Genomic DNA, 57,671 nt, shown 5'->3' with positions numbered 1-57,671 from the left:
TAAGATCCTCTAAAGATAAGGTAGCCTTTGGAATTGAAATACCAAACTTCTCTTCAATTGCACGTTTATACTTTAATGACATAGGAAGATCCACACCAATTTTCTCTAGTTCATCAGCATGTGAAAATACTTCCTCTGCACTTCCTTGCAAAAAGACCGTTCCTTTATGCATAACTACAATCTGCTCCGCATACTGAGCGGCATCCTCCATATTATGCGTTACAAGGATAACTGTAAGCCCCTTCTCCTTATGCAACTTATAAAACATCTGCATAAGTTCGTTCTGCCCTTTTGGATCTAGACCTGCTGTAGGTTCATCTAATACAAGCACTTCAGGTTCCATCGCCAATACACCCGCTATCGCAACACGCCTCATTTGCCCGCCACTTAACTCAAACGGTGAACGTGTTAACAGTTCTGGCTCTAACCCTACAAGTTCAATTGCCTCTCTTGCCTTTTGCTTCGCTTCTTCTACAGATACCCCAAAATTAGTAGGGCCGAAACAAATATCTTTCTCCACAGTCTCTTCAAACAACTGATGTTCTGGGAATTGAAAGACAACCCCTACTTTTTTACGTAGTGGCTTTAGCTTTTTTTCTTTCTTTCCTGCCGAAATCAAATGTTCACCAATTTGAACTGTACCATTTGTCGGCTGCAATAAACCATTTAAATGTTGAATCATCGTCGACTTACCTGAACCAGTATGACCGATAATGGCATAATAGCCCCCACTTGGAAACGACACGTCTACATCATAAAGTGCGCGTCTTTCAAATGGAGTTTTATATTGATAACGATGTTCTACTTTTTGGAATGTAATCTCCAAAGTTCGTTCACCAAGCTTTCCATTGTAAGATGCGTATTTTGCAAAATAATTTCATTTCTTTTTAATAATTCTGCTATTTTCACCGAAAACGGTACATCTAAGCCAATTTCTTGGAGCATATGAGAGGACTTGAAAATTTTCTCTGGAGTCCCTTCCTCTAATATTTCTCCCTTATTTAAAATAATGACACGATCTGACTGTGCCGCTTCTTCTAAATCGTGCGTAATTGATAACACAGTAATACCTTTTTGATTAACAAGTTGTCTAACCGTTTCTACTACTTCACGTCTTCCTTGAGGATCTAACATTGACGTTGCTTCATCTAATATTAAAATAGATGGCTGAAGTGCTAAAACGCCCGCTATTGCCACTCGCTGCTTTTGCCCACCAGATAAGGAATGAGGCTCATCATTAAGAAAATCTTCCATACGGACAAGTCGTAAGGCCTGTTCTAATCTTTCAATCATTTGTTCTCTGGGCATTCCGATATTCTCTAAGCCAAATACAACATCATCTTGCACTGTTGTTCCAACAAATTGATTATCTGGATTTTGAAATACCATTCCAATTTGTTTTCGAACATCCCATACCGTTTCCTCTGATAAAACCATTGAATCATTTACTGTAATAGTCCCTGCTTCCGGCAAAAACAAACCATTCAATAATTTTGCAAGTGTAGACTTTCCTGAACCGTTTTGTCCAATAATAGATACCCATTCTCCCTCATATAAGGAAAATGAAACATCTTTTAATGCATACGTGGCTGCCCCAGGATATTGAAATGATATATTTCCTATCCGAAGTTTCTCTTTTTTCAATAGAAGGCACCCTTTCCTTCGCCAAGCTCGCCTATTTTTATATTTAAAAAAAAGGGCCATGACCAGTTTCTTGAAAAGAACTGTCCTGCCCTTTTAATTATCATTATACTAACTCGATAATTACCATTGGTGCTGCGTCTCCGCGACGTGGACCAATTTTTGCAATACGAGTGTATCCGCCTTGGCGCTCAGCATAGCGTGGAGCTACATCAGCGAATAATTTTTGAAGTGCATCTTGACCAGTCTCAGCGTTAGCTACTTCATTGCGAATGAAAGCTGCTGCTTGACGACGAGCATGAAGATCTCCGCGTTTACCTAAAGTGATCATTTTTTCCACTACAGAACGAAGTTCTTTTGCACGAGTTTCTGTCGTTTGGATGCGCTCGTTGATAATTAAATCAGTAGCTAAGTCACGTAACATAGCTTTACGTTGCGCACTTGTACGGCCTAATTTTCTGTATGCCATTCGTAGTTCCCTCCTTTGTTCATGGGTTTAAATCCTCAGTCGTCTTTACGTAAACCTAAACCTAATTCCTCAAGTTTATGTTTAACTTCTTCTAAGGATTTACGTCCTAAGTTACGAACTTTCATCATATCTTCTTCTGTTTTGTTCGCAAGCTCTTGTACAGTATTAATTCCTGCACGTTTTAGGCAATTATAAGAACGAACAGAAAGGTCTAGTTCTTCGATAGTCATCTCAAGAACTTTCTCTTTTTGATCTTCTTCCTTCTCGACCATAATCTCAGCATTTTGTGCTTCATCAGTTAAACCAACAAAGATATTTAAATGCTCAGTTAAGATTTTGGCACCTAAAGAGATAGCTTCTTTTGGCCCGATGCTTCCATCCGTCCATACATCAAGCGTAAGCTTATCATAATTAGCCACTTGTCCGACACGTGTCTTTTCCACTTGGTAAGTCACACGTGATACTGGAGTATAAATAGAATCAATAGGAATTACTCCTATTGGTTGATCTTCGCTTTTATTTGCATCAGCTGGCGTATACCCACGGCCACGCTTTGCAGTTAAACGCACGCGGAAATGCGCATCTTTTGCTAACGTTGCAATGTGTAAATCTGGATTTAAGATTTCTACATCACTATCGTGAGTAATATCAGCAGCTGTGACAATACCTTCGCCCTGCACATCAATTTCCAACGTCTTCTCTTCTTCAGAGTAGATTTTAAGAGCCAACTTTTTCAAGTTTAAGATGATCGTCGTAACGTCTTCTACTACGCCCTCAACTGTTGAAAATTCATGTAATACGCCATCGATTTGGATAGCAGTAACAGCGGCACCAGGGAGTGAGGATAAAAGAATACGACGTAAGGAGTTACCCAAAGTAGTACCATATCCACGCTCAAGCGGTTCAATTACGAATTTACCATATTTAGCATCTTCGTTAAGTTCAACCGTTTCGATTTTCGGCTTTTCGATTTCAATCATTAACTAAACCCTCCTTCAAAACGTCGAAACCCCGGTTAAACAAAGGTATAACCCCTGTCTAACCGAAAGTCCCCCTTAGGCAGTTCCCGATTGTGCACAACAAGCGATGTTTCTGTACGAAATTTCTCGATAATGCATCATATCCATTATAGACAAAAGGGAAAATTCTATACAGAAAAATTACACACGACGACGTTTTGGCGGACGACATCCATTATGAGGAACTGGAGTAACATCTCTAATTGCTGTTACTTCTAGACCTGCAGCTTGAAGAGCACGAATTGCAGCTTCACGACCAGCACCAGGACCTTTAACAGTAACCTCTAAAGTTTTTAAACCGTGCTCCATTGCAACTTTAGCAGCAGCTTCAGCAGCCATTTGCGCAGCGAATGGAGTAGATTTACGAGATCCACGGAAACCAAGTGCACCAGCACTAGACCAAGAAAGCGCGTTACCGTGAGTATCTGTAAGTGTTACGATTGTGTTGTTGAAAGTAGAACGAATATGAGCTATACCAGCTTCGATATTCTTTTTCACACGTTTTTTACGAGTGTTTGTTTTACGTGCCATTGTTAGTTCAACCTCCTTTACTTATTATTTCTTTTTATTTGCTACTGTACGACGTGGACCTTTACGTGTACGAGCATTGTTTTTAGAATTTTGACCACGAACTGGTAAACCACGACGGTGACGAAGACCACGGTAAGAACCGATCTCCATTAGACGTTTAATGTTAAGAGATACTTCACGACGAAGGTCTCCCTCAACTTTAATACGATCGATAACATCACGGATACGTCCTAATTCGTCTTCCGTTAAATCACGAACTCGTGTTTCTGAAGAAATACCAGCTTCAGTAAGAATTTTTTCAGCAGTTGTGCGACCAATGCCGAATACGTAAGTTAAAGAAATAACAACGCGTTTGTCTCGAGGAATATCTACACCTGCGATACGTGCCATTCTGAATGCACCTCCTTCTGATTAACCTTGTTTTTGTTTATGTTTAGGGTTTTCACAAATAACCATTACTTTTCCACGTCTACGAATAACTTTACATTTTTCGCAGATTGGTTTAACTGACGGTCTTACTTTCATGTCTCGAACCTCCTTAAAGATTACGGAGTGCTATATTATTTAAAACGGTACGTAATACGACCACGATTTAAATCGTACGGAGATAATTCTACCGTAACTTTGTCTCCTGGTAAAATACGAATGAAGTTCATACGGATTTTACCAGAAACGTGAGCCAATACGACATGCCCATTCTCTAATTCTACTTTGAACATAGCATTTGGCAACGTTTCAAGAACGGTACCTTCGACTTCAATTACATCATCTTTAGCCATTCAATAGTTCTCCCTTCTTCAAATCAGTAACATTTTACACTGCTCTGAAATCCCGGAGAGCCAGCTACTTATAAAGTGGTAAGGATTTCGTATCCTGCTTCTGTAAGAGCAATCGTGTGCTCAAAATGGGCACACCATTTACCATCTACCGTTACCACTGTCCAGTCATCAGATAGTGTTTTTACATATCGTCTTCCTTGATTCACCATCGGCTCAACACAGATGACCATTCCCGGCTTTAATCTAGGGCCTCTATTTGGTGGACCATAGTGCGGGATTTGAGGGTCCTCATGTAAGTCTTGCCCGATTCCGTGACCAACATACTCCCTAACGATCGAGAATCCATTCTCTTCGGCATGGGTTTGAACCGCATGTGAGATATTTGATAATCTCTCGCCTGGTTTTACTTGTTCTAGACCAAGATACAACGATTTTTCTGTGACATCAAGTAGCTTTTGAACAGATTCAGAAATGTTTCCAACTGGATACGTCCATGCAGAATCTCCATGGTACCCATTGTATTTCGCACCAATATCGATACTGATGATATCGCCCTCTTTGAGCTTGCGCTTTCCTGGAATTCCGTGTACAAGCTCTTCATTTACAGAAGCACATATGCTCCCCGGAAATCCGTTGTATCCTTTAAAAGATGGCGTAGCACCATATTTTTGAATCGTCTTTTCCGCTATTTGATCGAGCTCTTTCGTTGTAATTCCTGGAGTAATGTGCTGTTTCAACTCTTGATGAGTTAAAGCAACGATTCTGCCAGCTTCTCGCATGATTTCTATCTCGCGAGGAGTTTTGCAGATGATCATTACGCTAAGCCTCCGATGAGAACATCGATATCAGCAAATACTTTATTGATATCTTGCTCACCATTAATGCTTTTTAAGTAACCAAGCTCGTCGTAGAAATCAAGCAAAGGTTTTGTTTGCTTAATATTCACATCTAAACGATTTGCTACAGTTTCTTCATTGTCATCAGAGCGTTGGTATAATTCGCCACCACATTTATCGCACACATCAGCTGTTGCTGGTGGATTGAATTCTAAGTGGTAAGTCGCACCGCACTCTTTACAAATGCGACGGCCTGTAAGGCGTTTTAATAACAACCCTGAATCCACATTAATGTTTAAAACATAGTCGATTTTTTTGCCAAGATCTTTCATAATCTCTTCAAGAGCTGATGCTTGTGCAACAGTTCGTGGGAAACCGTCTAGTAAGAAACCTCTTACGCAGTCTTCTTGACTTAAACGTTCACGAACAATTCCGATTGTAACTTCATCTGGAACAAGTGCACCTTTATCAATAAAAGATTTTGCTTGTAGACCCATTTCAGTTTCAGCCTTCATAGCTGCACGGAACATATCTCCTGTTGAAATGTGAGGGATGTTATACTTGGCTACAATCTGTTCGGCTTGTGTACCTTTACCAGCACCAGGAAGCCCCATTAAAATTAAGTTCATCCTTGTTCCCCCTCAGTACATGAGCATGTAGGGAAGATGGTTCTTCCCACTTACTCACTGCTTGATAAACCCTTTGTAATGGCGTTTTACCAGTTGGCTTTCTAGCTGCTTCATTGTTTCTAAAGCAACGCCGACAACGATTAACATACTCGTTCCACCAATCTGTGCAGATGGAGGAAGATTTCCCAATTTCGTAAAGATAACTGGTAAGATTGCAATCGCTGCTAGGAAAATTGATCCTACAAAGGTCAAACGATACAAGATTTTTGTTAGATATTGTTCTGTATTCTTACCCGGACGAATACCTGGAACATATCCACCTTGCTTGTTTAGATTCTCTGACATTTGCTCTGGATTAACCTGAACAAACGCATAGAAATATGTGAAGGCTACAATGAGCGCAACATATATGATCATTCCCACTGGGTGAGAATAGTTAAAGTTTGCAATAATCCACTGCGATACATCATGTTTCGGGAAGAACTGTGCAATAGTTGGAGGCGTAATTAAGAATGAAACAGCAAAAATGACTGGAATAACACCCGCACTATTTACCTTAAGCGGTAAATGTGTGTTTTGTGCTCCAGCATGATTCCCATTCCCTCCTGTTACACGCTTCGCGTATTGAATTGGGATCTTTCTAACAGCTTGTTGAATGAAAATAACACCAACAATAACTGCTAGCACAGCTAGTAAAATCAATGCAACTTTAACGATACTCATGAACAATTGATCTCCGATATTTTGAAACTGTTGTTGATACACTTGAGATATAACACTTGGGATCGCTGCAGCAATACCGCCAAAGATAAGGATGGAAATACCATTACCCACACCTTTAGCTGTAATCTGTTCGCCTAACCACATTAAAAATGCAGTACCAGCAGTCAGTACCGTAGCAATGTATAAATAAGTGCTCCAACCAGGATTCAAAATTAATTGCCCACCTACCATACCGTTAAAACCGATTGACATACCAAACCCCTGAATAAACGCAAGAACAATTGTAAAGTAACGCGTGAATTGCGTTAGTTTACGACGGCCCATTTCACCTTGCTTCGACCATTCCGAAAATTTAGGAACAACATCCATCTGCAATAATTGCACGATGATGGATGCTGTAATATACGGCATGATTCCCATCGCAAAGATGGAGAAGTTTTTCAAGGCGCCACCGCCAAATGTATTTAGAATACCTAAAGCATTTAATTGGTCTTGTGCTTTCAGTACGTCTCCATTTGTAAATGGCACTGGGATAAACGTGCCAATCCTGAATACGATTAACATCGCTAAAGTGAATAATATTTTACGTCTTATCTCAGCAACGCGCATAAAGTTGGAGATTGTACGAAACATTAGATCACCTCAACTGATCCGCCAGCTGCTTCAATTGCTTCTTTAGCACTTGAAGAGAACTTGTGCGCTTTAACAGTTAGTTTTTTCTCTACTGCTCCGCTTGCAAGAATTTTAACACCGTCGTTTAACTTGCTGATAACGCCAGTTTCCAGCAATAATTCAGGTGTTACTTCTGTACCATCTTCAAAACGATTTAACGTTGATAAGTTTACAATAGTAAACTCTTTACGGTTAATGTTTGTGAAGCCGCGTTTTGGTAAACGACGGAATAATGGAGTTTGACCACCTTCGAAGCCAAGACGAACACCGCCACCAGAACGTGCGTTTTGTCCTTTATGACCTTTACCAGCAGTTTTACCGTTACCAGAACCGATACCACGACCGACACGGTTACGTACTTTACGAGAACCTTCTGCAGGTTTTAATTCATGAAGTTTCATTCCCAGGCACCTCCTTATATTAATGAGTTATCCTTAAGCTTCTTTTACAGTTAAAAGGTGAGAAACTTTGTTGATCATACCAAGAATAGCAGGAGTTTCTTCCTTAACTACAGTTGAATTCAACTTTTTAAGACCTAAAGCTTCTACCGTCGCACGTTGATCTTGTGGACGACCAATTACACTACGAGTGAGGGTAATTTCTAACTTTTTCGCCATTTGTTTTCCCTCCTTAACCTAGTAGCTCTTCTACAGATTTACCGCGTAATTTTGCAACATCTTCAGCGCGCTTAAGTTCGCTTAATCCGTTCACAGTAGCGCGAATCATGTTGATTGGTGTGTTAGAACCAAGAGATTTCGAAAGAATATCTTGTACACCAGCTAATTCAAGTACCGCACGAACAGGTCCACCAGCAATAACACCAGTACCTTCAGCAGCAGGTTTTAAGAATACTTCACCAGCTCCAAAGTGACCGTTGATTGTGTGTGGAATTGTTGTACCAACTAATGGTACAGCGATTAAGTTTTTCTTAGCGTCTTCGATAGCTTTGCGGATTGCGTCTGGTACCTCTTGTGCTTTACCAGTACCGAATCCAACATGACCGTTTTTATCGCCAACTACAACTAGTGCAGCAAAGCGGAAACGACGACCACCCTTAACAACTTTCGCGACACGATTTATCGTAACTACACGTTCTTCAAGTTCTAATTTACTTGGGTCAATGCGATGCATCAATTTTCCCTCCTTTGACCATTAAAATTGTAATCCAGCCTCACGAGCAGCTTCAGCTAGAGCTTTAACACGGCCATGGTATAAGTAACCACCGCGATCAAATACTACTTCTTTAACGCCTTTCTCTACAGCACGCTTAGCAACTGATTCTCCAACTTTCGTAGCAGCTTCAGTATTGCTAGTACCGTTAAGAGCAAGGTCTTTATCAAGAGTAGATGCACTTACTAACGTTACACCATTCACATCATCAATAACTTGAGCGTAAATATGTTGGTTAGAACGGAACACGTTTAAACGTGGACGCTCTGCAGTACCAGTAAGTTTAGCACGTACACGTGCATGTCTTTTCTTACGAGTCGCATTTTTATCAGCTTTAGTGATCATTTTCTTGTCACTCCTTTCTCTCACCTAACGGGTTTACTTAGCAGTTTTACCTTCTTTACGACGAACAACTTCGCCTTCGTAACGAATACCTTTACCTTTGTAAGGCTCAGGAGCACGTACAGCACGGATGTTAGCAGCAAATTCGCCAACACGTTGCTTGTCGATACCTTTAATTACGATTTTAGTTGGTGCAGGTACTTCAACTTCAAGACCTGCTTCCGGAGTCATTTCTACTGGATGAGAATAACCTACGCTTAAAACAAGTTTATCTCCTTGTTTTTGAGCACGGTAACCAACACCGACTAATTCAAGTCCGCGTGCGAAACCTGCAGTTACACCTTCAACCATGTTTCCGATTAAAGCACGAGTTGTACCGTGTAATGCACGGTGTTCCTTCTGTTCAGATGGACGCTCAACTGTTAGTGTATTTTCTTCAATTTTGATAGACATATCAGCATTGAATTTACGAGTTAATTCACCTTTAGGGCCTTTTACTGTTACAGTATTGTCTTCTGCAATTGTAATAGTAACACCTGCAGGGATTTCAAGAATCTTTTTACCAATACGAGACATGTGGTCACACCTCCGTTCGTTTTAAATATATATTACCAAACGTATGCTACTACTTCTCCACCAGTTTGTAATTGACGAGCGTCTTTGTCTGTCATTACTCCCTTAGATGTAGAAACAAGAGCGATACCTAATCCGTTAAGTACACGTGGTACTTCGTCAGCTTTAGCGTAAACGCGTAAGCCAGGTTTACTGATACGTTTTAATCCAGTGATTACACGTTCATTGTTTGCACCATATTTCAGGAAAATACGAAGGATACCTTGTTTGTTATCCTCGATGTATTCTACATCACGAATGAAACCTTCACGTTTTAAAAGTTCAGCGATCTCTTTTTTGATTTTAGAAGCAGGAACCTCTAATTTCTCATGACGTACCATGTTCGCATTACGGATGCGAGTAAGCATGTCTGCAATTGGATCTGTCATCACCATGTGTTTTACCTCCTTCCCATTTGTGGGTTTTACCAACTAGCTTTTTTAACACCAGGAATTTGACCTTTATATGCAAGTTCACGGAAACAAATACGGCAAAGTTTAAATTTGCGGTATACAGAATGCGGACGACCGCAGCGTTCGCAACGTGTATACTCTTGTACTTTAAACTTAGGAGTACGCTTTTGTTTCGCTATCATAGATTTTTTAGCCACGTTTTCGCCTCCTCTACTTAGCGTTGGCTTCCATTATTTTTGGAATGGCATACCGAATTGTGTTAAAAGTTCACGAGCTTCTTCATCAGTTTTCGCTGTAGTAACGATTACGATGTCCATACCGCGGACTTTGCTTACTTTATCATAATCAATCTCAGGGAAGATAAGTTGCTCTTTAACACCTAATGTGTAGTTCCCACGACCATCGAATGATTTCTTAGAAACACCACGGAAATCACGTACACGTGGTAAAGAAACTGATACTAATTTGTCGAAGAACTCATACATTTGCTCGCCGCGTAAAGTTACTTTCGCACCGATTGGCATACCTTCACGAAGACGGAAACCAGCGATTGATTTTTTAGCACGAGTTACAACAGGTTTTTGACCTGCGATTTGTGTTAATTCTTCTACTGCATTGTCTAAAGCTTTTGAGTTAGATACCGCGTCACCAACACCAGTGTTGATTACGATCTTTTCGATTTTCGGTACTTCCATCACAGATTTATAGTTAAACTTGCTCACTAGAGCAGGAGTAATTTCCTTTTGGAACTTCTCTTTAAGGCGATTCAATGAAGTGACCTCCTTTCTTAAGAAAATTATTTATCTAATAATTCACCAGATTTTTTTGCAATACGAACTTTTTTACCATCTTCTACTTTGAAGCCTACACGAGTAGGTTCACCTGTTTTCGGATCTAAAATCATAACGTTAGAAACGTGAATAGGTGCTTCTTTAGTAATAATTCCACCTTGTGGATTTAATTGAGATGGCTTAGAGTGCTTCTTAACGATATTGACACCCTCAACGATAACACGGTTTTGCTTTGGGAAAGCCACAAGGATAACGCCTTGTTTTCCTTTGTCTTTACCAGTGATTACCTGTACTTTATCACCTTTTTTTACATGCATCTTAATTCTGCACCTCCTTAGCAAGGCAATACCTTAAATTATAGAACTTCTGGAGCTAAAGAAACGATCTTCATGAAGTTGCTATCACGTAATTCACGAGCTACTGGTCCGAAGATACGAGTACCACGTGGGCTCTTATCGTCTTTAATGATAACCGCTGCGTTTTCATCAAATTTGATGTAAGAACCGTCCGGACGACGAGCTCCGCTCTTCGTACGTACTACTACTGCTTTAACAACGTCACCTTTTTTAACAACGCCACCTGGTGTTGCTTGTTTTACCGTAGCAACGATAATGTCACCAATGTTAGCATATTTACGACCAGAGCCGCCTAATACTTTAATTGTTAAAAGTTCACGTGCACCAGAGTTGTCAGCAACTTTCAAACGAGATTCTTGTTGGATCATGTTATGAAACCTCCCTTCGGACTAAAAATTCCGATTCGTCTATTTAGATAATAACCGCTTCTTCAACGATTTCAACTAAACGGAAACGCTTAGTAGCAGAAAGCGGGCGAGTTTCCATGATTTTAACGATATCGCCAAGTTTCGCTTGGTTTTGCTCATCATGGGCTTTGTACTTCTTAGAATACTTAACACGTTTTCCGTACAAGGAATGAGTTTTGTAAGTTTCAACTAAAACTGTAATCGTTTTGTCCATTTTGTCAGACACTACACGACCAGTATAAACTTTGCGTTGGTTACGTTCGCTCACTATGCAAACCTCCCCTCAATTTATCGATTAATTCCGATCTCTCTTTCACGAACTACAGTTTTCATACGAGCAATTGCTTTACGCACTTCACGAATGCGAGTTGGATTCTCTAATTGTCCTGTAGCAAGTTGGAAGCGAAGATTAAACAACTCTTCCTTTAAAGCTTTAACTTTTGTTTCGATTTCGGCAGTGGTTAATTCACGAATATCATTAGTTTTCATTAGATTCACCACCATTTTCTTCACGTTTTACGAATTTACATTTCACAGGTAACTTGTGAGCTGCAAGACGTAATGCTTCGCGTGCTACCTCTTCAGATACACCCGCGATTTCGAACATAATTTTCCCAGGTTTTACTACTGCTACCCAGCCTTCTGGTGCCCCTTTACCGGAACCCATACGTACTTCTAGAGGTTTTGCAGTGTAAGGTTTAGAAGGGAAAATTTTAATCCATACTTTACCGCCACGTTTCATGTAACGAGTCATTGCACGACGAGCAGCTTCGATTTGACGGTTTGTAATCCATGAAGCAGCTTGTGCTTGTAAACCGAATTCACCGAAAGCAACTTCAGTTCCACCTTTAGCACGACCACGCATTTTACCACGATGCTCTCTACGATATTTTACGCGTTTTGGCATTAACATATTATTTTCCTCCTTCCTCAGAAGCTTTCTTTTTTGTAGGAAGGACTTCTCCACGGTAGATCCATACTTTTACGCCTAATTTACCGTATGTTGTATCAGCTTCAACTGCTGCATAGTCAATATCAGCGCGAAGTGTATGAAGTGGAACAGTTCCTTCACTGTAAGATTCTGCACGAGCGATATCAGCTCCGCCAAGACGACCAGAAACCTGTGTTTTAATACCTTTAGCACCTGCACGCATAGCACGTTGAATAACTTGCTTTTGTGCACGACGGAATGATACACGGTTTTCTAATTGACGAGCGATGTTTTCGCCTACTAATTTAGCGTTAAGATCAGCTCTCTTAACTTCTAAAATGTTGATGTGTACACGCTTGCCTGTTAATTGGTTAAGAGCTTTACGAAGTGCTTCAACTTCAGTACCACCTTTACCAATTACCATACCAGGTTTTGCAGTGTGAATTGTAACATTTACACGATTTGCTGCACGTTCGATTTCTACTTTAGCAACAGCAGAATCTTTTAAGCGTACATTAATGTACTCACGGATTTTGATGTCTTCATGTAATAATGTAGCGTAATCTTTCTCAGCGAACCAACGAGATTCCCAGTCACGGATAACACCGACACGAAGACCAATTGGATTAACCTTTTGACCCATCGATTATCCCTCCTTCTTTTCTGATACCACAACTGTAATGTGGCTTGTGCGTTTGTTAATTTGGCTTGCACGACCCATTGCACGTGGACGGAAACGTTTCAACGTTGGACCTTCGTCAACGAAGACTTTTTCAACAACTAGGTTGTTAATGTCCATCTCATAATTGTGCTCTGCATTTGCGATTGCAGATTTTAAAACTTTTTCTACAACTGGAGAAGCAGTTTTTGGTGTGTGGTTAAGGATAGCAATCGCTTCACCCACTTGCTTACCTCGGATTAAGTCTACTACTAAACGAACTTTACGAGGAGCAATACGAACTGTTCTCGCTACTGCTTTAGCTTGCATTGAAGTGCCTCCTCTCATTATCTTCTAGTTTTCTTATCGTCAGCAAGGTGACCTTTATACGTACGAGTTGGTGCGAATTCACCTAACTTATGGCCAACCATATCCTCAGTGATGTACACAGGTACGTGTTTACGACCATCATATACAGCGATTGTGTGTCCGATGAACTGAGGGAAGATTGTTGAACGGCGAGACCAAGTTTTAACAACTTGTTTTTGCTCAGATGCAACTAATTTTTCCATTTTGCTCATTAAGTGATCATCGACAAATGGTCCTTTTTTTAAGCTACGAGCCATTTTGGTGCCTCCCTTCGTGATTGGCGTACGGTTCTAGAAATGAACCGTACTACAATCCCATTATTTTTTACGACGACGAACGATGAATTTGTCAGACGCTTTGTTTTTCTTACGAGTCTTGAATCCAAGAGTTGGTTTACCCCATGGAGACATTGGAGACTTACGTCCGATTGGAGAACGTCCTTCACCACCACCGTGTGGGTGATCAACCGGGTTCATTACAGAACCACGAACTGTTGGGCGTTTACCTAACCAGCGAGAGCGACCTGCTTTACCGATTTTGATAAGTTCGTGTTGTTCGTTACCTACTTGACCGATTGAAGCGCGACAAGCAGATAATACAAGACGTACTTCACCAGAAGTTAAACGTACAAGTACGTATTTACCTTCTTTACCAAGTACTTGAGCAGATGTACCAGCAGAACGAACTAATTGTCCGCCACGACCAGGCTTAAGCTCGATGTTATGAACAACAGTACCTACTGGAATGTTGATTAATGGTAATGCGTTACCGATTTTGATGTCAGCTTCTGGGCCAGACATAACTTCCATACCTACTTCTAAAGATTTAGGAGCAAGAATGTAACGTTTTTCACCGTCAACGTAGTTAATTAATGCGATATTCGCAGAGCGGTTTGGATCGTATTCGATCGTAGCAACGCGTCCTGGAATTCCATCTTTGTTACGCTTAAAGTCGATGATACGGTATTGACGCTTATGTCCGCCACCTTGATGACGTACAGTAATTTTACCTTGGTTATTACGACCAGCCTTCTTGCTTAAAGGAGCAAGTAATGACTTTTCGGGTCTGTCAGTCGTGATTTCAGCGAAATCATTCGTAGTCATATTACGACGACCGTTAGTAGTTGGATTATACTTTTTAATTCCCATCTCAATTTCCCTCCTTCTTTAGTAAGAATTAAACGCCTTGGAAGATTTCGATTTCTTTGCTGTCAGCAGTTAGCTTAACGATTGCTTTACGACGACGGCTAGTAAAACCAGCGTGACGACCAACGCGTTTTGCTTTCGGCTTGTAGTTCATGATGTTCACTTTTTCTACTTTAACACCAAAGATCGCTTCAAGAGCATCTTTAACTTCTGTTTTATTAGATTTAACGTCCACATCGAACGTGTATTTTTTTTCAGCCATCATTTCCATAGAACGTTCAGTGATAACTGGGCGCTTAATGATATCACGAGGATCTCTCATTATGCAAGCACCTCCTCTACTTTTTCCACTGCCGCTTTTGTCATGATTAGCTTATCATGATGAAGCACGTCTAAAACGTTTACGCCATCAGCAGTGATTACTGTTACTCCAGGGATATTGCGAGCAGATAACTCTACAGATTCGTTTGCATCAGCAGTTACGATAAGAGCTTTCTTCTCAACAGTTAATCCTTTAAGTACTGCTAGCATGTCTTTTGTTTTTGGTGCATTTAACACTAGGTCTTCAAGAACTACAATGTTGTTCTCAACTACTTTAGTAGCTAATGCAGATTTGATTGCTAAACGACGAACTTTCTTAGGAAGTTTGTACGCATAGCTTCTTGGTGTAGGTCCGAATACCGTACCACCACCACGCCATTGAGGAGAGCGGATAGACCCTTGACGAGCACGTCCAGTTCCTTTTTGACGCCATGGTTTACGACCACCACCGCGAACTTCAGAGCGAGTTTTTACTTTGTGTGTACCTTGACGTAAAGATGCACGTTGCATCATTACAGCTTCGAAAAGTACAGCTTCATTTGGTTCGATACCGAAAATAGCTTCAGCTAATTCGATTTCACCAACCTGTGAACCAGTTTGGTTATATACAGTAACTTTTGGCATTGGAATTCCTCCTTCCTATTGTGAATTATTTGCTAACCTTCACAGCGCCTTGAACAACTACAAGAGATTTCTTAGCACCTGGAACGTTACCTTTTACTAGTAATAAGTTGCGCTCAGTGTCAACTTGAACGATTTCTAAGTTTTGGATAGTAACTTGGTCTCCACCCATACGTCCAGCAAGTTTTTTACCTTTGAATACACGGTTCGGAGCAACTGGGCCCATTGAACCTGGACGACGGTGATAGCGAGAACCATGAGACATAGGTCCGCGAGATTGTCCGTGGCGTTTGATAACACCTTGGAAACCTTTACCTTTAGAAATTCCTGTTACGTCAACGATTTCACCTGCAGCGAAAACTTCAACTTTTACCTCTTGACCAACCTCTAATCCGTCCACGTCTGCATCGCGGATTTCGCGAATGAAGCGCTTAGGAGTTGTAGATGCTTTAGCAGTGTGGCCTTGTTCAGGTTTGTTAGTTAACTTTTCACGTTTATCTTCAAATCCTAACTGGATTGCATTGTAGCCATCAGTTTCAGTTGTTTTCTTTTGAAGAACAACGTTTGGATTAGCAGCGATAACTGTTACTGGGATTAACTCACCGTTCTCAGCAAATACTTGAGTCATACCGATCTTTCTTCCTAAGATTCCTTTGGTCATGAGTTACACCTCCTACATTTTTAAGTTATATAATTTATAGTTTGATTTCGATATCTACACCAGACGGTAAGTCTAAACGCATTAATGAATCTACTGTTTGTGGAGTAGGACTCACGATATCGATTAAACGTTTGTGTGTGCGCATTTCGAATTGCTCACGAGAATCTTTGTACTTATGAACAGCACGAAGAATTGTGTAAATAGTCTTCTCAGTTGGTAATGGGATCGGACCAGAAACTGTTGCCCCAGAACGCTTAGCTGTTTCTACAATTTTCTCAGCTGATTGATCAAGAATACGGTGATCATAAGCTTTTAAACGGATACGAATTTTTTCTTTTGCCATTATTTTCCCTCCTTCGTTCGCCTATTTCTAAAATAGACCTTCTCCATGGAAATTTCCCCACACCATGCCATGGCAAAGCGGCCGGGTGTGTCAGCAACCTTCCACTTCATCGCAGTCAAAGACCAACATTGTCTATTATACAATGTTATTCGTCTAGATGCAAGCATCTTTTTGTTTGCATCTGCTTTTCTCTACTTTTGCTATTATACATGGCACTTTAAAGAATTTCAAGTTTTCATCTAACAGAATTCGTTTTACAGTTTCTGGATTATCTTTTGTTGTTTTTATATTACTATAGAAGAAACTCGTCAAAACAAAAAAACACACTCTTCTTCTTTATATAAACGCAAACAAAAAACCTAAGGGAAAATCCCTTAGGTTTTTTTATATCAGCTAAGATTACTCAACGATAGTAGCAACTACACCGTAACCTACTGTACGTCCACCTTCACGAATAGAGAATTTAGTTCCCTCTTCGATAGCGATTGGAGCGATAAGTTCGATAGTCATTTCGATGTTGTCACCAGGCATTACCATTTCAGTACCTTCTGGTAATTGGATGATACCAGTTACGTCAGTTGTACGGAAGTAGAACTGAGGACGGTAGTTAGCGAAGAATGGAGTGTGACGTCCACCTTCTTCTTTAGATAATACGAAAACTTCAGCTTTGAATTTAGCGTGTGCTTTTACAGAGCCAGTTTTAGCAAGAACTTGTCCACGTTGGATGTCTTCACGAGCAACCCCACGAAGAAGAGCACCGATGTTGTCTCCAGCTTGAGCTTGGTCAAGAAGTTTACGGAACATTTCTACACCAGTTACAGTTGTAGAAGCATTCTCTTCAGCAAGACCGATGATTTCTACTACGTCACCAACTTTAACGATTCCGCGCTCTACACGACCAGTTGCAACTGTACCACGACCTGTGATAGAGAATACATCCTCGATAGGCATTAAGAATGGTTTGTCAGTTTCACGTTCTGGAGTTGGGATGTAAGCATCAACTTCAGTCATTAATTCAATGATTTTTGCTTCCCAATCAGCTTCTCCTTGAAGAGCTTTAAGAGCAGAACCTTTGATTACAGGAATGTCGTCGCCTGGGAATCCGTATTCAGATAATAGGTCACGAACTTCCATTTCTACTAATTCTAATAATTCTTCGTCGTCTACCATGTCGCATTTGTTTAAGAATACAACGATGTAAGGAACACCTACTTGACGAGAAAGAAGGATGTGCTCACGTGTTTGAGGCATTGGGCCATCAGCAGCAGATACTACTAAGATACCGCCGTCCATTTGAGCAGCACCAGTGATCATGTTTTTAACATAGTCAGCGTGACCTGGGCAGTCAACGTGTGCATAGTGACGAGTTTCAGTTTCGTACTCAACGTGTGCAGTTGAGATTGTGATTCCGCGCTCTCTTTCTTCTGGAGCAGCGTCGATTTGATCGTATCCGCGTGCTTCAGCACCACCAGCTTTTGCAAGAACTGTAGTGATCGCAGCAGTTAATGTAGTTTTACCATGGTCAACGTGGCCGATTGTACCGATGTTAACATGGGGTTTAGAACGTTCGAATTTAGCTTTAGCCATTCTAAATTCCTCCTTAGTTTATATAGGTTATTTTATATTTAGACTAGAAAGCGAAACTTACGTCCCACTTTCTAAGCTTACATAAGTAGTTATACTCGAACAATTGATAAAAATCAATTATTCGCCTTTATTTTTTTTAATAATTTCTTCTGAAACAGACTTCGGTACTTCTTCATAATGATCAAATGTCATTGAGAATGTTCCGCGTCCTTGAGTGTTAGAACGTAATGCTGTCGCATAACCGAACATTTCAGAAAGTGGAACCATAGCGCGAACAACTTGTGCGTTACCGCGAGCTTCCATACCTTCTACACGTCCACGACGAGATGTTACGTCACCCATGATGTCTCCCATGTACTCTTCAGGAATTACAACTTCAACTTTCATCATTGGCTCAAGAATTACTGGGTTACATTTAGAAACCGCAGCTTTAAGTGCCATAGATGCAGCGATTTTGAACGCCATCTCAGATGAATCGACATCATGGTAAGAACCGTCAACTAATGCTGCTTTAATGTCAACTAGTGGGTAACCAGCTAGTACACCATTTTTAAGTGAGTCTTCAAGACCCGCTCCAACAGCTGGGATGTATTCACGTGGAACTACACCGCCGACGATTTTGTTTTCGAATTCAAATCCTTTACCTTCTTCGTTAGGTGCAAACTCAATCCAAACGTGACCAAATTGTCCACGTCCACCAGATTGACGAGCAAACTTACCTTCAACTTTCGCAGCAGCGCGGAAAGTTTCACGGTATGCTACCTGAGGAGCACCAACGTTTGCTTCAACTTTGAATTCACGGCGCATACGGTCAACGATGATATCAAGGTGAAGTTCACCCATACCAGCGATGATAGTTTGGCCAGTTTCTTGGTCAGTGTGAGCACGGAATGTTGGATCTTCTTCAGAAAGCTTAGATAATGCTGTACCCATTTTATCTTGGTCAGCTTTAGATTTTGGTTCGATAGCTACAGAGATAACTGGCTCTGGGAATTCCATAGACTCAAGGATAACAAGGCTCTTCTCGTCACAAAGAGTATCACCAGTAGTAGTATCTTTTAAACCTACAGCAGCAGCGATATCACCAGCGTAAACTGTTGAAATCTCTTCACGGCTGTTAGCGTGCATTTGTAGGATACGTCCTACACGCTCACGCTTACCTTTAGTTGAGTTTTTCACGTATGATCCAGAGTTTAACACACCAGAGTACACACGGAAGAACGTTAACTTACCAACATAAGGGTCAGTCATGATTTTGAATGCTAAAGCTGCGAATGGTTCTTCATCGCTAGACTTACGTTCTACTTCTTCATCTGTATCCGGAAGAGTACCTTTAATAGCAGGTACATCTAATGGAGATGGTAGGTAGTCGATAACTGCGTCTAACAGAATTTGAACACCTTTGTTTTTGAATGCAGAACCACAGATTACTGGGAAGAATTCTACAGAAGTTGTAGCCTTACGGATACCAGCTTTAAGCTCTTCTACAGTGATTTCTTCACCTTCTAGGTACTTCATCATCATTTCTTCATCAAGCTCAGCTACCGCTTCAATAAGCTTTCCACGGTATTCTTCAGCTAGTTCTTTGTGCTCTTCAGGAATTTCGACACGCTCGATGTCTGTTCCTAAATCGTTACCGTACATGTAAGCACACTCTTCAACAAGGTCAATGATACCATTGAACTCATCTTCAGCACCAATTGGTAACTGAATTGGATGTGCGTTTGCTTGTAAACGATCGTGGATTGTTCCTACAGAGTATAAGAAATCTGCACCGATCTTATCCATTTTGTTAACGAATACGATACGAGGTACACCGTAAGTAGTAGCCTGACGCCAAACAGTTTCTGTTTGTGGTTCTACACCAGATTGTGCATCAAGTACTGCTACCGCACCATCAAGTACGCGTAAAGAACGTTCTACTTCTACTGTGAAGTCTACGTGTCCTGGAGTATCAATGATGTTTACACGGTGACCTTTCCATTGAGCTGTAGTTGCAGCAGAAGTAATTGTGATACCACGCTCTTGCTCTTGCTCCATCCAGTCCATCTGAGATGCACCTTCATGAGTTTCACCGATTTTATGAATACGTCCTGTGTAATACAGAATACGCTCAGTTGCTGTTGTTTTACCAGCATCGATGTGAGCCATGATACCAATATTACGAGTGTTTTCTAAAGAGAACTCTCTTGTCATTTGGTGTCTTGCTCCTTCCATATATGGATTGGATTTTTTATTTTAAGTAGCAAAAAAGCCACTTTATATTGTTACATATGCCAGTGTCCAGTACCCTCATTATGTAAAACGAGCGCCCAACGAAAGGGAGAGGCATTCTCCCTCTCCACACTTCCATAAGCGACAAATAAAGCGGTTTATGCATACATTTATTTTACGTTGAATCCTACCAACGGTAATGAGCAAATGCTTTGTTAGCTTCTGCCATTTTATGAGTGTCTTCACGTTTCTTAACAGATGCACCAGCGTTGTTAGCTGCATCTAAGATTTCGTAAGCTAGACGCTCTTCCATAGTTTTTTCACCACGAAGACGAGCATAGTTTACTAACCAGCGAAGACCTAAAGTTGTACGGCGTTCTGGACGAACCTCAACTGGAACTTGGTAGTTAGCACCACCAACACGACGAGCGCGTACTTCAAGAACAGGCATGATGTTCTTAAGAGCTTGCTCGAATACTTCCATTGGTTCTTTATCTGAACGTTCACGAACGATATCGAAAGCGTTATAAAGAATTGTTTGAGATTTACCTTTTTTACCGTCAACCATCATTTTGTTGATAAGGCGTGTTACTAGCTTAGAATTGTACATTGGATCTGGTAACACGTCACGTTTCGCAACAGGTCCTTTACGAGGCATATTGAGTTCCTCCTTTCATTATAAGTTTATTATTTTTTAGCAGGTTTTGGTCGCTTAGTACCATATTTAGAACGTCCTTGCATACGTTTGTCAACACCAGCTGTATCAAGCGCTCCACGAACGATGTGGTAACGTACCCCTGGTAAATCCTTTACTCGACCACCGCGAATTAATACTACGCTATGCTCTTGTAAGTTATGACCGATACCTGGGATGTAAGCTGTAACTTCAATACCGTTTGTTAAACGTACACGAGCGTATTTACGTAACGCTGAGTTAGGTTTCTTTGGAGTCATTGTACCAACACGAGTACATACACCACGTTTTTGAGGTGCAGAGATATCAGTTGATTTTTTCTTTAAAGAGTTAAATCCTTTGTTTAACGCAGGTGATTTAGATTTCCATACTTTATCAGTACGACCATTTCTCACTAATTGGTTAATAGTAGGCATTTGATTATCCTCCCTTCGCATGTTTGTATGACCACATATCCAGGTGGTTCATTATTAGTTGAAAACAAAGTTTTTGCAAGGAAGAGCAAATGCTCTCTCCTCACAAAAACAGTTTTAACTTATTATTCCTATTGCTGAAGCTCCCACTTGAATCCCCGAAACTTTTCCAAGCTTACGAACTGATTCAACCTTTGTTATGGGTATGTTATGTTGCAAAGCAGTGCGAATGATAACATGGGTTAACCGCACATCAGCATCTTCTGCAATAACAACTTCTTTAACTATACCATTTTTGATTGCTTCCAATGTGCGTTTATGACCAACGACTACATTTTCAGCATTTGACACTTTTTGATAAGACATATAAATATCCTCCAAAGCATCGTTCAGGAGCAACCTTGATTATAGTAACATTTTGACTCATACAATGTCAACTAGGATTAGATGTTTTTATACAAAATTTACGACGGAAAATTTTACTGTTCCACATAAATCTCATCGTTTTCTACATTCATGTTATCTTGTGTTGTTTTTACAAGATCCACTTTGCGATAACGATTCATACCTGTTCCAGCAGGAACAAGTTTACCGATAATAACGTTCTCTTTCAATCCTAGAAGCTCATCACGTTTACCTTTAATTGCTGCATCAGTTAAGACACGAGTTGTTTCTTGGAATGATGCTGCAGATAAGAATGAATCAGTTTCAAGTGAAGCTTTTGTAATACCAAGTAGAACAGGTCTAGCTGTCGCTGGTTGTTTACCTTTCAGTAACACCTTCGCATTCGCATCAGTAAACTGATGGATATCTAGTAGTGTTCCTGGTAATACGTCTGTTTCACCTGCATCACTTACACGAACTTTACGTAGCATTTGACGTACCATTACCTCTACGTGTTTGTCACCAATTTCTACCCCTTGCATACGGTATACTTTTTGAACTTCACGTAATAAGTATTCTTGAACTGCTGTAATGTCCGTTACTTTTAGTAATTCTTTCGGATCAATAGAACCTTCTGTTAACTCTTTACCGTGGCTAATTGGCTGTCCTGGAGTTACTTTCAGACGAGCACCGTAAGGAATAGCATACGTACGAGCTTCAACTTCACCCTGTACAACTACTTCTTGGCGATCTTTAACATCGTTGATCGCTGCGATAACACCGTCGATTTCACTGATAACTGCCTGACCTTTCGGATTACGAGCTTCGAAGATCTCTTGGATACGAGGTAAACCTTGAGTGATATCATCTCCGGCAACCCCACCTGTATGGAATGTACGCATCGTTAACTGTGTACCTGGCTCACCGATAGATTGAGCTGCGATAATACCTACCGCTTCTCCTACTTCTACGTCTGTACCAGTTGCTAAGTTACGACCGTAACACTTCTTACATACACCATGGCGAGTGTTACACGTAAACGCTGAACGAATATTTACAGTTTCAACACCCGAATTTTCAACGATATGAGCGATATCTTCAGTAATTAATTGGTTTTCACTAACTAATACTTCACCTGTTTCAGGATGTTTTACAGTTTTTCTTGCAAAACGTCCAACAAGACGATCATATAATGACTCAATTACTTCATTACCCTCTTTAATCGCACCAATTAATAGACCACGATCTGTTCCACAATCATCTTCACGGACAATTACATCTTGTGCAACGTCTACAAGACGACGTGTTAAGTAACCAGAATCGGCAGTTTTAAGTGCTGTATCGGCAAGACCTTTACGCGCACCATGCGTAGAGATGAAGTACTCAAGTACTGTTAAACCTTCACGGAAACTCGATTTGATTGGAAGTTCGATGATACGACCAGATGGATTGGCCATCAGACCACGCATACCAGCAAGCTGAGTAAAGTTAGATGCGTTACCACGGGCACCTGAGTCACTCATCATGAAGATTGGATTGCGTTTATTCAAGGATTTCATCAGTTTTCCTTGGATAACATCTTTTGCATTACTCCAAATAGAGATAACGCGATCGTAACGTTCTTCTTCCGTGATTAAACCGCGACGGAATTGTTTAATTACATTATCTACTTTTGCTTGTGCTTCGTGGAGAATTTCATCTTTTTCGCCTAATACAAGAATGTCAGATACCCCAACTGTAATACCAGCTTTTGTAGAGTACTTGAACCCTAAGTTTTTCATACGGTCAAGCATGCGAGACGTTTCTGTAATTTGGAAACGTTTGAACACTTCCGCAATGATGTTACCAAGGATCTTCTTGCTAAATGGCGCCACTTCTTCGCGACTAGCAATAATTTCTTTAATGTTCGCACCTTTTTCAACGAAATATTCCGCTGGTGTTTCTTTTTCAAGGTTTGAGTTTGTCGGTTCATTAATATAAGGGAACGACTCTGGTAAGATTTCGTTAAATATTAATTTACCAACTGTTGTTAATAGAAGCTTACCTTTTTGCTCTTCAGTAAACGTTACGTTATTTACTGAACTTGCAGCAACTGCAACACGTGTGTGCAGATGTACATATCCATTTTGATATGCAAGTATTGCTTCGTTTGCATCTTTGAAGACCATACCCTCACCGATTGCGCCTTCACGCTCAAGTGTTAAGTAGTAGTTACCTAATACCATATCCTGAGATGGAGTAACAACTGGTTTTCCGTCTTTTGGATTCAAGATGTTTTGTGCCGCTAACATAAGAATACGAGCTTCTGCTTGTGCCTCTGATGATAACGGAACGTGAACCGCCATTTGGTCACCGTCAAAGTCCGCGTTGTATGCAGTACATACAAGTGGGTGAAGACGAATTGCGCGACCTTCTACTAATGTAGGTTCAAACGCCTGGATACCAAGACGGTGAAGTGTTGGTGCGCGGTTTAGAAGTACTGGATGTTCTTTAATCACAGATTCTAAAACGTCCCAAACTTCAGGGTGTACACGCTCAATTTTACGTTTCGCACTCTTAATGTTGTGTGCTAACCCTTTTCCAACTAACTCTTTCATAACAAAAGGTTTGAACAGTTCAAGCGCCATTTCTTTCGGTAATCCACATTGGTACATCTTTAAGTTCGGTCCTACAACGATTACAGAACGGCCAGAGTAGTCAACACGTTTACCTAATAAGTTTTGACGGAAACGTCCTTGTTTACCTTTAAGCATGTGAGATAGTGATTTTAATGGACGGTTACCTGGTCCAGTTACTGGACGGCCACGACGACCATTATCAATTAATGCATCTACAGCTTCTTGTAACATACGTTTTTCGTTTTGAACGATGATGCTTGGAGCACCTAGGTCCAATAGACGTTTTAAACGGTTGTTACGGTTAATTACACGACGATATAAGTCGTTTAAGTCAGAAGTAGCAAAACGTCCACCATCTAACTGTACCATTGGGCGTAGTTCTGGTGGGATAACTGGTAGAACATCTAAGATCATCCAAGATGGTTCATTTCCAGAGTTACGGAATGCTTCTAATACTTCTAGACGTTTAATAGCACGAGTACGGCGTTGTCCTTGTGCTGTTTTTAATTCTTCTTTTAAGAAGTCTACTTCTTTATCTAAATCAATGTCTTGTAGTAGCTTTTTAATCGCTTCTGCACCCATAGCAGCTTGGAATGTGCTACCATATCGATCACGATATGCACGGTATTCTTTTTCAGAAAGTAATTGCTTCTTATCAAGTGGTGTATCTCCACTTTCTGTTACAACATAAGAAGCGAAATAAATTACTTCTTCAAGCGCGCGAGGGGACATGTCTAAGACAAGTCCCATGCGGCTCGGGATACCTTTGAAATACCAAATATGAGATACAGGAGCAGCTAATTCAATATGACCCATACGTTCACGACGTACTTTTGCACGCGTTACTTCAACGCCACATCGATCACAAACTACACCTTTATAACGTACACGTTTGTATTTTCCGCAATGACATTCCCAGTCCTTTTGTGGTCCGAAAATACGCTCACAGAACAAGCCATCTTTTTCAGGCTTTAACGTACGATAGTTAATAGTTTCTGGTTTCTTAACTTCACCGTATGACCAAGAACGAATCTTGTCAGGTGAAGCAAGTCCAATCTTCATATATTCAAAGTTATTTACATCTATCAAGGGGCCTACCTCCCTTTTAGTCTACAGGTTATCCCAATTATTCCTTAGTTGTCTCAACTTCGACATTCAATTTATCTGCTGATTGATGATCATCGTCATCTTCTGTATCACGCATTTCAATTTCTGTATCGTCGCTAGACATCATTTTAACGTCCATACCTAAACTTTGCAGCTCTTTAATCAATACTTTGAATGATTCAGGAACGCCTGGTTCTGGAACATTTTCGCCTTTAACAATTGCTTCATAAGTCTTAACACGTCCAACAACATCATCAGACTTCACTGTTAAGATTTCTTGAAGAGTATAAGCAGCACCGTAAGCTTCAAGTGCCCAAACCTCCATCTCACCGAAACGCTGTCCACCGAACTGAGCTTTACCTCCAAGAGGTTGCTGCGTTACAAGTGAGTATGGTCCAGTAGAACGAGCATGAAGTTTATCGTCAACCATGTGCGCAAGTTTGATCATATACATGACACCAACAGATACGCGGTTATCGAATGGTTCACCAGTACGTCCGTCATACAGGATTGTTTTCGCGTCATTTGCCATACCAGCTTCTTCAATTGTGCCCCAAACATCTTCCTCACGAGCACCATCGAATACTGGTGTTGCAATGTGAATGCCCAGGTATCTTGCTGCCATACCAAGATGAAGCTCTAATACCTGACCGATATTCATACGAGATGGTACCCCTAATGGGTTTAACATGATATCGATTGGCGTACCGTCTGGTAAGTAAGGCATATCTTCTTCTGGTAAAATACGAGAAATAACACCTTTGTTACCGTGACGTCCGGCCATCTTGTCACCTTCAGAAATTTTACGTTTTTGAACGATATATGCACGTACAAGTTGATTCACGCCTGGTGGCAATTCATCGCCATCTTCACGGTTGAATACTTTTACGTCTAAGATAATACCGCCACCACCGTGTGGTACACGTAGTGATGTATCACGTACTTCACGCGCTTTTTCTCCAAAGATAGCATGTAATAGACGTTCTTCAGCTGTTAATTCTGTTACACCTTTAGGTGTTACTTTACCAACAAGTAAATCTCCATCTTTTACTTCAGCACCAACGCGAATGATACCGCGCTCGTCAAGGTTACGTAATGCGTCTTCCCCAACGTTTGGAATGTCACGTGTAATTTCTTCTGGTCCAAGCTTCGTATCACGAGCTTCTGATTCATATTCTTCAATATGAATAGAAGTGTACACATCATCTTTTACAAGGCGCTCACTCATGATGATCGCATCCTCGTAGTTATAACCGTCCCAAGTCATGAAGCCAACAAGCACGTTACGTCCAAGTGCTAGTTCACCTAATTCCATAGAAGGACCATCCGCAAGGATTTCACCTTTTACAACTTCATTTCCAACACTTACGATTGGACGTTGGTTGTAACAAGTTCCTTGGTTAGAACGAATGAATTTTTGCATTTTGTAGCGATCTAAGTCGCCTTTTACTGTTTGACCGTCAACTTCTACATAGCGACGTACCCAAACTTCACGTGCTTCTACGCGCTCAACAACACCAGGATGTTTACAGATTACTGCAGCACCTGAGTCTTTTGCTGATACGTACTCCATACCTGTACCTACAATCGGAGATTCCGGATTCATTAACGGAACCGCCTGACGTTGCATGTTCGCTCCCATAAGTGCGCGGTTAGAGTCATCGTTTTCTAAGAACGGAATACAAGCTGTCGCTGCCGACACTACTTGTTTTGGAGATACATCCATGTAGTCGATGCGTTCTCTATTTGTGACAATGTTTTCACCACGGAAACGAGCTACGATATCTTCACTTAGGAATTCACCTTCATCAGATAATTTCATATTCGCTTGGGCTACAACATAGTTATCTTCTTCATCTGCTGTTAAATAATCAACATGCCCTGTTACAAGACCAGTTTCTGGGTCAACACGACGATATGGTGTTTCAATGAAACCAAACTCATTTACTTTCGCGAACGAAGATAATGAGTTAATCAAACCGATGTTTGGTCCCTCTGGTGTTTCAATCGGACACATACGACCGTAGTGGGAGTAATGAACGTCACGTACTTCAAAGCCTGCGCGCTCACGCGTTAAACCACCAGGTCCTAATGCAGATAGTCTTCGTTTGTGAGTTAACTCTGCTAATGGATTTGTTTGGTCCATGAACTGAGATAACTGAGAACTTCCGAAGAACTCTTTAATAGATGCAATAACAGGACGAATATTAATTAGCGCCTGTGGTGTAATTGCATTTGTATCTTGGATCGACATTCTCTCACGAACAACACGTTCCATACGAGAAAGACCGATACGGAATTGATTTTGTAATAGTTCTCCAACAGAACGCAGACGACGGTTTCCTAAATGGTCAATATCATCTGTATCCCCTACTTTGTATAGTAGGTTGAAGAAGTAACTGATAGAAGCAAGGATATCACCTGGTGTGATGTGTTTCACATCACGAGTAATATTTGCATTACCAATTACATTAATTACACGTTCGCCTTCCGACTCAGGAGCATAAATCTTAATAGATTGCAGCTCAACATCGCCTTCTACCACTCCACCCATTGGTTTCGCTGTTTTGAATCCAATGTTTTTCTCTAAGTAAGGTAAAATGCGATCAAGTGTACGACGATCTAAGATTGTTCCTTCTGCCGCTAAAATTTCACCAGTTTCTGGATCCACTAATGTTTCAGCTAAACGTTGATTAAACAATCTGTTTTTAATGTGTAACTTCTTGTTGATCTTATAGCGACCTACATTTGCTAAATCGTAGCGCTTTGGATCGAAGAAACGAGACACAAGTAAGCTCTTAGCATTTTCTACTGTTGGTGGTTCACCAGGACGTAGACGCTCATAAATTTCAAGCAATGCTTTTTCTGTACTATCTGTGTTGTCTTTTTCTAATGTGTTGCTTAAGTATTCGTTATCACCTAAAAGCTCGGTGATTTCTTGATCAGAGCCAAACCCTAATGCGCGTAACAAAACAGTTACAGGAAGTTTACGCGTACGGTCTATACGCACATATACAACATCCTTAGCATCTGTCTCATACTCTAACCAAGCTCCGCGGTTTGGAATTACAGTAGCAGTAAAACCACGTTTTCCGTTTTTATCCACTTTGCCACTATAGTATACGCTTGGAGAGCGAACTAACTGGGAAACGATAACACGTTCTGCACCGTTAATTACGAATGTTCCAGTCTCTGTCATGAGTGGGAAATCTCCCATGAACACATCTTGTTCTTTTACTTCACCAGTTTCCTTGTTGATTAGACGCACTTTTACACGAAGTGGTGCTGCATACGTCACATCACGCTCTTTGCATTCGTCTACAGAGTATTTAGGTTCACCTAAGCTGTAGTCGATAAATTCAAGCGATAGATTTCCCGTAAAGTCTTCAATCGGAGAAATGTCTTGGAACATTTCTCGCAAACCCTCATCAAGAAACCACTGATAAGAAGAGGTTTGAATTTCGATAAGATTTGGTAACTCTAATACTTCACTAATACGGGCATAACTTCTTCGTTGGCGGTGGCGTCCGTATTGAACTAGTTGACCTGTCAACTGCTTCACCCCTCAAATCATGAGTATTATAAATGCACAAAAAAATTTGTGCAAAATCACAAATAAATACAACTACTGCTATTAGCGTAGTCTTTTTCTCTTAAAGATAAATACGTTGAGTCTTTCTACCTGCTCAAAAAAGAAAAATGGCTTCTATAAGAAAACCATCATTCTGTTTCATAATCTGCTGATTTTACTATCTTTTCCAAGAGAAACAAAAATATACATCTTTCTCAACGCAGAAAATCATATATTGGCATTGTATAATGTTAACATAGCCAAAAATAACCGTCAACGTTTTTTTGATTTTATGATATAATATCCTTTTTTCTTTTCTACAATCTCAACTTCTGAAAATACTTCTTCTAGTTTTTTCAGCGCAGATGGTGCACCTTGCTTCTTTTGAATAACAATCCAAAGTTCTCCACCTGGAACTAAATACTCCACAGCTTTTTCTAAAATCTCATGTACGATATCTTTACCCGCACGAATTGGAGGGTTAGATAGAATAGCAGCATACTCGCCATCTACATTTTCATAGACGCTACTTTGAAAAATACGTATATTCTCGATTCTGTTATTAGCGGCATTTTCTTTCGCAAGCCCAAGCGCCCTTTCATTCACATCCACCATGTGAACTTCACAACCTTGAAACTCTTTCGCTAACGACAAACCAATAGGACCGTATCCACAACCTACGTCTAATATATCACCTTTAATATCCGGCATTTGAAACGCTTCAATTAAAAGACGAGAACCAAAGTCCACCTCGTTTTTCGAAAACACCCCATGGTCAGATAAAAAAGTAAATTGAGATCCACGAAGTGGAAATTCCCATCGTTTACGATCACTTTTACTAGAAGGGTCGTTAGAAAAATAATGGTCTGCCATATGGCCACCTCTTTTCTTTACAGTTAAAAAAAAAGCTCGCATGAGAGCGAGCTTTTTTTAAAGCATCAAAAGTTAATTACTTAACTTCTACAGCAGCGCCAACTTCTTCAAGTTTAGCTTTCATTTCTTCAGCTTCCTCTTTAGAAACGCCTTCTTTGATTGCTTTTGGAGTGTTGTCAACTAATTCTTTAGCTTCTTTTAAGCCAAGACCAGTGATTTCACGTACAGCTTTGATAACTTTGATTTTTTGAGCGCCAGCACTTGCAAGTACTACGTCAAACTCAGTTTTTTCAGCAGCAGCTTCACCAGCGCCACCAGCTACAGCTACAGGAGCAGCAGCAGTTACGCCGAATTCTTCCTCGATAGCTTTTACTAAGTCGTTAAGTTCTAATACAGTCATAGATTTAACTGCTTCAATGATTTGTTCTTTAGTCATTGTAAATATCCTCCCTTAAATAGGTTTGTATTGTTTTATAGATAACAAGTAATTATCTTTTAAAAAATTAAGCGCCTTGCTCTTCCTTTTGTTCTGCAACTGCTTTAGTAGCAAGTGCAAGGTTACGGATTGGAGCTTGAAGAACGCTAAGAAGCATAGAAAGTAAGCCTTCACGTGATGGAAGAGTAGCGATTGCTTTAACCTCATCAAGTGTTACAAGTTTACCTTCGATTACGCCCGCTTTAATTTCTAAAGCTTCATGTTTTGTAGCGAAGTCGTTTAATACTTTCGCAGGAGCAACTACATCCTCGTTACTGAACGCGATTGCGTTTGGTCCTGTTAAGAATTCGTTTAACTCAGCCATTTCAGCAGATTCTGCAGCACGACGAGTTAGAGAGTTTTTGTAAACTTTGAACTCAACGCCAGCTTCACGTAATTGCTTACGTAATTCTGTTGCTTCAGAAACTGTTAAACCACGGTAGTCAACAACAATTGTAGATTTACTAGCACGAAGTTTGTCCGCGATTTCAGTTACAACTTGTTGTTTAGTTTCGATTACTTTGCTCATGTTATTACACCTCCTGTAGATTATATAGAAGATGTACCGAAAGTGCACTAAAAACCTCCATGCCCAACTTGTAGACATGGAGGCATATAGTCACAGAAAAAAATTCCGTTTCGTATATTAACACCTAGGTAGGAAATTAAGTCTATTGACACCTACTGTCTACGGTACACTATTTAAATTCACAACATAAATGATTATATTAAATCTTCTTTATGAAGTCAACTTCCAATTTTTACGCTAATGTAGAAACGTCTACGCGTACGCCAGGTCCCATTGTAGAAGCAACTGTTACGTTCTTCATGTAAGTACCTTTTGCAGCAGATGGCTTAACTTTTAATAAAGTGTCAGCGATTGTTTTGAAGTTTTCTACTAATTTAGCATCTTCGAAAGATACTTTACCGATTGGAACGTGGATGTTACCAGCTTTATCAACGCGGTATTCAACTTTACCAGCTTTGATTTCGTTAACAGCTTTAGTTACATCGAAAGTAACTGTTCCAGTTTTAGGGTTTGGCATTAAACCTTTAGGTCCTAATACGCGACCAAGTTTACCAACTTCACCCATCATGTCAGGAGTTGCTACTACTACATCGAAATCGAACCAACCTTGTTGGATTTTACCGATGTAATCAGTATCGCCTACGAAGTCAGCGCCAGCAGCTTCAGCTTCTTTAGCTTTTTCACCTTTAGCGAACACTAATACACGTTGTACTTTACCAGTACCGTGTGGAAGAACAACTGCACCACGGATTTGTTGGTCAGCTTTCTTAGGGTCAACACCTAAACGGAATGCAGCTTCTACAGTTGCATCAAATTTAGCTGTGTTTGTTTTCTTTACTAATTCTACTGCTTCTGTTGCAGAGTAAGCAGATGCACGATCAACAAGCTTTGCAGCTTCTACGTACTTTTTACCTCTTTTAGCCATTTTTATTTCCTCCTCGAATGTGGTTTTAGCGGAATAACCTCCCACGTTTACGCCTGTTTTCAGGTATAACCTGAGGATGAGCGCCATCCATTTATTTAAAAACAATAATCATTTACGATAATAAAGGTTGCGAATTGGAATTCCAGACCCGCAACCTTTTTTAAAAAGAAATCGAATTAGTCTTCGATAACGATGCCCATACTGCGTGCAGTACCTTCAACCATACGCATTGCAGCTTCTACGCTAGCAGCGTTTAGGTCAGGCATTTTAGTTTCAGCGATTTCGCGTACTTTATCACGCTTAACAGTTGCCACTTTATTACGGTTTGGTTCACCAGAACCAGACTCAATACCAGCTACTTTCTTAAGAAGAACAGCAGCAGGAGGAGTTTTAGTAATGAAAGTGAATGAACGGTCCTCAAATACCGTAATTTCAACAGGGATGATAAGACCAGCTTGATCTGCTGTACGAGCGTTAAACTCTTTACAGAAGCCCATGATGTTAACACCTGCTTGTCCTAATGCTGGACCAACTGGTGGAGCTGGGTTAGCTTTACCTGCAGGAATTTGAAGCTTTACCATTTTAATTACCTTTTTAGCCACGAGACACACCTCCTTAAGTCCGTGATGTGGTCAATTGGACAGTGATTTGCCCTCCCACGTCATATTTTATCTGTAAGGATAAAATCTTTCAAAAAACGTCTCCGATAACGAAGACGTACTGACTTAAAAGATATTATCACTTTTTACAATTCATTTCAAGTTTCATTTTATAATTTTTCAATTTGATGGAAGTCAAGTTCAACTGGAGTCTCGCGACCAAACATGTCCACAAGTACGCTAACCTTTTTCTTCTCCACATCAATTTCTTCAATAGCACCTGTATAATCTGCGAATGGCCCCTCATTTACACGTACTGTCTCATGAAGTTCAAAGTCGAAATCAACCACTTCGTTGTCCATTCCCATATGTTTCATAATGGTAACAACTTCCTCTTCTAATAGAGGTGATGGTTTAGATCCAGAACCAGAAGAACCAACGAACCCAGTTACACCCGGCGTGTTACGTACAACATACCAAGAATCATCAGTCATGATTAATTCTACTAATACATAACCTGGGAACACTTTTCTTTTCATTAATTTTTCTTTTCCGTTTTTCATTTCTACTTCTACTTCTTCCGGGACAACAACACGGAAAATTTTATCTTGCATACCCATTGATTCTACACGCTTCTCTAGGTTTGCTTTTACTTTATTTTCATATCCAGAATAAGTATGGACAACATACCAACTTTTTTCCATTCATTTAGGACGAGCGTCCTTCCCTCCCTGACGTACATTTTTTTGCGCAAATGAAAAAACCCGTTCACCGGGCTTTTACACAGTTCTTATAAATAACATTATATCATGGATAAGTGCTTCTTATTCAAGAATTAACCAAGAATTAACCGAATTAAAGAAGAAATGCCCATATCAACTACTGCGAAGAAAATCGCAAAGAACACAACTGTAGCAACAACAGTCGCTGTTGAGCGGAGTAATTCATCTTTTTTAGGCCAACTTACTTTTTTCATTTCGCGACCTACATCGCCGAAAAAGTTCGTTAAACGCATCTGCGGGACCTCCAGTGTATTATTTCAATTATTTATTTCGTTTCCTTGTGAACTGTATGCTGATTGCATGTTTTACAAAACTTTTTTATTTCAAGTCGCTCTATTGAGCTCGTATCTTTCATAGTAGAGTAGTTTCGATTTTTACACTCTTCACATGAGAGTACAACTTTTTTCCTCATTAGTTACACCAACCTTGTAACATTATGTCCCTAAAAATGTATCATACAATAAAAGACAATGTCAATGACATGCATTTTGTACTGTCTACAAAAGAAAACAGGTGATTTATTTTACACCTGTTGCACTTGTTATTTGTTATGAATTTAAAGTTGTACTTTCTCGCATTTCCATATATCGTTCCAATTTCCTCTTCACCCGCTGTAAAGCGTTATCAATAGATTTCACATGTCTGTTTAACTGTTCTGAAATCTCTTGATAAGAACGCCCATCTAGATATAAAGAAAGTACTTTTCTTTCTAAATCGCTTAATAATTCTGATATTTTTGATTCTATGTCTGTATATTCTTCTTGGCTAATAATCATCTCTTCAGGATCAGTTACCTTCGCTTCAGAAATGACATCCAATAATGTTCGATCAGATTCCTCATCGTAAATCGGCTTATCTAAAGACACATACGAATTTAAGGGAATATGTTTTTGTCTTGTTGCCGTTTTAATAGCGGTAATAATTTGTCGAGTGATACACAGTTCAGCAAATGCTTTGAATGAAGACAGCTTGTCCTCTTTATAATCACGAATTGCTTTAAACAATCCTATCATACCTTCTTGAACAATATCTTCTCGATCGGCACCCACTAAAAAGTAAGATCTTGATTTCGCGCGAACAAAGTTCTTATATTTGTGAATTAAATATTCTAGAGCGTCAGTATTACCTTTTCGAACTAACTCAACGATTGCCTCATCCTCTAAATCACGAAATGTAACGTCGCCTACACTTACGAAGCCTGCTTCCACCTTGATCCCTCCGACCGCTATTTATTTAGCAATATTATACAGTAAAAAGACAAAGAGCGTCAATGCTTCAACGCTCTCCTCTTCTTAATTTTTCTAATTTTTCTGTAATATCTTTACTAAATATCTTTCGCATGGCGGGTTGCTGTTCTTTCGTGTCTTTTGTACGCCTTCTTACTTGTTGCTCCATTGCCTGTACTTCCAACTCTAATTCACGCGCAGATTTCCGAAGGGCACCTTGCGCAAATATAACCCATTGTTCCGTGTAATCAGAAGTCGCAACATATATTCGTGTATTTATATTTCTAAGCTCTATCGCAAGTTGCTCTATCTTTTCGTCTGCAGTTTGATTCTTTCGTGTGAATATTACTTCCACACGAGATTGTTTCATCTTTTTTTCAATACCATGTACTGTATAGGCATCAAAGACTATCATCACTTTTGTACCTGTATAACCTTGATAATCCGCCATCTTATCAATAAGTGCATCTCTTGATGATTGTAAATCTACATCCCGCAGTTTCTTCAAATCTCCCCAAGCTCCGATAATGTTGTAACCGTCAACGATTAAAATATCGTTCATCTTTTATTTACCAATTTCGTGACGTTTACGATATACCTCATACATTAACAAACTTGCGGCTACGGAAGCATTTAAGGATGTAACTTTACCAACCATCGGTAGAGTGATTAGGAAATCACACTTTTCACCAATAATACGACTCATACCTTTTCCTTCACTACCAATTACTAACCCAATTGGCATTTTACCATCTAAATTACGGTAATCCGTTTTCCCTTTGGCATCTGTACCAGCAATCCAAAGTCCACGTTCTTTTAATTCATCAATTGTACGGGATAAGTTCGTTACGCGCGCAACAGGAATGTATTCAATCGCTCCTGTTGATGCTTTCGCAACTGACGCTGTAAGCCCTACAGCCCTTCTCTTTGGAATAATAATTCCATGAGCTCCTGTCGCATCAGCAGTACGCATAATAGAACCTAGGTTATGCGGATCTTCAATCTCATCTAAAATTAAGAAGAATGGATCTTCATTACGTTTTTCTGCCACTTTGAATAACTCTTCTAACTCCGCATACTGATATGCAGCTACTTGAGCAATTACACCTTGATGATTACCCTCAACTAATTGATCTAACTTTTTCTTTGGTGCATGTTGTAAAATAACCTTATTTTCTTTCGCTAACGCTAGTACAATCTGTACTTGTCCTTTGGCAGCACCTTCTGCGATCCAAATTTTATTTATATCTCTCCCTGATCGTAACGCCTCAATTACAGGGTTACGTCCGATAATATATTCACTACTCATGATGATGTGCCCCCTTCCTTTTCTTCTAAAACTGCAATTGCCTTATATACAATTTCGTCTAATCTTTCACGGTTATTTAATAAATGATGATAACCAATTAGCGCTTCAAAGGCTGTACTATGTCGATATGTTTGTACATCCGTATTTTTTGGAACTGTACCTGAATTTGCATTACGTCCTCTTCTTAATACCGCCTCTTCTTCCTCTGTCAAAAACGTCGTCTCTAATAAATGATAAACAACTTTCGCCTGTGCTTTTGCTGAAACAAAGCTCGTCCCTAATCGATGTAATTGATTAGGGCGAACTTTCCCTTTTTGAAGTAGGTGATAGCGGATATATTGTTCATATACCGCATCACCCATGTATGCTAACGCTAAGCTGTTTAATTGCTTTGCATCAATCATTCTTATCCTCTTTTCCATCTTGTACCTTGAGCGGTATCTTCTAAAATAATATTACGGTCTTTTAAGTCATCGCGAATTTGATCTGATAATGCAAAATCACGATTTTTACGAGCTTCAATGCGTTTTTGAATAAGTGCCTCAATTTCTTCATCAAGCAACTCTTCTTGCGCTAATTCTAACCCTAAAATATCAAATAATGTTTCAAGTTGTTTTACGTATGCTTCAATTACCACTGTAGACGTATGTTCTTCCAGTAAATATTGATTCGCATGATTTGCCACATTATATAACTCAGTGATTGCATTAGCAGTGTTGAAGTCATCATTCATCGCTTCTTCAAATGCAGTCTGGAATTTTTCCAGTTCCGCTAGCCATTTCTCATTATGGTCTGTTAAATCAGTACTACTTTCCATACGGTGTTTTAAGTTACCGTAAGCCGTCTTAATTCTTTCCAGTCCGTTATTTGTGCTTTGTAATAACTCTTCACTGAAATTAATTGGATGACGGTAATGTACCGATAGCATAAAGAATCTAATTAACTGCGGATTATATTGCTTAATGATATCGTGAACTAAAATAAAGTTCCCCAATGACTTAGACATCTTCTCATTATTAATATTAATATATCCATTGTGCATCCAGTAACGTGCAAATGTTTTTCCAGTTAATGCCTCAGACTGCGCAATTTCATTCTCATGATGAGGAAATGCTAAGTCTTGACCACCAGCATGAATATCGATTGTATCTCCTAAGTATTTACGTGCCATTGCCGAGCATTCAATATGCCAGCCTGGACGACCTTTCCCCCAAGGGCTTTCCCAGAAGATTTCTCCTTCTTTAGCATCTTTCCATAAAGCAAAATCAAGAGGGTCTTGTTTCTTTTCTCCTACTTCAATACGCGCACCGTGACGTAAGTCTGCGATTGGTTGATGCGATAATTTACCATATCCTTCGAATTCCTTCGTTCTAAAGTACACATCACCTTCTGATTCATATGCATATCCTTTATTCACAAGTTCTTGAATAAATTCAATAATGATATCCATATTTTCCGTTACACGCGGATGAACTGTTGCGTGTTTGCAACCTAGTGCCGTTACATCCTCAAAGTACGCTTCAACGAAACGGTCAGCAATTGTCGGCACATCTTCACCTAATTCATTTGCTGCTTTAATTAATTTATCATCTACGTCAGTAAAGTTGGATACATACTGCACATCATATCCTTTATATTCTAAATAACGGCGTACCGTATCAAATACCATAGGTGGTCTTGCATTCCCAATGTGAATATAGTTATAAACTGTAGGTCCACACACATACATCTTTACCTTATTTTCTTCTAATGGAGTAAACTCTTCCTTTTGACGTGTTAACGTATTATAAATGTGAATAGTCATTTTTATCCTTCCTTTCTACCTTTACTTCAAGTTGTTTTTTCAATTTATCAAGTTCTACTTCCATGACCTTTAACTTATCAAAAATTGGGTCTGGAAGGTCAGAATGATTTAATTCTTGACCGATTTTTACTCCATTTTGAATAACGACTCGGCCAGGTATACCTACAACTGTAGAATGTGCAGGGACTTCTTTTAATACGACAGAACCTGCTCCAATTTTAGAATTCTCTCCAACTGTAATAGAACCTAGTACTTTAGCACCTGTTGCAATTAATACATTATCCTGAATTGTAGGGTGCCTCTTTCCCTTTTCTTTACCCGTACCACCTAATGTAACCCCTTGATAGATCGTTACATTATCACCAATTTCGCACGTTTCTCCAATTACAACCCCCATTCCATGGTCTATGAAAAAACGACGACCAATTGTTGCTCCTGGATGAATCTCAATGCCAGTAAAGAAACGACTAACTTGTGAGATCCAACGTGCAATAAAGAAGAAATTTTTTTTATAAAAAGCATGTGCAATTCGATGGGCCCAAACTGCATGTAATCCAGAGTAAGTCAAAATGACTTCGAAATAACTTCTTGCCGCTGGATCCTGTTCAAAAACGACTTCAATATCTTCCCGAAGCCTCTTAAACATCGACGTTCCCTCCCCTTTATGGGCTGCTTTTTCGAATGAACTAACTCCCTACTTATCTCCCTAAATCTTTATACACGTAGATAAAATTTATACTCATACCCAGTTTTACGGTATAAAAAAAGACGCCTCTGTCATATTGACAGAGACGCCTTATAAGCGCGGTTCCACTCTGTTTAGGCTAAAAAAGCCTCAAACTCATCTCTGATAACGGTGTACACCGCTTCTGCTTACTTTACGCCCTAAGACGTTTCGCAAAACAATTTACTGTTCAGCAGAAGACTCGAAGGGGCATTTCAAAAATCCGCTTATAAACCACTTCCAGCCTAAAGGTGGTTCTCTCTGTAAAAAGCCTGATTTTCTACTTCTCCTTCTCGTCGCTTTTCCTTATTAGGTTTTAAGTATACTTATTATATTTCTAAACCTAGAAAATGTTAACCAATTACTTTTTGAAGACGATTTAAAACTTTTTCTTTTCCAAGAAGTGCAATAGCATTCGGAAGCTCTGGACCATGTGTTTGACCAGTAGTTGCAACACGGATTGGCATAAATAAGTTTTTACCTTTATGACCTGTTTCCTTTTGAACTGCTTTAATAGCCGCCTTAATTGCTGCTGGTTCCATCGCTTCTAGTGCTTCTACTTGACCAGCAAATGCACGAAGTACTTCTGGTACTTGTTCACCTTTTAATACTTCTTGTCCTTCTTCTTCATAATCAACATGATCTTTGAAGAACATTTCAGAAAGCTCTACAATTTCAGCTCCAAAACTCATTTGTTCATGGTATAAAGCAATTACACCACGGATCCAATCTTGATCTTGTTCACTTAAAGTTTCCACACGTCCAGCTTTCACTAAATGCGGTAAACTTAACTCTACAACCGTATCTAAATCTTGCTTTTTCATATACTGGTTGTTCATCCATTTTAGTTTTTGAGAATCAAATAATGCAGGTGATTTTGATAAACGAGCTGCATCAAACATTTTGATAAACTCATCTTTAGAGAAGATTTCTTCTTCACCTACTGGTGACCAACCTAATAGCGCAATAAAGTTAAAGATTGCTTCTGGAAGATATCCAAGCTCTTTATATTGCTCAATAAATTGAATAATAGATTCATCACGCTTGCTTAATTTTTTACGACTTTCATTTACAATTAAAGTCATATGACCGAATTGTGGGATATCCCAACCGAAAGCTTCATAAATCATCATTTGTTTTGGCGTGTTTGAAATATGATCATCACCACGAAGTACATGTGTAATCTCCATTAAGTGATCATCTACTGCTACCGCAAAGTTATAAGTTGGGATTCCATCTTTTTTCACGATAACAAAATCACCAAAATCATTTGAATGGAATGCAACTTCGTCTTTTACGATGTCTTTGAATGTGTAATCACGATTAGCTGGTACACGGAAACGAATACTCGGAATACGTCCCTCAGCTTCAAATTCTTTCATTTGTTCTTCAGTTAAATCACGGTGGTTACCTGCATAACGAGGTGTTTCACCACGAGAAATTTGTCCTTCACGCTCTGCTTCTAGCTCTTCTTCTGTCATATAACATTTGTAAGCTAAACCACGCTCTAATAAATCTAGATATAATTTTTTATAAATATCTAAACGCTCTGTTTGACGATATGGTCCAAATTCACCGCCAACATCAACACCTTCATCCCAGTCCATACCGAGCCATTTTAAGTATTTTAATTGGCTTTCTTCTCCACCAGCCACGTTACGTTTTACATCAGTATCTTCAATACGAATAATAAACTTGCCATCTAAATGACGAGCAAATAAATAATTAAATAATGCCGTACGCGCATTTCCGATATGTAAGTGTCCTGTTGGACTTGGCGCATAGCGCACTCTCACTTGCTTTTCCATAATTGGTACACCTTCCATTCTTAATGTCTACACATTCTATAATTGTACAACAAAAAAATGTGATTATCCATCTTACGAATTAAAAACCATTATTTTTTCTGTAATAATACCACTGCTTGAGAAGCAATTCCTTCTTCCCTACCTGTAAATCCTAATTTTTCTGTTGTAGTTGCCTTTACATTAATGTTATCTATAGACGTTTCTAACAGTTCACTAATACGTTTACGCATACTTTCAATATGCGGTGCCATTTTTGGCTTTTGAGCAATAATTGTACAATCTAAATTCCCTAACTCGTAACCTTGTTCACGCACAAATTCCCAAACTTTTTGCAACAATACAGCTGAATCTGCATCTTTAAAAGCTGGGTCTGTATCAGGAAAATGCTTTCCGATATCTCCTGCTGCAATAGCACCTAAACATGCATCAGCAATCGTATGTAACAATACATCTGCATCTGAATGGCCGATTAATCCTTTCTCGTGTGGAATTGTAATTCCGCCAATAATTAACGGTCTACCTTCTGCAAATTCATGCACGTCAAAACCTTGTCCAATTCGAAACATTCTTTACATCCTCCTTGAGCTAAACCACTGAGCTTTATGACTCTATATTATATCGATATCCTTACAAAGAAAAGCCCGGCCATTGCCGAGCTTTCCTTTGTTATACACCATCACGGCTATTTTTTCAGAACATGAAGGAAACTTTCAGCAATTAGTAAATCCTCTGGAGTCGTCACTTTAATATTATAGTAACTCCCTTCTACTACACCTACTTGCTTTCCAATACGTTCCACGAGACTTGCATCATCTGTACCAAGAAAACAGCTCTGTTTTGCACTTCTATGAGCTTCTAGCAAAAGAGAAACAGAGAACCCTTGCGGTGTTTGTACAGCCTTAAGCTGAGATCGTTCTACCGTTTCGACAACAACACCTTGCTCTACCTTCTTAACTGTATCCTTTACTGGCACTGCACAAATGGAAGCTCCATATTTTTCTGCTGCTGTTAATACATCTTGAATCACTTTATTCGTTACGAATGGGCGCGCTCCGTCATGTACAAGAACGTATTCAACATCACTCGCATGCTGAATCGCGTTATATACACTATCTTGTCTTTCGGCTCCACCCTGAATAAATTGTACCTGTTTTTCAATCGGATACTTCTGCATTAATTCTTCAAAATACGGGCGTTCCTCTTCGTTAATTGCCATAACAATACTGTTGCACGCTTTATCTCTTTCAAAAGCACGTAATGTATGAACGATAATCGGTACTTCATTTATAAGTAAGAACAACTTATTTTTGCCAGCACCCATCCGCTTTCCTTGGCCGGCTGCCGGAATAATTAATGTATACATATTAATAATCCTCTACCTATAATGCTTTTTCTAATAATTTACGTTTTGCGAAAATCATACGACCAGCTGATGTTTGTAATACGCTAGTAACCAGTACATTAAGTTGCGAACCTACATACTCTCTACCATCTTCTACTACAATCATCGTACCATCATCTAAGTACGCAACACCTTGGTTTTGCTCTTTACCATCTTTCACAACATAAACATTTAATTCTTCGCCAGGGAGTACAACTGGTTTAATTGCATTAGCTAAATCATTAATGTTTAACACTGTTACTCCTTGTAATTCAGAAACTTTATTTAAGTTAAAATCATTCGTTACTACAGTTCCACCGGTGATTTTTGCTAACTTTACAAGTTTGCTATCCACCTCTTGGATATCCTCGAAATCGCCTTCATAAATTTCTACCGGAATCGGCATCTCTTTTTGAATACGATTTAAAATGTCTAGTCCTCTGCGACCACGATTACGCTTTAAAGCATCGGAAGAATCGGCAATATGCTGAAGCTCTTCTAATACGAATTGTGGAATCACAATTGTTCCTTCCAAAAACTTCGTTTGGCAAATGTCAGCAATACGTCCATCGATAATTACACTCGTATCGAGAATTTTCCAATGAGTCGTAGATTTTTCTGCTTCTGCCTCTTCGTTCTCGCTATTATTTTTCTTCTTACCTCCGCGTTGGGGTAATGTAAATAATCCTAGCAATTCATTCCTCTTTTTAAATCCTACTTGGAATCCTAAATATCCAAGTAAAAGAGTGAAGAACACTTGCAATACCGTACTAATAACCGGAATTGTAAATTCACGAATCGGTATTAAAATTAAATATGCAACAATAAGACCAGAGATCAATCCTAATGTACCAAATAAAACATCTGCTACAGGCGCCTTTACAAGAGCCTCTTCAATATGCTTAATAAGTTGAACAATATAATCTACAAGCCAAAATGTTGTTAAAAATAAAATAATTGCACCAATAATCGCACGAACATACGATCCTTCCAATAAAGGAACAGCACCGATGTCTAATACATTAATAACTTTTGGGATTAAGTAAATCCCTAACGCTCCCCCGATCACTAGAAAGAAGAGCTGTACGATCCGTTTTAACATCCAACCACCTCCTACTCATTATTAACCATTGTTTCGCTAATCAAAACGCCGAATGCAAAAGCGGACGTGTTTTTTTATAAATAGTTTTATTTACCAATATATCATATCATATACCAAAAATGTTCTAGTGTCGTTATATTATGGAATCAATGTAATATTCTTAATTGTGTCTACTCATATATAGATGCTCTTGAATTCTTTTTAGGCCTTCTCGTATTTTCTTCGCCCTTACTTCCCCAATTCCTTCCACATCATCCAATTCATGAATAGTCGCGCGACAAACTCCTTGCAACGTTTTGAATCGATTAATTAAATTTTCAATGATAAGTGGCGGAACACGAGAGATTTTGCTTGTAATTCGATATCCCCTTGGCGTCACACTTTCTTCTAAACTGGTTTGCCCTGGGTAACCAAGTAATTTAACTAAATCACTATCCTCTAAAAGTTGTGTATTTGCAAGGTCCTGTAACTTTTTCAAAATTTGATGATGGTCTTGTGTTTTCTCCTGATGGTAATCTTTAATTAACAATGCTGCCTCTGCTTCTAAATCAGCTAGTAATTCTGTAAGCTGTAAACGAATTAACCTACCTTCTGTTCCTAGCTCATGAATATAGCTCAATATTTCATTTTTAATACGCAGTACCATTTCAACACTATGTAAAACGTGAACTACCTCAGACATTGTAACGACCTCTTCAAATTCTAGAATGCCCAAATTCGTAATACCATCATTCCATACAGCCTTATATTTTTCTAACGTTTGAATAGCTTGGTTTGCCTTTGTTAAAATAACCCCTATATCTTTTAGTGTATAACGTAAGTTCCCTTGATATAGCGTAATTACGTTACGTCTTTGTGAAATGGCCACAACAAGGCTGCCCGTCTGCTTCGCTACACGTTCTGCTGTTCGGTGACGCATACCGGTTTCAATAGAATCAATAGATGCCTCTGGAACTAACTGTGCATTCGCTATTAAAATTTTACTTCCCGTTTCATTTAAAATAAGTGCCCCGTCCATTTTTGCTAATTCATATAAACTAGCAGGAGAGAATGCACAATTAATGTGAAAACCACCATCCACAATACTTTTAATCTGCTCATTATATCCAAGAACAATTAGCCCCCCTGTTTGTGCGCGAAGTACATTATCTATCCCTTCACGCAGTGGTGTTCCTGGGGCCACGAGCTGTAAAATATTAATCATACTTTTGACACGTTGCTTATTTTCTTCCATAGCCTAGCCTCCTAATGTCAAACGAAGCGCTTCTCCTAAATTAGAAACACCTACAACCTCAATCCCATCCGGAATTGTCCATCCTCCTAAGTTTTTTCTAGGAATAATAACACGTTGAAATCCTAATTTAGCCGCTTCTTGTACACGTTGTTCGATTCTTGATACTCTTCTTATTTCTCCAGTTAATCCTACTTCTCCTATTACTGCATCAGTTGGTGCCGTAGATTTATCCCTAAAACTTGAGGCTATACTTAAAGCCACTGCTAAATCAATTGCCGGTTCGTCTAATTTCAAACCACCAGCTACTTTTAAATATGCATCTTGATTTTGCAATAGTAAACCTGTTCTTTTTTCTAATACTGCCATAATAAGCGAAACACGGTTATGATCAATTCCCGTCGCCATTCTTCGAGGATTTCCAAAACTAGTAGGGGAGATTAATGCTTGTATTTCTACTAAAACCGGTCTTGTTCCTTCCATTGAAGCAACTACTGTTGATCCTGCAACACCAACCGGCCTTTCCTCAAGGAAGATTTCAGAAGGATTTAAAACTTCCGCAAGACCAAGCTCTTTCATTTCAAAGATACCCATTTCATTCGTGGAACCAAAACGGTTCTTCACAGCCCGTAAAATACGATACGTATGGTGTCGATCTCCTTCAAAGTAAAGAACTGCATCGACCATATGTTCTAACATACGAGGTCCTGCAATTGCTCCTTCTTTTGTCACATGCCCGACAATGAAAATAGGGATTCCTTTTGTTTTTGCAAGTTTCATTAATTCCGCTGTACATTCACGTACTTGTGCCACACTTCCTGGTGCTGACGTCACTTCAGGTAAATGTATCGTTTGAATAGAATCAATAACAACAAAAGCTGGATTCATCTCTTCAATATGTGCTGCAATACGCTGCAGGTCTGTCTCTGCTACAACAAATAGATTGCTACCCTTTACATGCAAACGATCTGCACGAAGTTTAATCTGCTTTGCCGACTCCTCACCCGATATGTATAATACATCATATGAAGAATCTGCTAATTGTGATGAAATCTGTAATAGTAATGTTGATTTTCCAATCCCAGGGTCTCCACCAATAAGCACTAAGGACCCATCTACAATTCCACCACCAAGCACACGATTAAACTCTTGAAATTCCGTTTCAATACGTGCCTCAGACTTTGTTTCTACTTCGGTAAGACGTCTTGGTTTTGTTACTTCCGTTTGAATTGCATTCGCGTAATTAAGGCGCCTAGATGATACAACTGGCTCCATTTCTTCAACAAGTGTATTCCATTGACCACATCCAGGACATTTACCCATATATTTTGGTGACTGATAACCACATTCTTGACATATAAATTTCGTTTTCTTTTTAGCCATACCTTTTTATAGTTCACTTCACTTTCGTCTATAAACGTTTATCCTTCTCGTACAAGAAAGAGGGCTATCGCGTAGCCCTCTTTGTTTGTCTATACTTATTTTACCTTTTCCGCACTATGAATGACAAATGATTCTCCTTCTACATCAAAGATAACTTTTTGTCCTTTCTCAATAGCACCTTTTAAAAGTTCTTCTGATAGTCTATCTTCTACATGTTTCTGAATTGCTCTGCGAAGTGGACGAGCGCCATACTCACGATCAAATCCTTTATCTGCAATAGCTGAAATTGCCCCTTCCGTTAAGTGCAATTCGATTTCTTGTTCTTTTAAGCGATTAACTAACTGATTTACCATAAGAGTTACAATCTCTTGAATATGTTTTTTCTCAAGCATATGGAATACGATAATTTCATCAATACGGTTTAAGAATTCTGGACGAAATGCCTTTTTCAGCTCATCCATTACTTTACCTTTCATATCCGAATAATCACGGCTTTCATCTTGTACATTAAATCCAAGATGTTTGTTACGTTTTAACGCCTCGGCACCAACGTTAGACGTCATAATAACAATCGTATTACGGAAATCAACTGTACGTCCTTTAGAATCTGTTAAACGACCATCTTCTAATACTTGTAGTAAAATATTAAACACATCCGGATGAGCTTTCTCTACCTCATCTAATAAGACAACTGAATATGGCTTGCGACGAACTTTCTCTGTTAATTGTCCACCTTCTTCATATCCAACATATCCTGGAGGAGAACCAACTAAACGGGAAGTAGAATGCTTCTCCATGTATTCTGACATATCGATGCGAATCATTGCATCTTCATCACCGAACATAGATTCTGCTAGTGCTCTTGCAAGTTCTGTTTTACCTACACCTGTTGGCCCTAAGAAAATAAATGAACCAATTGGGCGCTTCGGATCTTTTAATCCTGCTCTTGCACGACGAACAGCTTTTGCTACAGCTACTACTGCTTCATCTTGACCAATCAAACGATCATGGAGAATGGATTCTAAATTTAATAATTTATCAGTCTCTGTTTGTGCAAGTTTAGAAACTGGGATACGCGTCCATGTAGAAACGACATTTGCAATATCTTCTACCGTAACCTCTGAATTTTCTTTTCCTTGTTGCTCTTTCCATTGACGTTTTGTATCTTCTAACTTCTCACGTAAGCGTTGCTCCATATCACGTAAGGATGCAGCCTTTTCAAATTCTTGACTTTGTACAGCTGCATCTTTTTCTTTTCGAATCTCCTCAAGCTTCACTTCAAGCTCTTTTAAGTTTGGTGGTGTTGTATAAGAACGTAAGCGAACTTTTGAAGCAGCTTCATCAATTAAATCAATTGCTTTATCTGGTAAAAAGCGATCTGTAATATAACGATCTGAAAGTTTTACAGCTGCATCAATAGCGTCATCTGTAATAGATACACGGTGATGCGCCTCATAACGATCACGTAAACCTTTCAAGATTTGAATCGATTCTTCTAAACTTGGCTCATCAACATGAATTGGTTGAAAACGTCTTTCTAAAGCCGCGTCTTTTTCAATATATTTACGATACTCATCTAAAGTTGTTGCCCCAATACATTGTAACTCTCCTCGTGCTAAAGATGGTTTTAAAATATTCGATGCATCGATTGCACCTTCTGCTCCACCTGCACCAATTAATGTATGAAGCTCATCAATAAATAGAATAATATTGCCTGCTTGGCGAATTTCATCCATCACTTTCTTTAAACGATCTTCAAATTCACCGCGATATTTCGTTCCAGCTACCACTGTACCCATATCTAGTGTCATAACACGCTTATCTCTTAAAGTTTCAGGAACTTCATTATTTACAATTTGCTGTGCTAATCCTTCTGCAATTGCCGTTTTACCTACACCAGGCTCACCAATTAATACTGGGTTGTTTTTCGTTCTACGGCTTAATACCTCAATTACACGTTGAATTTCTTTACCACGTCCAATAACAGGGTCTAAGCGATTTTCACGCGCAACAACTGTTAAGTCCCTTGCTAAACTGTCAAGTGTCGGTGTATTTGCATTTGATGCTGAACCACCTTGATGACCTGAACTAGCTTCATTACTTCCAAGAAGTTGTAAAACTTGTTGTCTTGCTTTATTTAGACTTACACCTAAATTATTTAAAACACGTGCGGCTACACCTTCACCTTCACGGATTAAACCGAGTAAAATGTGTTCTGTTCCAACGTAAGAATGGCCTAGCTTACGCGCTTCATCCATAGATAATTCAATAACCTTTTTAGCACGAGGTGTATAATGTACAGTTTGAGAAGCTTCTGTTCCACGCCCAATTAACGCTTCTACTTCTTTTTGAACTTTCTCTGGACTTAATCCAAGAGCAATTAATGCTTTTGCTGCAATTCCTTCACCTTCGCGTACAAGCCCAAGTAAAATATGTTCTGTTCCAATATTATTATGCCCAATACGAATTGCTTCCTCTTGAGATAAAGCTAATACTTTCTGTGCTCTTTCTGTAAATCTTCCAAACATCATAGAAATCGCCTCCTACTTGCGCTTAGTTTTTTTCAATACGTAATCGCTCACGGATTAAGGTTGCTCTTCGATAATCTCTTTCTTCTGGCCCTAAAGGTCCACCTGCGTATTGTTGTAAAATACCTGGTTGCGTAAGAACCATTAGCTCAGTCAAAATATTTCTCGATATACCTTTTATATATCCTAGATCAATACCAAGTCGTACATCCGATAAGCAATTGGCTGCTTCTGCAGATTGAATTAAACGACTGTTTGCTAGTATGCCGTAAGAACGATAAACCTTATCTTCAAGTTCAATACTTGAATTTTGTACAATTAATTCTCTAGCTATTTTTTCTTGCTGTATAATTTGTTGAATGACACTCTTTAAATCTGCAATAATATCTTCTTCAGACTTTCCTAGCGTCATTTGATTTGAAACTTGAAATATATTACCTAACGCTTCGCTACCTTCACCGTATATTCCTCTTACTACTAACCCTAATTTTTGAATTACTTGTATAATACGGCTAATTCTTTTTGTTAAAACCAGTCCCGGTAAATGAATCATCACAGAAGCTCTTAACCCTGTGCCAACATTAGTAGGACAACTTGTAATATATCCAAGTGACTCATCAAAAGCGTATTCAACTTCTTTCTCAATCCAATTATCTATTTGATTGGCGCTTTGAAGCGCCTCTGATAACTGTAATCCTGAAAATAGGCACTGAATCCGAATATGGTCTTCTTCATTAAGCATAACACTAATATGTTCACTTTCTGATAGTAGACATGCTCCATATTCTGTCCCTGCAAGATTTGGACTAATTAAATGCTTTTCGACTAAAACTCTCCTTTGAAGAGGGGTTAATTCATTCATCTTTAATAGTCCAAACTCCCCAAAGGACCCTACTGCTTTATTTATAAATTTCTTTTTGAATAATTCATGAATCTGTTTAGCTTCTTCTTCGTTTTGCATAGTGGAAAATTGATATTGTTTAAAATTACGAGCCAAACGAATTCGACTACTTAAAACAATATCAGAATCAGGGCCATCCCCCTTCATCCATGGACTAATTGCTTCGTTCATAATTTTGTCCAGTGACATAGAATTATTCCCCCTCCCTATGCTCACTAAGCTGTATTTCAAGACCTCGGATTTTATCCCTTACCTCTGCAGCTTTCTCAAATTCCTCTTTCTGTACGTATTGTTTCAGAATAAGTTTTAGTTCATCTAATTCTTTCTTTAAGTGGATATTTCCTTCTATACGTTCCGGAATTTTTCCACAATTTTCTGTATGCCCACCGTGAAGGCGTTTTAATAATGGCTTTAAATGCTCCTTAAATGTATCGTAACAAGAAGAACAGCCAAAACGTCCGACTTTTGTAAATTGTTCATATGTCATCTTACAATCTGGACACCTTACTATATCTGCATTTGAAAATCCATTTTTTCCTTCTTCAAACATTGTTGATTCACCGTGTAATAAACCAGCAAATAAATCATGAAATGAAAAGTTAGACTGCGATGATTGAAAGAAAGACGTATAGCCACTTTGCTCTGCACATTGCTCACAAAGATGAACTTCCGCCTTCTTCTCGTTAATTACTTTTGTATAATGTAAAGTTGCTGGTCTTATGTTACAGTTTTGACAAGTCATCACTATCCCACCTTTACAACAGGAACGCTCTATCTCATGGTACTTTTCATACATTACTAGATTGTTCGCTTTCCTGAATCCATTTAAATAAAAGTGCATGTTCTTTTTCAAAACTTCTACAATATTTAACTGCTTTATCTTAGTTATCAATCTTTTACAAAAGTTATATTTATTTATATTTCAGTGTTCTTAACATTGCGCATAATATTCGAGCCCTAAGTTCATCTCGAGAAGGAACATCCATTGATAATACAGAACGGTCTATTACACTTAACATCAGTTTCGCTTCACGATTTGTTATGATTCCCTCTTCTATTAAACGTATAATCATACTTTCTGCATTCCCTTGCGCAACGCTATGATCAATCATATGAAGCATTTGATCAATAATGTCTATATCATCATGCAGTTTGACTTTTATAATGCGAATGTAACCTCCTCCACCACGTTTACTTTCTACTACAAATCCTCTTTCTAACGTAAAACGGGTATTGATTACATAATTGATTTGAGATGGTACGCACTCGAATCGATCCGCAATCTCATTTCTCTTGATTTCAATCACATTATTATTACTTAAGTCAATAACTTGCTTTAGATATTGCTCAATGATATCAGATATATTTCTCATTTATCCGCCACCTTTATTGACTTTGACTATCTTTGACTTTAATTATATACGTATTAATAAAATTTGCAACTCTTTTGCTTATTCACTATCCTAGCCACATTCCCTTGTATTTAAACAAAATATGAATACTTTAAACACATTTTTTATTACTATGGATTATAAAATAAAACACGAAAAAACACGAGTCATTTGACTCGTGTTTTAGTTGCTTGGCGACGTCCTACTCTCACAGGGACAAGGTCCCAACTACCATCGGCGCTAGAGAGCTTAACTTCCGTGTTCGGTATGGGAACGGGTGTGACCTCTCTGCCATCATCACCAAACTATGAAGGCATATTCCTTCAAAACTAGATAACATTTGCTACATATTATATGGTTAAGTCCTCGATCTATTAGTATTCGTCAGCTCCACATGTCACCATGCTTCCACCTCGAACCTATCAACCTGATCATCTTTCAGGGATCTTACTAGCTTACGCTATGGGAAATCTCATCTTGAGGGGGGCTTCATGCTTAGATGCTTTCAGCACTTATCCCTTCCGCACATAGCTACCCAGCTATGCCCTTGGCAGAACAACTGGTACACCAGCGGTGCGTCCATCCCGGTCCTCTCGTACTAAGGACAGCTCCTCTCAAATTTCCTACGCCCACGACGGATAGGGACCGAACTGTCTCACGACGTTCTGAACCCAGCTCGCGTACCGCTTTAATGGGCGAACAGCCCAACCCTTGGGACCGACTACAGCCCCAGGATGCGATGAGCCGACATCGAGGTGCCAAACCTCCCCGTCGATGTGGACTCTTGGGGGAGATAAGCCTGTTATCCCCGGGGTAGCTTTTATCCGTTGAGCGATGGCCCTTCCATGCGGAACCACCGGATCACTAAGCCCGACTTTCGTCCCTGCTCGACTTGTAGGTCTCGCAGTCAAGCTCCCTTATGCCTTTGCACTCTACGAATGATTTCCAACCATTCTGAGGGAACCTTTGGGCGCCTCCGTTACACTTTAGGAGGCGACCGCCCCAGTCAAACTGCCCACCTGACACTGTCTCCCGGGTCGATAAGACCCGTAGGTTAGAATTTCAATACAGTCAGGGCGGTATCCCACCAGCGCCTCCACCGAAGCTAGCGCTCCGGTTTCAATGGCTCCCGCCTATCCTGTACAAACTGTACCAAAATTCAATATCAGGCTACAGTAAAGCTCCACGGGGTCTTTCCGTCCTGTCGCGGGTAACCTGCATCTTCACAGGTACTATAATTTCACCGAGTCTCTGGTTGAGACAGTGCCCAAATCGTTACACCTTTCGTGCGGGTCGGAACTTACCCGACAAGGAATTTCGCTACCTTAGGACCGTTATAGTTACGGCCGCCGTTTACTGGGGCTTCAGTTCAGAGCTTCGCTTACGCTAACCCCTCTCCTTAACCTTCCAGCACCGGGCAGGTGTCACCCCCTATACTTCGCCTTACGGCTTCGCAGAGAGCTGTGTTTTTGCTAAACAGTCGCTTGGGCCTATTCACTGCGGCTTTCCGTTAAGAAAGCACCCCTTCTCCCGAAGTTACGGGGTCATTTTGCCGAGTTCCTTAACCAGAGTTCTCTCGCACACCTTAGGATTCTCTCCTCGCCTACCTGTGTCGGTTTGCGGTACAGGCACCTTTTATCTCGCTAGAAGCTTTTCTTGGCAGCGGGGAATCAAAGACTTCGCTCCATAAGGAGCTTCCCCATCACAGCTCAGCCTTCACGATAAGCGGATTTGCCTACTTATCAGCCTAACTGCTTGGACGTGCACAACCAATCGCACGCTTCTTCTATCCTTCTGCGTCCCTCCATTGCTCAAACGATAAAGAGGTGGTACAGGAATATCAACCTGTTGTCCATCGCCTACGCCTGTCGGCCTCGGCTTAGGTCCTGACTAACCCTGAGCGGACGAGCCTTCCTCAGGAAACCTTAGGCATTCGGTGGACGGGATTCTCACCCGTCTTTCGCTACTCATACCGGCATTCTCACTTCTAAGCGCTCCACCAGTCCTTCCGGTCTGACTTCACTGCACTTAGAACGCTCCCCTACCACTGATACCATTGGTATCAATTCGCAGCTTCGGTGGTGTATTTAGCCCCGGTACATTTTCGGCGCAGAGTCACTCGACTAGTGAGCTATTACGCACTCTTTAAATGGTGGCTGCTTCTAAGCCAACATCCTAGTTGTCTAAGCAACTCCACATCCTTTTCCACTTAATACACACTTTGGGACCTTAGCTGGCGATCTGGGCTGTTTCCCTCTTGACTACGGATCTTATCACTCGCAGTCTGACTCCTAAGGATAAGTCATTGGCATTCGGAGTTTGACTGAATTCGGTAATCCGATGAGGACCCCTAGTTCAATCAGTGCTCTACCTCCAAGACTCTTACACTTAAGGCTAGCCCTAAAGCTATTTCGGGGAGAACCAGCTATCTCCAGGTTCGATTGGAATTTCTCCGCTACCCACACCTCATCCCCGCACTTTTCAACGTGCGTGGGTTCGGGCCTCCATTCAGTGTTACCTGAACTTCACCCTGGACATGGGTAGATCACCTGGTTTCGGGTCTACGACCACGTACTAAACGCCCTATTCAGACTCGCTTTCGCTGCGGCTCCGCCTCTTCAGCTTAACCTCGCACGGGATCGTAACTCGCCGGTTCATTCTACAAAAGGCACGCCATCACCCATTAACGGGCTCTGACTATTTGTAGGCACACGGTTTCAGGATCTCTTTCACTCCCCTTCCGGGGTGCTTTTCACCTTTCCCTCACGGTACTGGTTCACTATCGATCACTAGGGAGTATTTAGCCTTGGGAGATGGTCCTCCCAGATTCCGACGGAATTTCACGTGTTCCGCCGTACTCAGGATACATTCAAGAGAGAACGAAGTTTCGACTACGGGGTTGTTACCCTCTACGACGGACCTTTCCAGGTCGCTTCGTCTACCTCGTTCCTTTGTAACTCCGTATAGAATGTCCTACAACCCCAAGAGGCAAGCCTCTTGGTTTGGGCTATGTTCCGTTTCGCTCGCCGCTACTCAGGAAATCGCATTTGCTTTCTCTTCCTCCAGGTACTTAGATGTTTCAGTTCCCTGGGTCTGTCTTCCATACCCTATGTATTCAGGTAAGGATACCATACCATTACGTATAGTGGGTTTCCCCATTCGGAAATCTTCGGATCAAAGCTTACTTACAGCTCCCCGAAGCATATCGGCGTTAGTCCCGTCCTTCATCGACTCCTAGTGTCAAGGCATCCACCGTGCGCCCTTTCTAACTTAACCAAACTAAAAATTAAAAAATATGAGCTACACTGTTATCTAGTTTTCAAAGAACATACATTTATATATGAGAGATAGTTCTCTCAAAACTGAACAAAACGAAACACGGAAACTTATATTGATGAACAGCGTTCATCAATTCTCCATAGAAAGGAGGTGATCCAGCCGCACCTTCCGATACGGCTACCTTGTTACGACTTCACCCCAATCATCTGTCCCACCTTAGGCGGCTGGCTCCAAAAAGGTTACCCCACCGACTTCGGGTGTTACAAACTCTCGTGGTGTGACGGGCGGTGTGTACAAGGCCCGGGAACGTATTCACCGCGGCATGCTGATCCGCGATTACTAGCGATTCCAGCTTCATGTAGGCGAGTTGCAGCCTACAATCCGAACTGAGAACGGTTTTATGAGATTAGCTCCACCTCGCGGTCTTGCAGCTCTTTGTACCGTCCATTGTAGCACGTGTGTAGCCCAGGTCATAAGGGGCATGATGATTTGACGTCATCCCCACCTTCCTCCGGTTTGTCACCGGCAGTCACCTTAGAGTGCCCAACTTAATGATGGCAACTAAGATCAAGGGTTGCGCTCGTTGCGGGACTTAACCCAACATCTCACGACACGAGCTGACGACAACCATGCACCACCTGTCACTCTGCTCCCGAAGGAGAAGCCCTATCTCTAGGGTTTTCAGAGGATGTCAAGACCTGGTAAGGTTCTTCGCGTTGCTTCGAATTAAACCACATGCTCCACCGCTTGTGCGGGCCCCCGTCAATTCCTTTGAGTTTCAGCCTTGCGGCCGTACTCCCCAGGCGGAGTGCTTAATGCGTTAACTTCAGCACTAAAGGGCGGAAACCCTCTAACACTTAGCACTCATCGTTTACGGCGTGGACTACCAGGGTATCTAATCCTGTTTGCTCCCCACGCTTTCGCGCCTCAGTGTCAGTTACAGACCAGAAAGTCGCCTTCGCCACTGGTGTTCCTCCATATCTCTACGCATTTCACCGCTACACATGGAATTCCACTTTCCTCTTCTGCACTCAAGTCTCCCAGTTTCCAATGACCCTCCACGGTTGAGCCGTGGGCTTTCACATCAGACTTAAGAAACCACCTGCGCGCGCTTTACGCCCAATAATTCCGGATAACGCTTGCCACCTACGTATTACCGCGGCTGCTGGCACGTAGTTAGCCGTGGCTTTCTGGTTAGGTACCGTCAAGGTGCCAGCTTATTCAACTAGCACTTGTTCTTCCCTAACAACAGAGTTTTACGACCCGAAAGCCTTCATCACTCACGCGGCGTTGCTCCGTCAGACTTTCGTCCATTGCGGAAGATTCCCTACTGCTGCCTCCCGTAGGAGTCTGGGCCGTGTCTCAGTCCCAGTGTGGCCGATCACCCTCTCAGGTCGGCTACGCATCGTTGCCTTGGTGAGCCGTTACCTCACCAACTAGCTAATGCGACGCGGGTCCATCCATAAGTGACAGCCGAAGCCGCCTTTCAATTTCGAACCATGCGGTTCAAAATGTTATCCGGTATTAGCCCCGGTTTCCCGGAGTTATCCCAGTCTTATGGGCAGGTTACCCACGTGTTACTCACCCGTCCGCCGCTAACTTCTTGAGAGCAAGCTCTCAATCCATTCGCTCGACTTGCATGTATTAGGCACGCCGCCAGCGTTCATCCTGAGCCAGGATCAAACTCTCCAATAAAGTTAGTTTGTCTAGCATCTAAAAATAAAAATTGACGTTTCACGTTGTTTGTTTCGTTCAGTTTTCAAAGAACTAATGGTGGAGCCTAGCGGGATCGAACCGCTGACCTCCTGCGTGCAAGGCAGGCGCTCTCCCAGCTGAGCTAAGGCCCCAAACAAGTATCGGGAAGACAGGATTTGAACCTGCGACCCCCTGGTCCCAAACCAGGTGCTCTACCAAGCTGAGCCACTTCCCGAAAGAAAACGCGCCCGAGAGGAGTCGAACCCCTAACCTCTTGATCCGTAGTCAAACGCTCTATCCAATTGAGCTACGGGCGCATATGGTGCCGAGGGCGGGGGTCGAACCCGCACGGTGGTCACCCACCGCAGGATTTTAAGTCCTGTGCGTCTGCCTGTTCCGCCACCCCGGCATGTCATATTGAAAATTGGAGCGGAAGACGGGATTCGAACCCGCGACCCCAACCTTGGCAAGGTTGTATTCTACCACTGAACTACTTCCGCAAGACATGTTTGAGATATTTTATTAAAAGTGCGGGTGAAGGGAGTCGAACCCCCACGCCAAAGGCGCTAGATCCTAAGTCTAGTGCGTCTGCCAATTCCGCCACACCCGCATATTTCATTAAAATGGTGAGCCATGAAGGATTCGAACCTTCGACCCTCTGATTAAAAGTCAGATGCTCTACCAACTGAGCTAATGGCTCTCAAAATTAAAACTGGTGCCGACTAGAGGACTTGAACCCCCAACCTACTGATTACAAGTCAGTTGCTCTACCAATTGAGCTAAGTCGGCTAAATGGTGGAGGATGACGGGATCGAACCGCCGACCCCCTGCTTGTAAGGCAGGTGCTCTCCCAGCTGAGCTAATCCTCCGTTTGCCTGGCAACGTCCTACTCTCACAGGGACAAGGTCCCAACTACCATCGGCGCTAGAGAGCTTAACTTCCGTGTTCGGTATGGGAACGGGTGTGACCTCTCTGCCATCATTACCAGACTGTATTCATTTAAGACAAGAATTATTGTAACTCATTTAACTTCTAAAGTCAACAAGTTTTTTATATTCTTTCAAAACTAGATAACATTGCTACATATTATATGGTTAAGTCCTCGATCTATTAGTATTCGTCAGCTCCACATGTCACCACGCTTCCACCTCGAACCTATCAACCTGATCATCTTTCAGGGATCTTACTAGCTTACGCTATGGGAAATCTCATCTTGAGGGGGGCTTCATGCTTAGATGCTTTCAGCACTTATCCCTTCCGCACATAGCTACCCAGCTATGCCCTTGGCAGAACAACTGGTACACCAGCGGTGCGTCCATCCCGGTCCTCTCGTACTAAGGACAGCTCCTCTCAAATTTCCTACGCCCACGACGGATAGGGACCGAACTGTCTCACGACGTTCTGAACCCAGCTCGCGTACCGCTTTAATGGGCGAACAGCCCAACCCTTGGGACCGACTACAGCCCCAGGATGCGATGAGCCGACATCGAGGTGCCAAACCTCCCCGTCGATGTGGACTCTTGGGGGAGATAAGCCTGTTATCCCCGGGGTAGCTTTTATCCGTTGAGCGATGGCCCTTCCATGCGGAACCACCGGATCACTAAGCCCGACTTTCGTCCCTGCTCGACTTGTAGGTCTCGCAGTCAAGCTCCCTTATGCCTTTGCACTCTACGAATGATTTCCAACCATTCTGAGGGAACCTTTGGGCGCCTCCGTTACACTTTAGGAGGCGACCGCCCCAGTCAAACTGCCCACCTGACACTGTCTCCCGGGTCGATAAGACCCGTAGGTTAGAATTTCAATACAGTCAGGGCGGTATCCCACCAGCGCCTCCACCGAAGCTAGCGCTCCGGTTTCAATGGCTCCCGCCTATCCTGTACAAACTGTACCAAAATTCAATATCAGGCTACAGTAAAGCTCCACGGGGTCTTTCCGTCCTGTCGCGGGTAACCTGCATCTTCACAGGTACTATAATTTCACCGAGTCTCTGGTTGAGACAGTGCCCAAATCGTTACACCTTTCGTGCGGGTCGGAACTTACCCGACAAGGAATTTCGCTACCTTAGGACCGTTATAGTTACGGCCGCCGTTTACTGGGGCTTCAGTTCAGAGCTTCGCTTACGCTAACCCCTCTCCTTAACCTTCCAGCACCGGGCAGGTGTCACCCCCTATACTTCGCCTTACGGCTTCGCAGAGAGCTGTGTTTTTGCTAAACAGTCGCTTGGGCCTATTCACTGCGGCTTTCCGTTAAGAAAGCACCCCTTCTCCCGAAGTTACGGGGTCATTTTGCCGAGTTCCTTAACCAGAGTTCTCTCGCACACCTTAGGATTCTCTCCTCGCCTACCTGTGTCGGTTTGCGGTACAGGCACCTTTTATCTCGCTAGAAGCTTTTCTTGGCAGCGGGGAATCAAAGACTTCGCTCCATAAGGAGCTTCCCCATCACAGCTCAGCCTTCACGATAAGCGGATTTGCCTACTTATCAGCCTAACTGCTTGGACGTGCACAACCAATCGCACGCTTCTTCTATCCTTCTGCGTCCCTCCATTGCTCAAACGATAAAGAGGTGGTACAGGAATATCAACCTGTTGTCCATCGCCTACGCCTGTCGGCCTCGGCTTAGGTCCTGACTAACCCTGAGCGGACGAGCCTTCCTCAGGAAACCTTAGGCATTCGGTGGACGGGATTCTCACCCGTCTTTCG

The 57,671-nt window shown here is 40.8% G+C and carries 63 protein-coding genes, 9 tRNA genes, 5 rRNA genes and 2 other annotated features (2 of these 79 running past the window's edge); all 77 genes read right to left on the bottom strand.

Annotated elements, in window-relative coordinates; translation table 11 throughout:
* Window positions 1-826: the 5' portion of an energy-coupling factor ABC transporter ATP-binding protein gene (locus tag ACW0JX_RS00820; protein ID WP_000406539.1), read on the bottom strand. Its footprint begins 56 nt before the window's first position; only the first 826 of its 882 coding nucleotides appear in the window; its start codon is at window positions 824-826; its stop codon lies beyond the left edge, outside the window.
* Window positions 802-1,644 carry an energy-coupling factor ABC transporter ATP-binding protein gene (locus tag ACW0JX_RS00815; RefSeq protein WP_000711762.1) on the bottom strand — a complete coding sequence of 281 codons (843 nt, stop codon included), beginning with the start codon at window positions 1,642-1,644 and terminating at the stop codon, window positions 802-804. The genes ACW0JX_RS00820 and ACW0JX_RS00815 overlap by 25 nt, the downstream gene beginning before the upstream one ends.
* Window positions 1,645-1,747: 103 nt before the next feature.
* Entirely contained in the window at window positions 1,748-2,110 is a 363-nt protein-coding gene (gene rplQ / locus ACW0JX_RS00810; RefSeq protein ID WP_000331490.1) for a 50S ribosomal protein L17, read from the bottom strand.
* 35 nt (window positions 2,111-2,145) lie between these two features.
* Window positions 2,146-3,090, bottom strand: a complete 945-nt coding sequence (locus tag ACW0JX_RS00805; RefSeq protein ID WP_000569643.1) for a DNA-directed RNA polymerase subunit alpha — start codon at window positions 3,088-3,090, stop codon at window positions 2,146-2,148.
* 180 nt (window positions 3,091-3,270) lie between these two features.
* A complete protein-coding gene (gene rpsK, locus ACW0JX_RS00800; protein ID WP_000101797.1) occupies window positions 3,271-3,660 on the bottom strand; it encodes a 30S ribosomal protein S11 in 390 nt (129 codons plus the stop codon).
* Between the two features lie 24 nt (window positions 3,661-3,684).
* Window positions 3,685-4,050, bottom strand: coding sequence for a 30S ribosomal protein S13 (rpsM, locus tag ACW0JX_RS00795; protein ID WP_000090792.1), 366 nt, complete (start codon window positions 4,048-4,050; stop codon window positions 3,685-3,687).
* A 21-nt stretch (window positions 4,051-4,071) separates the two neighbouring features.
* Window positions 4,072-4,185 (bottom strand): 50S ribosomal protein L36, encoded by a 114-nt coding sequence (rpmJ, locus tag ACW0JX_RS00790; protein ID WP_000868344.1) that lies wholly within the window; start codon window positions 4,183-4,185, stop codon window positions 4,072-4,074.
* 35 nt (window positions 4,186-4,220) lie between these two features.
* Window positions 4,221-4,439: a translation initiation factor IF-1 gene (gene infA, locus ACW0JX_RS00785; protein ID WP_001029884.1), complete on the bottom strand. Its 219-nt coding sequence runs from the start codon at window positions 4,437-4,439 to the stop codon at window positions 4,221-4,223.
* Between the two features lie 68 nt (window positions 4,440-4,507).
* Window positions 4,508-5,254: a type I methionyl aminopeptidase gene (map, locus tag ACW0JX_RS00780; RefSeq protein WP_000582539.1), complete on the bottom strand. Its 747-nt coding sequence runs from the start codon at window positions 5,252-5,254 to the stop codon at window positions 4,508-4,510.
* Window positions 5,254-5,904 carry an adenylate kinase gene (locus ACW0JX_RS00775; RefSeq protein ID WP_001048997.1) on the bottom strand — a complete coding sequence of 217 codons (651 nt, stop codon included), beginning with the start codon at window positions 5,902-5,904 and terminating at the stop codon, window positions 5,254-5,256. The genes map and ACW0JX_RS00775 overlap by 1 nt, the downstream gene beginning before the upstream one ends.
* A gap of 54 nt (window positions 5,905-5,958) precedes the next feature.
* The gene (gene secY, locus ACW0JX_RS00770) at window positions 5,959-7,260 is read right to left on the bottom strand and encodes a preprotein translocase subunit SecY (RefSeq protein ID WP_000490118.1); all 1,302 of its coding nucleotides are present in this window, start codon (window positions 7,258-7,260) and stop codon (window positions 5,959-5,961) included.
* Window positions 7,260-7,700 carry a 50S ribosomal protein L15 gene (gene rplO, locus ACW0JX_RS00765; RefSeq protein WP_000766083.1) on the bottom strand — a complete coding sequence of 147 codons (441 nt, stop codon included), beginning with the start codon at window positions 7,698-7,700 and terminating at the stop codon, window positions 7,260-7,262. Before rplO ends, secY begins: the two co-directional genes overlap by 1 nt.
* Window positions 7,701-7,733: 33 nt before the next feature.
* Window positions 7,734-7,916 (bottom strand): 50S ribosomal protein L30, encoded by a 183-nt coding sequence (gene rpmD / locus ACW0JX_RS00760; RefSeq protein ID WP_001085233.1) that lies wholly within the window; start codon window positions 7,914-7,916, stop codon window positions 7,734-7,736.
* Window positions 7,917-7,929: 13 nt separating this feature from the next.
* Complete coding sequence (rpsE, locus tag ACW0JX_RS00755) at window positions 7,930-8,430, bottom strand: 30S ribosomal protein S5 (protein ID WP_000554646.1); 501 nt, start codon at window positions 8,428-8,430, stop codon at window positions 7,930-7,932.
* A gap of 21 nt (window positions 8,431-8,451) precedes the next feature.
* Window positions 8,452-8,814, bottom strand: coding sequence for a 50S ribosomal protein L18 (gene rplR / locus ACW0JX_RS00750; protein WP_000628818.1), 363 nt, complete (start codon window positions 8,812-8,814; stop codon window positions 8,452-8,454).
* 33 nt (window positions 8,815-8,847) lie between these two features.
* Window positions 8,848-9,387, bottom strand: coding sequence for a 50S ribosomal protein L6 (gene rplF / locus ACW0JX_RS00745; RefSeq protein WP_000086551.1), 540 nt, complete (start codon window positions 9,385-9,387; stop codon window positions 8,848-8,850).
* Between the two features lie 32 nt (window positions 9,388-9,419).
* Window positions 9,420-9,818, bottom strand: coding sequence for a 30S ribosomal protein S8 (gene rpsH, locus ACW0JX_RS00740; RefSeq protein WP_000245511.1), 399 nt, complete (start codon window positions 9,816-9,818; stop codon window positions 9,420-9,422).
* A 29-nt stretch (window positions 9,819-9,847) separates the two neighbouring features.
* Entirely contained in the window at window positions 9,848-10,033 is a 186-nt protein-coding gene (rpsN, locus tag ACW0JX_RS00735) for a 30S ribosomal protein S14 (protein WP_001085700.1), read from the bottom strand.
* A 33-nt stretch (window positions 10,034-10,066) separates the two neighbouring features.
* On the bottom strand, window positions 10,067-10,606 hold the full coding sequence (gene rplE, locus ACW0JX_RS00730) for a 50S ribosomal protein L5 (protein WP_001080829.1): 540 nt from the start codon (window positions 10,604-10,606) through the stop codon (window positions 10,067-10,069).
* Between the two features lie 26 nt (window positions 10,607-10,632).
* The gene (gene rplX, locus ACW0JX_RS00725) at window positions 10,633-10,944 is read right to left on the bottom strand and encodes a 50S ribosomal protein L24 (protein ID WP_000558200.1); all 312 of its coding nucleotides are present in this window, start codon (window positions 10,942-10,944) and stop codon (window positions 10,633-10,635) included.
* A gap of 38 nt (window positions 10,945-10,982) precedes the next feature.
* Entirely contained in the window at window positions 10,983-11,351 is a 369-nt protein-coding gene (gene rplN, locus ACW0JX_RS00720) for a 50S ribosomal protein L14 (protein ID WP_000615912.1), read from the bottom strand.
* 43 nt (window positions 11,352-11,394) lie between these two features.
* Complete coding sequence (gene rpsQ / locus ACW0JX_RS00715) at window positions 11,395-11,658, bottom strand: 30S ribosomal protein S17 (RefSeq protein ID WP_000004106.1); 264 nt, start codon at window positions 11,656-11,658, stop codon at window positions 11,395-11,397.
* 20 nt (window positions 11,659-11,678) lie between these two features.
* Window positions 11,679-11,879: a 50S ribosomal protein L29 gene (rpmC, locus tag ACW0JX_RS00710; protein ID WP_000855718.1), complete on the bottom strand. Its 201-nt coding sequence runs from the start codon at window positions 11,877-11,879 to the stop codon at window positions 11,679-11,681.
* On the bottom strand, window positions 11,869-12,303 hold the full coding sequence (gene rplP / locus ACW0JX_RS00705; RefSeq protein WP_000928971.1) for a 50S ribosomal protein L16: 435 nt from the start codon (window positions 12,301-12,303) through the stop codon (window positions 11,869-11,871). Before rplP ends, rpmC begins: the two co-directional genes overlap by 11 nt.
* Window position 12,304: 1 nt before the next feature.
* Window positions 12,305-12,964, bottom strand: coding sequence for a 30S ribosomal protein S3 (gene rpsC / locus ACW0JX_RS00700; protein WP_000529956.1), 660 nt, complete (start codon window positions 12,962-12,964; stop codon window positions 12,305-12,307).
* 3 nt (window positions 12,965-12,967) lie between these two features.
* Entirely contained in the window at window positions 12,968-13,309 is a 342-nt protein-coding gene (rplV, locus tag ACW0JX_RS00695; RefSeq protein ID WP_001148024.1) for a 50S ribosomal protein L22, read from the bottom strand.
* A gap of 17 nt (window positions 13,310-13,326) precedes the next feature.
* On the bottom strand, window positions 13,327-13,605 hold the full coding sequence (gene rpsS, locus ACW0JX_RS00690; RefSeq protein WP_000124454.1) for a 30S ribosomal protein S19: 279 nt from the start codon (window positions 13,603-13,605) through the stop codon (window positions 13,327-13,329).
* Window positions 13,606-13,665: 60 nt separating this feature from the next.
* Window positions 13,666-14,496 (bottom strand): 50S ribosomal protein L2, encoded by an 831-nt coding sequence (gene rplB / locus ACW0JX_RS00685; RefSeq protein ID WP_000511583.1) that lies wholly within the window; start codon window positions 14,494-14,496, stop codon window positions 13,666-13,668.
* A gap of 28 nt (window positions 14,497-14,524) precedes the next feature.
* A complete protein-coding gene (gene rplW / locus ACW0JX_RS00680) occupies window positions 14,525-14,815 on the bottom strand; it encodes a 50S ribosomal protein L23 (protein ID WP_001205558.1) in 291 nt (96 codons plus the stop codon).
* Window positions 14,815-15,438 (bottom strand): 50S ribosomal protein L4, encoded by a 624-nt coding sequence (rplD, locus tag ACW0JX_RS00675; RefSeq protein ID WP_001127258.1) that lies wholly within the window; start codon window positions 15,436-15,438, stop codon window positions 14,815-14,817. The genes rplW and rplD overlap by 1 nt, the downstream gene beginning before the upstream one ends.
* A gap of 25 nt (window positions 15,439-15,463) precedes the next feature.
* Window positions 15,464-16,096 (bottom strand): 50S ribosomal protein L3, encoded by a 633-nt coding sequence (gene rplC, locus ACW0JX_RS00670; RefSeq protein ID WP_000160209.1) that lies wholly within the window; start codon window positions 16,094-16,096, stop codon window positions 15,464-15,466.
* Between the two features lie 34 nt (window positions 16,097-16,130).
* Window positions 16,131-16,439 carry a 30S ribosomal protein S10 gene (gene rpsJ / locus ACW0JX_RS00665; protein WP_001040595.1) on the bottom strand — a complete coding sequence of 103 codons (309 nt, stop codon included), beginning with the start codon at window positions 16,437-16,439 and terminating at the stop codon, window positions 16,131-16,133.
* Between the two features lie 399 nt (window positions 16,440-16,838).
* Window positions 16,839-18,026, bottom strand: a complete 1,188-nt coding sequence (tuf, locus tag ACW0JX_RS00660; RefSeq protein ID WP_001029617.1) for an elongation factor Tu — start codon at window positions 18,024-18,026, stop codon at window positions 16,839-16,841.
* Between the two features lie 117 nt (window positions 18,027-18,143).
* Window positions 18,144-20,222: an elongation factor G gene (fusA, locus tag ACW0JX_RS00655; RefSeq protein ID WP_000196384.1), complete on the bottom strand. Its 2,079-nt coding sequence runs from the start codon at window positions 20,220-20,222 to the stop codon at window positions 18,144-18,146.
* A gap of 205 nt (window positions 20,223-20,427) precedes the next feature.
* On the bottom strand, window positions 20,428-20,898 hold the full coding sequence (rpsG, locus tag ACW0JX_RS00650) for a 30S ribosomal protein S7 (RefSeq protein ID WP_001137492.1): 471 nt from the start codon (window positions 20,896-20,898) through the stop codon (window positions 20,428-20,430).
* Between the two features lie 29 nt (window positions 20,899-20,927).
* Window positions 20,928-21,350 (bottom strand): 30S ribosomal protein S12, encoded by a 423-nt coding sequence (rpsL, locus tag ACW0JX_RS00645; protein ID WP_001142341.1) that lies wholly within the window; start codon window positions 21,348-21,350, stop codon window positions 20,928-20,930.
* A 114-nt stretch (window positions 21,351-21,464) separates the two neighbouring features.
* Window positions 21,465-21,713, bottom strand: coding sequence for a 50S ribosomal protein L7ae-like protein (locus tag ACW0JX_RS00640; protein ID WP_000121833.1), 249 nt, complete (start codon window positions 21,711-21,713; stop codon window positions 21,465-21,467).
* Window positions 21,714-21,826: 113 nt separating this feature from the next.
* Entirely contained in the window at window positions 21,827-25,438 is a 3,612-nt protein-coding gene (rpoC, locus tag ACW0JX_RS00635; RefSeq protein ID WP_000567943.1) for a DNA-directed RNA polymerase subunit beta', read from the bottom strand.
* 37 nt (window positions 25,439-25,475) lie between these two features.
* Complete coding sequence (gene rpoB / locus ACW0JX_RS00630) at window positions 25,476-29,009, bottom strand: DNA-directed RNA polymerase subunit beta (protein ID WP_000147553.1); 3,534 nt, start codon at window positions 29,007-29,009, stop codon at window positions 25,476-25,478.
* 291 nt (window positions 29,010-29,300) lie between these two features.
* A complete protein-coding gene (locus ACW0JX_RS00625) occupies window positions 29,301-29,900 on the bottom strand; it encodes a class I SAM-dependent methyltransferase (protein WP_000763269.1) in 600 nt (199 codons plus the stop codon).
* A gap of 76 nt (window positions 29,901-29,976) precedes the next feature.
* The gene (rplL, locus tag ACW0JX_RS00620; RefSeq protein WP_000159737.1) at window positions 29,977-30,336 is read right to left on the bottom strand and encodes a 50S ribosomal protein L7/L12; all 360 of its coding nucleotides are present in this window, start codon (window positions 30,334-30,336) and stop codon (window positions 29,977-29,979) included.
* Window positions 30,337-30,403: 67 nt separating this feature from the next.
* On the bottom strand, window positions 30,404-30,904 hold the full coding sequence (gene rplJ, locus ACW0JX_RS00615; protein ID WP_000048718.1) for a 50S ribosomal protein L10: 501 nt from the start codon (window positions 30,902-30,904) through the stop codon (window positions 30,404-30,406).
* Window positions 30,905-30,943: 39 nt separating this feature from the next.
* Window positions 30,944-31,087, bottom strand: a sequence feature (ribosomal protein L10 leader region).
* A gap of 49 nt (window positions 31,088-31,136) precedes the next feature.
* A complete protein-coding gene (gene rplA / locus ACW0JX_RS00610; protein WP_002094239.1) occupies window positions 31,137-31,829 on the bottom strand; it encodes a 50S ribosomal protein L1 in 693 nt (230 codons plus the stop codon).
* A gap of 176 nt (window positions 31,830-32,005) precedes the next feature.
* Window positions 32,006-32,431: a 50S ribosomal protein L11 gene (rplK, locus tag ACW0JX_RS00605; protein ID WP_001085872.1), complete on the bottom strand. Its 426-nt coding sequence runs from the start codon at window positions 32,429-32,431 to the stop codon at window positions 32,006-32,008.
* 167 nt (window positions 32,432-32,598) lie between these two features.
* On the bottom strand, window positions 32,599-33,132 hold the full coding sequence (gene nusG, locus ACW0JX_RS00600; RefSeq protein WP_000415794.1) for a transcription termination/antitermination protein NusG: 534 nt from the start codon (window positions 33,130-33,132) through the stop codon (window positions 32,599-32,601).
* Between the two features lie 131 nt (window positions 33,133-33,263).
* A complete protein-coding gene (gene secE, locus ACW0JX_RS00595) occupies window positions 33,264-33,443 on the bottom strand; it encodes a preprotein translocase subunit SecE (protein WP_001241323.1) in 180 nt (59 codons plus the stop codon).
* Window positions 33,444-33,475: 32 nt separating this feature from the next.
* Window positions 33,476-33,622, bottom strand: a complete 147-nt coding sequence (gene rpmG / locus ACW0JX_RS00590) for a 50S ribosomal protein L33 (RefSeq protein ID WP_014481927.1) — start codon at window positions 33,620-33,622, stop codon at window positions 33,476-33,478.
* Window positions 33,623-33,758: 136 nt separating this feature from the next.
* Complete coding sequence (locus ACW0JX_RS00585; RefSeq protein WP_000387198.1) at window positions 33,759-34,418, bottom strand: RNA polymerase factor sigma-70; 660 nt, start codon at window positions 34,416-34,418, stop codon at window positions 33,759-33,761.
* A gap of 67 nt (window positions 34,419-34,485) precedes the next feature.
* Complete coding sequence (locus ACW0JX_RS00580; RefSeq protein WP_000997887.1) at window positions 34,486-34,998, bottom strand: NYN domain-containing protein; 513 nt, start codon at window positions 34,996-34,998, stop codon at window positions 34,486-34,488.
* 3 nt (window positions 34,999-35,001) lie between these two features.
* A complete protein-coding gene (rlmB, locus tag ACW0JX_RS00575; protein ID WP_000093765.1) occupies window positions 35,002-35,745 on the bottom strand; it encodes a 23S rRNA (guanosine(2251)-2'-O)-methyltransferase RlmB in 744 nt (247 codons plus the stop codon).
* Window positions 35,742-36,149, bottom strand: coding sequence for a Mini-ribonuclease 3 (locus ACW0JX_RS00570; protein ID WP_064531901.1), 408 nt, complete (start codon window positions 36,147-36,149; stop codon window positions 35,742-35,744). The genes rlmB and ACW0JX_RS00570 overlap by 4 nt, the downstream gene beginning before the upstream one ends.
* Window positions 36,150-36,151: 2 nt before the next feature.
* The gene (gene cysS, locus ACW0JX_RS00565; RefSeq protein ID WP_000152273.1) at window positions 36,152-37,549 is read right to left on the bottom strand and encodes a cysteine--tRNA ligase; all 1,398 of its coding nucleotides are present in this window, start codon (window positions 37,547-37,549) and stop codon (window positions 36,152-36,154) included.
* On the bottom strand, window positions 37,530-38,195 hold the full coding sequence (gene cysE / locus ACW0JX_RS00560) for a serine O-acetyltransferase (RefSeq protein WP_000476500.1): 666 nt from the start codon (window positions 38,193-38,195) through the stop codon (window positions 37,530-37,532). The genes cysS and cysE overlap by 20 nt, the downstream gene beginning before the upstream one ends.
* A gap of 138 nt (window positions 38,196-38,333) precedes the next feature.
* Window positions 38,334-38,579: a binding site (T-box leader), on the bottom strand.
* Between the two features lie 47 nt (window positions 38,580-38,626).
* Complete coding sequence (gene gltX, locus ACW0JX_RS00555; RefSeq protein WP_459245252.1) at window positions 38,627-40,081, bottom strand: glutamate--tRNA ligase; 1,455 nt, start codon at window positions 40,079-40,081, stop codon at window positions 38,627-38,629.
* Window positions 40,082-40,170: 89 nt separating this feature from the next.
* The gene (ispF, locus tag ACW0JX_RS00550; RefSeq protein WP_000488386.1) at window positions 40,171-40,647 is read right to left on the bottom strand and encodes a 2-C-methyl-D-erythritol 2,4-cyclodiphosphate synthase; all 477 of its coding nucleotides are present in this window, start codon (window positions 40,645-40,647) and stop codon (window positions 40,171-40,173) included.
* Window positions 40,648-40,763: 116 nt separating this feature from the next.
* Entirely contained in the window at window positions 40,764-41,444 is a 681-nt protein-coding gene (ispD, locus tag ACW0JX_RS00545; RefSeq protein WP_089170263.1) for a 2-C-methyl-D-erythritol 4-phosphate cytidylyltransferase, read from the bottom strand.
* A 16-nt stretch (window positions 41,445-41,460) separates the two neighbouring features.
* The gene (locus ACW0JX_RS00540; RefSeq protein ID WP_053565451.1) at window positions 41,461-42,564 is read right to left on the bottom strand and encodes a PIN/TRAM domain-containing protein; all 1,104 of its coding nucleotides are present in this window, start codon (window positions 42,562-42,564) and stop codon (window positions 41,461-41,463) included.
* 160 nt (window positions 42,565-42,724) lie between these two features.
* Window positions 42,725-43,798: a DNA integrity scanning diadenylate cyclase DisA gene (disA, locus tag ACW0JX_RS00535; RefSeq protein WP_000392164.1), complete on the bottom strand. Its 1,074-nt coding sequence runs from the start codon at window positions 43,796-43,798 to the stop codon at window positions 42,725-42,727.
* A gap of 3 nt (window positions 43,799-43,801) precedes the next feature.
* Window positions 43,802-45,178 carry a DNA repair protein RadA gene (radA, locus tag ACW0JX_RS00530; RefSeq protein WP_001085199.1) on the bottom strand — a complete coding sequence of 459 codons (1,377 nt, stop codon included), beginning with the start codon at window positions 45,176-45,178 and terminating at the stop codon, window positions 43,802-43,804.
* Between the two features lie 95 nt (window positions 45,179-45,273).
* Window positions 45,274-47,709 carry an ATP-dependent protease ATP-binding subunit ClpC gene (gene clpC / locus ACW0JX_RS00525; RefSeq protein ID WP_000971170.1) on the bottom strand — a complete coding sequence of 812 codons (2,436 nt, stop codon included), beginning with the start codon at window positions 47,707-47,709 and terminating at the stop codon, window positions 45,274-45,276.
* A gap of 22 nt (window positions 47,710-47,731) precedes the next feature.
* Window positions 47,732-48,796: a protein arginine kinase gene (locus ACW0JX_RS00520; protein WP_000050836.1), complete on the bottom strand. Its 1,065-nt coding sequence runs from the start codon at window positions 48,794-48,796 to the stop codon at window positions 47,732-47,734.
* Window positions 48,797-48,800: 4 nt separating this feature from the next.
* Window positions 48,801-49,349 carry a UvrB/UvrC motif-containing protein gene (locus ACW0JX_RS00515; protein WP_459245251.1) on the bottom strand — a complete coding sequence of 183 codons (549 nt, stop codon included), beginning with the start codon at window positions 49,347-49,349 and terminating at the stop codon, window positions 48,801-48,803.
* A gap of 169 nt (window positions 49,350-49,518) precedes the next feature.
* Window positions 49,519-49,980: a transcriptional regulator CtsR gene (gene ctsR / locus ACW0JX_RS00510; RefSeq protein ID WP_001244560.1), complete on the bottom strand. Its 462-nt coding sequence runs from the start codon at window positions 49,978-49,980 to the stop codon at window positions 49,519-49,521.
* A gap of 207 nt (window positions 49,981-50,187) precedes the next feature.
* Window positions 50,188-50,303 (bottom strand): 5S ribosomal RNA (rrf, locus tag ACW0JX_RS00505).
* A gap of 49 nt (window positions 50,304-50,352) precedes the next feature.
* Window positions 50,353-53,274, bottom strand: a 23S ribosomal RNA gene (locus ACW0JX_RS00500).
* A 146-nt stretch (window positions 53,275-53,420) separates the two neighbouring features.
* A 16S ribosomal RNA gene (locus ACW0JX_RS00495) occupies window positions 53,421-54,972 on the bottom strand.
* Window positions 54,973-55,048: 76 nt separating this feature from the next.
* Window positions 55,049-55,124: transfer RNA gene (locus tag ACW0JX_RS00490), tRNA-Ala, on the bottom strand.
* 9 nt (window positions 55,125-55,133) lie between these two features.
* Window positions 55,134-55,207 (bottom strand) — tRNA-Pro (locus ACW0JX_RS00485).
* An 8-nt stretch (window positions 55,208-55,215) separates the two neighbouring features.
* Window positions 55,216-55,289, bottom strand: a tRNA-Arg gene (locus tag ACW0JX_RS00480).
* A gap of 3 nt (window positions 55,290-55,292) precedes the next feature.
* Window positions 55,293-55,381, bottom strand: a tRNA-Leu gene (locus ACW0JX_RS00475).
* A gap of 16 nt (window positions 55,382-55,397) precedes the next feature.
* Window positions 55,398-55,472 (bottom strand) — tRNA-Gly (locus tag ACW0JX_RS00470).
* 29 nt (window positions 55,473-55,501) lie between these two features.
* Window positions 55,502-55,582 (bottom strand) — tRNA-Leu (locus ACW0JX_RS00465).
* Window positions 55,583-55,596: 14 nt separating this feature from the next.
* A tRNA-Lys gene (locus ACW0JX_RS00460) sits at window positions 55,597-55,672 on the bottom strand.
* Between the two features lie 13 nt (window positions 55,673-55,685).
* Window positions 55,686-55,761 (bottom strand) — tRNA-Thr (locus ACW0JX_RS00455).
* Window positions 55,762-55,765: 4 nt separating this feature from the next.
* Window positions 55,766-55,841, bottom strand: a tRNA-Val gene (locus tag ACW0JX_RS00450).
* Between the two features lie 4 nt (window positions 55,842-55,845).
* Window positions 55,846-55,961, bottom strand: a 5S ribosomal RNA gene (gene rrf, locus ACW0JX_RS00445).
* Between the two features lie 101 nt (window positions 55,962-56,062).
* Window positions 56,063-57,671: ribosomal RNA gene (locus tag ACW0JX_RS00440) — 23S ribosomal RNA — on the bottom strand (it continues 1,313 nt past the right edge of the window).
* Together the 16S, 23S and 5S rRNA genes with 9 tRNA genes alongside form the textbook arrangement of a ribosomal RNA operon.

Source organism: Bacillus sp. C-3-6 (assembly GCF_054509685.1).
The sequence above is the reverse complement of the archived record's forward strand: the minus strand, read 5'-3'. Positions and strand labels throughout refer to the sequence as shown.

Coding starts and splice junctions, on each gene's coding strand:
- rplQ (WP_000331490.1), bottom strand. CDS start 2,110: ATGGCATACAGAAAATTAGGCCGTACAAGTGCGCAACGTAAAGCTATG.
- ACW0JX_RS00805 (WP_000569643.1), bottom strand. CDS start 3,090: ATGATTGAAATCGAAAAGCCGAAAATCGAAACGGTTGAACTTAACGAA.
- rpsK (WP_000101797.1), bottom strand. CDS start 3,660: ATGGCACGTAAAACAAACACTCGTAAAAAACGTGTGAAAAAGAATATC.
- rpsM (WP_000090792.1), bottom strand. CDS start 4,050: ATGGCACGTATCGCAGGTGTAGATATTCCTCGAGACAAACGCGTTGTT.
- rpmJ (WP_000868344.1), bottom strand. CDS start 4,185: ATGAAAGTAAGACCGTCAGTTAAACCAATCTGCGAAAAATGTAAAGTT.
- infA (WP_001029884.1), bottom strand. CDS start 4,439: ATGGCTAAAGATGATGTAATTGAAGTCGAAGGTACCGTTCTTGAAACG.
- map (WP_000582539.1), bottom strand. CDS start 5,254: ATGATCATCTGCAAAACTCCTCGCGAGATAGAAATCATGCGAGAAGCT.
- ACW0JX_RS00775 (WP_001048997.1), bottom strand. CDS start 5,904: ATGAACTTAATTTTAATGGGGCTTCCTGGTGCTGGTAAAGGTACACAA.
- secY (WP_000490118.1), bottom strand. CDS start 7,260: ATGTTTCGTACAATCTCCAACTTTATGCGCGTTGCTGAGATAAGACGT.
- rplO (WP_000766083.1), bottom strand. CDS start 7,700: ATGAAACTTCATGAATTAAAACCTGCAGAAGGTTCTCGTAAAGTACGT.
- rpmD (WP_001085233.1), bottom strand. CDS start 7,916: ATGGCGAAAAAGTTAGAAATTACCCTCACTCGTAGTGTAATTGGTCGT.
- rpsE (WP_000554646.1), bottom strand. CDS start 8,430: ATGCATCGCATTGACCCAAGTAAATTAGAACTTGAAGAACGTGTAGTT.
- rplR (WP_000628818.1), bottom strand. CDS start 8,814: ATGATCACTAAAGCTGATAAAAATGCGACTCGTAAGAAAAGACATGCA.
- rplF (WP_000086551.1), bottom strand. CDS start 9,387: ATGTCTCGTATTGGTAAAAAGATTCTTGAAATCCCTGCAGGTGTTACT.
- rpsH (WP_000245511.1), bottom strand. CDS start 9,818: ATGGTGATGACAGATCCAATTGCAGACATGCTTACTCGCATCCGTAAT.
- rplX (WP_000558200.1), bottom strand. CDS start 10,944: ATGCATGTAAAAAAAGGTGATAAAGTACAGGTAATCACTGGTAAAGAC.
- rplN (WP_000615912.1), bottom strand. CDS start 11,351: ATGATCCAACAAGAATCTCGTTTGAAAGTTGCTGACAACTCTGGTGCA.
- rpmC (WP_000855718.1), bottom strand. CDS start 11,879: ATGAAAACTAATGATATTCGTGAATTAACCACTGCCGAAATCGAAACA.
- rplP (WP_000928971.1), bottom strand. CDS start 12,303: ATGTTAATGCCAAAACGCGTAAAATATCGTAGAGAGCATCGTGGTAAA.
- rpsC (WP_000529956.1), bottom strand. CDS start 12,964: ATGGGTCAAAAGGTTAATCCAATTGGTCTTCGTGTCGGTGTTATCCGT.
- rplV (WP_001148024.1), bottom strand. CDS start 13,309: ATGCAAGCTAAAGCAGTAGCGAGAACAGTTCGTATTGCTCCTCGTAAA.
- rpsS (WP_000124454.1), bottom strand. CDS start 13,605: ATGGCTCGTAGCTTAAAAAAAGGACCATTTGTCGATGATCACTTAATG.
- rplB (WP_000511583.1), bottom strand. CDS start 14,496: ATGGGAATTAAAAAGTATAATCCAACTACTAACGGTCGTCGTAATATG.
- rplW (WP_001205558.1), bottom strand. CDS start 14,815: ATGAGAGATCCTCGTGATATCATTAAGCGCCCAGTTATCACTGAACGT.
- rplD (WP_001127258.1), bottom strand. CDS start 15,438: ATGCCAAAAGTTACTGTATATAACCAAACTGGTTCACAGGTTGGTGAA.
- rplC (WP_000160209.1), bottom strand. CDS start 16,096: ATGACCAAAGGAATCTTAGGAAGAAAGATCGGTATGACTCAAGTATTT.
- rpsJ (WP_001040595.1), bottom strand. CDS start 16,439: ATGGCAAAAGAAAAAATTCGTATCCGTTTAAAAGCTTATGATCACCGT.
- tuf (WP_001029617.1), bottom strand. CDS start 18,026: ATGGCTAAAGCTAAATTCGAACGTTCTAAACCCCATGTTAACATCGGT.
- fusA (WP_000196384.1), bottom strand. CDS start 20,222: ATGACAAGAGAGTTCTCTTTAGAAAACACTCGTAATATTGGTATCATG.
- rpsG (WP_001137492.1), bottom strand. CDS start 20,898: ATGCCTCGTAAAGGACCTGTTGCGAAACGTGACGTGTTACCAGATCCA.
- rpsL (WP_001142341.1), bottom strand. CDS start 21,350: ATGCCTACTATTAACCAATTAGTGAGAAATGGTCGTACTGATAAAGTA.
- ACW0JX_RS00640 (WP_000121833.1), bottom strand. CDS start 21,713: ATGTCTTATCAAAAAGTGTCAAATGCTGAAAATGTAGTCGTTGGTCAT.
- ACW0JX_RS00625 (WP_000763269.1), bottom strand. CDS start 29,900: ATGGCAGACCATTATTTTTCTAACGACCCTTCTAGTAAAAGTGATCGT.
- rplL (WP_000159737.1), bottom strand. CDS start 30,336: ATGACTAAAGAACAAATCATTGAAGCAGTTAAATCTATGACTGTATTA.
- rplJ (WP_000048718.1), bottom strand. CDS start 30,904: ATGAGCAAAGTAATCGAAACTAAACAACAAGTTGTAACTGAAATCGCG.
- rplA (WP_002094239.1), bottom strand. CDS start 31,829: ATGGCTAAAAGAGGTAAAAAGTACGTAGAAGCTGCAAAGCTTGTTGAT.
- nusG (WP_000415794.1), bottom strand. CDS start 33,132: ATGGAAAAAAGTTGGTATGTTGTCCATACTTATTCTGGATATGAAAAT.
- secE (WP_001241323.1), bottom strand. CDS start 33,443: ATGCGTTTAACGAACTTTTTCGGCGATGTAGGTCGCGAAATGAAAAAA.
- rpmG (WP_014481927.1), bottom strand. CDS start 33,622: ATGAGGAAAAAAGTTGTACTCTCATGTGAAGAGTGTAAAAATCGAAAC.
- ACW0JX_RS00580 (WP_000997887.1), bottom strand. CDS start 34,998: ATGAACGATATTTTAATCGTTGACGGTTACAACATTATCGGAGCTTGG.
- rlmB (WP_000093765.1), bottom strand. CDS start 35,745: ATGAGTAGTGAATATATTATCGGACGTAACCCTGTAATTGAGGCGTTA.
- ACW0JX_RS00570 (WP_064531901.1), bottom strand. CDS start 36,149: ATGATTGATGCAAAGCAATTAAACAGCTTAGCGTTAGCATACATGGGT.
- cysS (WP_000152273.1), bottom strand. CDS start 37,549: ATGACTATTCACATTTATAATACGTTAACACGTCAAAAGGAAGAGTTT.
- cysE (WP_000476500.1), bottom strand. CDS start 38,195: ATGTTTAAGAGGCTTCGGGAAGATATTGAAGTCGTTTTTGAACAGGAT.
- gltX (WP_459245252.1), bottom strand. CDS start 40,081: ATGGAAAAGCAAGTGAGAGTGCGCTATGCGCCAAGTCCAACAGGACAC.
- ispF (WP_000488386.1), bottom strand. CDS start 40,647: ATGTTTCGAATTGGACAAGGTTTTGACGTGCATGAATTTGCAGAAGGT.
- ispD (WP_089170263.1), bottom strand. CDS start 41,444: ATGTATACATTAATTATTCCGGCAGCCGGCCAAGGAAAGCGGATGGGT.
- ACW0JX_RS00540 (WP_053565451.1), bottom strand. CDS start 42,564: ATGTTAAAACGGATCGTACAGCTCTTCTTTCTAGTGATCGGGGGAGCG.
- disA (WP_000392164.1), bottom strand. CDS start 43,798: ATGGAAGAAAATAAGCAACGTGTCAAAAGTATGATTAATATTTTACAG.
- radA (WP_001085199.1), bottom strand. CDS start 45,178: ATGGCTAAAAAGAAAACGAAATTTATATGTCAAGAATGTGGTTATCAG.
- clpC (WP_000971170.1), bottom strand. CDS start 47,709: ATGATGTTTGGAAGATTTACAGAAAGAGCACAGAAAGTATTAGCTTTA.
- ACW0JX_RS00520 (WP_000050836.1), bottom strand. CDS start 48,796: ATGTCACTGGACAAAATTATGAACGAAGCAATTAGTCCATGGATGAAG.
- ACW0JX_RS00515 (WP_459245251.1), bottom strand. CDS start 49,349: ATGACTTGTCAAAACTGTAACATAAGACCAGCAACTTTACATTATACA.
- ctsR (WP_001244560.1), bottom strand. CDS start 49,980: ATGAGAAATATATCTGATATCATTGAGCAATATCTAAAGCAAGTTATT.